Source organism: Streptomyces sp. NPDC026417 (assembly GCF_055567695.1).
On record NZ_JBVHPY010000021.1, the window covers coordinates 102,412 to 159,888 of the forward strand.

At 71.5% G+C, this 57,477-nt stretch carries 47 protein-coding genes and 1 pseudogene (1 of these 48 only partly in view); 11 read left to right on the plus strand and 37 right to left on the minus strand.

What is annotated here, in order from left to right:
• Positions 1–116: 116 nt before the first annotated feature.
• On the minus strand, positions 117–1,028 hold the full coding sequence (locus ACZ4NT_RS29270; protein ID WP_467728291.1) for an NlpC/P60 family protein: 912 nt from the start codon (positions 1,026–1,028) through the stop codon (positions 117–119).
• Positions 1,029–1,216: 188 nt separating this feature from the next.
• Positions 1,217–5,086, minus strand: coding sequence for an nSTAND1 domain-containing NTPase (locus tag ACZ4NT_RS29275; RefSeq protein ID WP_467728292.1), 3,870 nt, complete (start codon positions 5,084–5,086; stop codon positions 1,217–1,219).
• Between the two features lie 383 nt (positions 5,087–5,469).
• On the opposite strand from ACZ4NT_RS29275, the gene ACZ4NT_RS29280 reads away from it, so the two are divergent.
• Positions 5,470–7,368, plus strand: coding sequence for a hypothetical protein (locus tag ACZ4NT_RS29280; RefSeq protein ID WP_467728293.1), 1,899 nt, complete (start codon positions 5,470–5,472; stop codon positions 7,366–7,368).
• Between the two features lie 91 nt (positions 7,369–7,459).
• Here ACZ4NT_RS29280 and ACZ4NT_RS29285 read toward each other — a convergent pair whose 3' ends face one another.
• The 5 genes from ACZ4NT_RS29285 to ACZ4NT_RS29305 all read right to left on the minus strand — a co-directional run bounded on the left by ACZ4NT_RS29285 (position 7,460) and on the right by ACZ4NT_RS29305 (position 11,259).
• On the minus strand, positions 7,460–8,137 hold the full coding sequence (locus ACZ4NT_RS29285; RefSeq protein ID WP_467728294.1) for an alpha/beta fold hydrolase: 678 nt from the start codon (positions 8,135–8,137) through the stop codon (positions 7,460–7,462).
• Between the two features lie 78 nt (positions 8,138–8,215).
• The gene (locus ACZ4NT_RS29290; protein ID WP_467728295.1) at positions 8,216–9,133 is read right to left on the minus strand and encodes a hypothetical protein; all 918 of its coding nucleotides are present in this window, start codon (positions 9,131–9,133) and stop codon (positions 8,216–8,218) included.
• Between the two features lie 162 nt (positions 9,134–9,295).
• Positions 9,296–9,688 (minus strand): peptidase inhibitor family I36 protein, encoded by a 393-nt coding sequence (locus tag ACZ4NT_RS29295; RefSeq protein ID WP_121407771.1) that lies wholly within the window; start codon positions 9,686–9,688, stop codon positions 9,296–9,298.
• Positions 9,689–10,354: 666 nt separating this feature from the next.
• A complete protein-coding gene (locus tag ACZ4NT_RS29300; protein ID WP_121407772.1) occupies positions 10,355–10,657 on the minus strand; it encodes an antibiotic biosynthesis monooxygenase in 303 nt (100 codons plus the stop codon).
• Between the two features lie 284 nt (positions 10,658–10,941).
• The gene (locus tag ACZ4NT_RS29305; RefSeq protein WP_467728296.1) at positions 10,942–11,259 is read right to left on the minus strand and encodes a hypothetical protein; all 318 of its coding nucleotides are present in this window, start codon (positions 11,257–11,259) and stop codon (positions 10,942–10,944) included.
• 314 nt (positions 11,260–11,573) lie between these two features.
• On the opposite strand from ACZ4NT_RS29305, the gene ACZ4NT_RS29310 reads away from it, so the two are divergent.
• The gene (locus ACZ4NT_RS29310; RefSeq protein ID WP_467728297.1) at positions 11,574–13,064 is read left to right on the plus strand and encodes an FG-GAP-like repeat-containing protein; all 1,491 of its coding nucleotides are present in this window, start codon (positions 11,574–11,576) and stop codon (positions 13,062–13,064) included.
• 190 nt (positions 13,065–13,254) lie between these two features.
• Here the strand turns inward: ACZ4NT_RS29310 and ACZ4NT_RS29315 are convergent, their stop codons facing one another.
• The 4 genes from ACZ4NT_RS29315 to ACZ4NT_RS29330 all read right to left on the minus strand — a co-directional run bounded on the left by ACZ4NT_RS29315 (position 13,255) and on the right by ACZ4NT_RS29330 (position 17,669).
• The gene (locus tag ACZ4NT_RS29315; RefSeq protein ID WP_467728298.1) at positions 13,255–13,863 is read right to left on the minus strand and encodes a hypothetical protein; all 609 of its coding nucleotides are present in this window, start codon (positions 13,861–13,863) and stop codon (positions 13,255–13,257) included.
• Positions 13,863–15,368 (minus strand): ATP-binding protein, encoded by a 1,506-nt coding sequence (locus ACZ4NT_RS29320; protein WP_467728350.1) that lies wholly within the window; start codon positions 15,366–15,368, stop codon positions 13,863–13,865. The genes ACZ4NT_RS29315 and ACZ4NT_RS29320 overlap by 1 nt, the downstream gene beginning before the upstream one ends.
• Before the next feature lie 41 nt (positions 15,369–15,409).
• Positions 15,410–16,093 carry a response regulator gene (locus ACZ4NT_RS29325; RefSeq protein ID WP_467728299.1) on the minus strand — a complete coding sequence of 228 codons (684 nt, stop codon included), beginning with the start codon at positions 16,091–16,093 and terminating at the stop codon, positions 15,410–15,412.
• A gap of 379 nt (positions 16,094–16,472) precedes the next feature.
• Complete coding sequence (locus tag ACZ4NT_RS29330) at positions 16,473–17,669, minus strand: lipid II:glycine glycyltransferase FemX (RefSeq protein WP_467728300.1); 1,197 nt, start codon at positions 17,667–17,669, stop codon at positions 16,473–16,475.
• Positions 17,670–17,886: 217 nt separating this feature from the next.
• On the opposite strand from ACZ4NT_RS29330, the gene ACZ4NT_RS29335 reads away from it, so the two are divergent.
• Complete coding sequence (locus ACZ4NT_RS29335) at positions 17,887–19,089, plus strand: L,D-transpeptidase (protein ID WP_467728301.1); 1,203 nt, start codon at positions 17,887–17,889, stop codon at positions 19,087–19,089.
• Positions 19,090–19,284: 195 nt separating this feature from the next.
• Here the strand turns inward: ACZ4NT_RS29335 and ACZ4NT_RS29340 are convergent, their stop codons facing one another.
• A complete protein-coding gene (locus tag ACZ4NT_RS29340; RefSeq protein WP_467728302.1) occupies positions 19,285–19,662 on the minus strand; it encodes a fic family toxin-antitoxin system, toxin component in 378 nt (125 codons plus the stop codon).
• The gene (locus tag ACZ4NT_RS29345; protein WP_121408628.1) at positions 19,662–19,901 is read right to left on the minus strand and encodes a hypothetical protein; all 240 of its coding nucleotides are present in this window, start codon (positions 19,899–19,901) and stop codon (positions 19,662–19,664) included. The genes ACZ4NT_RS29340 and ACZ4NT_RS29345 overlap by 1 nt, the downstream gene beginning before the upstream one ends.
• Positions 19,902–20,361: 460 nt before the next feature.
• Between ACZ4NT_RS29345 and ACZ4NT_RS29350 the strand changes: the two genes are divergently transcribed.
• A complete protein-coding gene (locus ACZ4NT_RS29350) occupies positions 20,362–20,838 on the plus strand; it encodes a hypothetical protein (RefSeq protein ID WP_467728303.1) in 477 nt (158 codons plus the stop codon).
• 204 nt (positions 20,839–21,042) lie between these two features.
• Here the strand turns inward: ACZ4NT_RS29350 and ACZ4NT_RS29355 are convergent, their stop codons facing one another.
• The 3 genes from ACZ4NT_RS29355 to ACZ4NT_RS29365 form a co-directional block, all read right to left on the minus strand.
• The gene (locus ACZ4NT_RS29355) at positions 21,043–23,142 is read right to left on the minus strand and encodes a SpoIIE family protein phosphatase (protein WP_467728304.1); all 2,100 of its coding nucleotides are present in this window, start codon (positions 23,140–23,142) and stop codon (positions 21,043–21,045) included.
• Positions 23,143–23,864: 722 nt separating this feature from the next.
• A complete protein-coding gene (locus ACZ4NT_RS29360) occupies positions 23,865–24,509 on the minus strand; it encodes a LysE family translocator (protein WP_467728305.1) in 645 nt (214 codons plus the stop codon).
• 285 nt (positions 24,510–24,794) lie between these two features.
• A complete protein-coding gene (locus tag ACZ4NT_RS29365; protein ID WP_467728306.1) occupies positions 24,795–25,262 on the minus strand; it encodes a hypothetical protein in 468 nt (155 codons plus the stop codon).
• 388 nt (positions 25,263–25,650) lie between these two features.
• Between ACZ4NT_RS29365 and ACZ4NT_RS29370 the strand changes: the two genes are divergently transcribed.
• Positions 25,651–26,898: a Rieske 2Fe-2S domain-containing protein gene (locus ACZ4NT_RS29370; RefSeq protein WP_467728307.1), complete on the plus strand. Its 1,248-nt coding sequence runs from the start codon at positions 25,651–25,653 to the stop codon at positions 26,896–26,898.
• Between the two features lie 184 nt (positions 26,899–27,082).
• On the opposite strand, the gene ACZ4NT_RS29375 is transcribed toward ACZ4NT_RS29370, so the two are convergent.
• The 5 genes from ACZ4NT_RS29375 to ACZ4NT_RS29395 form a co-directional block, all read right to left on the minus strand.
• Positions 27,083–27,730 (minus strand): tetratricopeptide repeat protein, encoded by a 648-nt coding sequence (locus ACZ4NT_RS29375; protein ID WP_467728308.1) that lies wholly within the window; start codon positions 27,728–27,730, stop codon positions 27,083–27,085.
• A 651-nt stretch (positions 27,731–28,381) separates the two neighbouring features.
• A complete protein-coding gene (locus tag ACZ4NT_RS29380; RefSeq protein WP_467728309.1) occupies positions 28,382–29,698 on the minus strand; it encodes a beta-ketoacyl synthase N-terminal-like domain-containing protein in 1,317 nt (438 codons plus the stop codon).
• A gap of 290 nt (positions 29,699–29,988) precedes the next feature.
• Entirely contained in the window at positions 29,989–31,308 is a 1,320-nt protein-coding gene (locus ACZ4NT_RS29385) for a beta-ketoacyl-[acyl-carrier-protein] synthase family protein (RefSeq protein WP_121407785.1), read from the minus strand.
• The gene (locus ACZ4NT_RS29390; protein WP_121407786.1) at positions 31,305–32,171 is read right to left on the minus strand and encodes an alpha/beta fold hydrolase; all 867 of its coding nucleotides are present in this window, start codon (positions 32,169–32,171) and stop codon (positions 31,305–31,307) included. Before ACZ4NT_RS29390 ends, ACZ4NT_RS29385 begins: the two co-directional genes overlap by 4 nt.
• 524 nt (positions 32,172–32,695) lie before the next feature.
• A complete protein-coding gene (locus tag ACZ4NT_RS29395; protein WP_467728310.1) occupies positions 32,696–34,369 on the minus strand; it encodes a glycoside hydrolase family 27 protein in 1,674 nt (557 codons plus the stop codon).
• A 323-nt stretch (positions 34,370–34,692) separates the two neighbouring features.
• Between ACZ4NT_RS29395 and ACZ4NT_RS29400 the strand changes: the two genes are divergently transcribed.
• The gene (locus tag ACZ4NT_RS29400; RefSeq protein ID WP_467728311.1) at positions 34,693–34,845 is read left to right on the plus strand and encodes a hypothetical protein; all 153 of its coding nucleotides are present in this window, start codon (positions 34,693–34,695) and stop codon (positions 34,843–34,845) included.
• A gap of 53 nt (positions 34,846–34,898) precedes the next feature.
• On the opposite strand, the gene ACZ4NT_RS29405 is transcribed toward ACZ4NT_RS29400, so the two are convergent.
• Positions 34,899–36,251: a phosphatase PAP2 family protein gene (locus ACZ4NT_RS29405; RefSeq protein ID WP_467728351.1), complete on the minus strand. Its 1,353-nt coding sequence runs from the start codon at positions 36,249–36,251 to the stop codon at positions 34,899–34,901.
• 474 nt (positions 36,252–36,725) lie between these two features.
• Between ACZ4NT_RS29405 and ACZ4NT_RS29410 the strand changes: the two genes are divergently transcribed.
• Positions 36,726–37,124: a thiol-disulfide oxidoreductase DCC family protein gene (locus ACZ4NT_RS29410; protein WP_467728312.1), complete on the plus strand. Its 399-nt coding sequence runs from the start codon at positions 36,726–36,728 to the stop codon at positions 37,122–37,124.
• A gap of 240 nt (positions 37,125–37,364) precedes the next feature.
• Here the strand turns inward: ACZ4NT_RS29410 and ACZ4NT_RS29415 are convergent, their stop codons facing one another.
• The 14 genes from ACZ4NT_RS29415 to ACZ4NT_RS29480 form a co-directional block, all read right to left on the minus strand.
• Positions 37,365–37,754, minus strand: a complete 390-nt coding sequence (locus ACZ4NT_RS29415) for a VOC family protein (RefSeq protein WP_121407791.1) — start codon at positions 37,752–37,754, stop codon at positions 37,365–37,367.
• Between the two features lie 74 nt (positions 37,755–37,828).
• Positions 37,829–38,602 (minus strand): SDR family NAD(P)-dependent oxidoreductase, encoded by a 774-nt coding sequence (locus tag ACZ4NT_RS29420; protein ID WP_467728313.1) that lies wholly within the window; start codon positions 38,600–38,602, stop codon positions 37,829–37,831.
• A gap of 32 nt (positions 38,603–38,634) precedes the next feature.
• Positions 38,635–40,215 carry an APC family permease gene (locus ACZ4NT_RS29425; protein WP_121407793.1) on the minus strand — a complete coding sequence of 527 codons (1,581 nt, stop codon included), beginning with the start codon at positions 40,213–40,215 and terminating at the stop codon, positions 38,635–38,637.
• Between the two features lie 301 nt (positions 40,216–40,516).
• Entirely contained in the window at positions 40,517–41,767 is a 1,251-nt protein-coding gene (locus ACZ4NT_RS29430) for an MFS transporter (RefSeq protein WP_467728314.1), read from the minus strand.
• A 2-nt stretch (positions 41,768–41,769) separates the two neighbouring features.
• On the minus strand, positions 41,770–43,239 hold the full coding sequence (locus ACZ4NT_RS29435) for an amidase (RefSeq protein ID WP_467728315.1): 1,470 nt from the start codon (positions 43,237–43,239) through the stop codon (positions 41,770–41,772).
• Positions 43,236–44,483 (minus strand): ATP-grasp domain-containing protein, encoded by a 1,248-nt coding sequence (locus tag ACZ4NT_RS29440; protein WP_467728316.1) that lies wholly within the window; start codon positions 44,481–44,483, stop codon positions 43,236–43,238. Before ACZ4NT_RS29440 ends, ACZ4NT_RS29435 begins: the two co-directional genes overlap by 4 nt.
• Positions 44,484–44,511: 28 nt before the next feature.
• Entirely contained in the window at positions 44,512–45,750 is a 1,239-nt protein-coding gene (locus ACZ4NT_RS29445; RefSeq protein WP_467728317.1) for an ATP-grasp domain-containing protein, read from the minus strand.
• On the minus strand, positions 45,747–46,949 hold the full coding sequence (locus tag ACZ4NT_RS29450) for a 3-deoxy-7-phosphoheptulonate synthase (protein WP_467728318.1): 1,203 nt from the start codon (positions 46,947–46,949) through the stop codon (positions 45,747–45,749). Before ACZ4NT_RS29450 ends, ACZ4NT_RS29445 begins: the two co-directional genes overlap by 4 nt.
• Positions 46,946–48,472 (minus strand): aromatic amino acid ammonia-lyase, encoded by a 1,527-nt coding sequence (locus ACZ4NT_RS29455; RefSeq protein ID WP_467728319.1) that lies wholly within the window; start codon positions 48,470–48,472, stop codon positions 46,946–46,948. The genes ACZ4NT_RS29450 and ACZ4NT_RS29455 overlap by 4 nt, the downstream gene beginning before the upstream one ends.
• Positions 48,469–49,506 (minus strand): class I adenylate-forming enzyme family protein, encoded by a 1,038-nt coding sequence (locus ACZ4NT_RS29460; RefSeq protein ID WP_467728320.1) that lies wholly within the window; start codon positions 49,504–49,506, stop codon positions 48,469–48,471. Before ACZ4NT_RS29460 ends, ACZ4NT_RS29455 begins: the two co-directional genes overlap by 4 nt.
• Positions 49,503–49,799: a phosphopantetheine-binding protein gene (locus ACZ4NT_RS29465; RefSeq protein ID WP_121407801.1), complete on the minus strand. Its 297-nt coding sequence runs from the start codon at positions 49,797–49,799 to the stop codon at positions 49,503–49,505. The genes ACZ4NT_RS29460 and ACZ4NT_RS29465 overlap by 4 nt, the downstream gene beginning before the upstream one ends.
• Positions 49,800–49,899: 100 nt before the next feature.
• Positions 49,900–50,301 carry a tautomerase family protein gene (locus ACZ4NT_RS29470; RefSeq protein ID WP_121407802.1) on the minus strand — a complete coding sequence of 134 codons (402 nt, stop codon included), beginning with the start codon at positions 50,299–50,301 and terminating at the stop codon, positions 49,900–49,902.
• A gap of 69 nt (positions 50,302–50,370) precedes the next feature.
• The gene (locus ACZ4NT_RS29475) at positions 50,371–52,086 is read right to left on the minus strand and encodes a prenyltransferase/squalene oxidase repeat-containing protein (protein ID WP_467728321.1); all 1,716 of its coding nucleotides are present in this window, start codon (positions 52,084–52,086) and stop codon (positions 50,371–50,373) included.
• Positions 52,083–53,399, minus strand: a complete 1,317-nt coding sequence (locus ACZ4NT_RS29480) for a phenylacetate--CoA ligase family protein (protein ID WP_467728322.1) — start codon at positions 53,397–53,399, stop codon at positions 52,083–52,085. Before ACZ4NT_RS29480 ends, ACZ4NT_RS29475 begins: the two co-directional genes overlap by 4 nt.
• 183 nt (positions 53,400–53,582) lie before the next feature.
• Here ACZ4NT_RS29480 and ACZ4NT_RS29485 point away from each other — a divergent pair, with 183 nt between their 5' ends.
• On the plus strand, positions 53,583–54,794 hold the full coding sequence (locus ACZ4NT_RS29485) for an AMP-binding protein (RefSeq protein ID WP_183117146.1): 1,212 nt from the start codon (positions 53,583–53,585) through the stop codon (positions 54,792–54,794).
• Between the two features lie 94 nt (positions 54,795–54,888).
• A complete protein-coding gene (gene ddaH, locus ACZ4NT_RS29490) occupies positions 54,889–55,767 on the plus strand; it encodes a dimethylargininase (protein WP_467728323.1) in 879 nt (292 codons plus the stop codon).
• An 83-nt stretch (positions 55,768–55,850) separates the two neighbouring features.
• Here the strand turns inward: ddaH and ACZ4NT_RS29495 are convergent.
• A pseudogene (locus ACZ4NT_RS29495) lies at positions 55,851–56,822 on the minus strand (LysR substrate-binding domain-containing protein); the annotation flags it as partial.
• A 262-nt stretch (positions 56,823–57,084) separates the two neighbouring features.
• Here ACZ4NT_RS29495 and ACZ4NT_RS29500 point away from each other — a divergent pair.
• Both ACZ4NT_RS29500 and ACZ4NT_RS29505 read left to right on the plus strand, forming a co-directional pair.
• Positions 57,085–57,312 (plus strand): hypothetical protein, encoded by a 228-nt coding sequence (locus ACZ4NT_RS29500; protein ID WP_121407808.1) that lies wholly within the window; start codon positions 57,085–57,087, stop codon positions 57,310–57,312.
• A gap of 120 nt (positions 57,313–57,432) precedes the next feature.
• Positions 57,433–57,477: the beginning of a helix-turn-helix domain-containing protein gene (locus ACZ4NT_RS29505; protein ID WP_121407809.1), read on the plus strand. The gene runs 1,209 nt beyond the window's last position; the window shows 45 of its 1,254 coding nt (coding positions 1–45); its start codon is at positions 57,433–57,435; its stop codon lies beyond the right edge, outside the window.

Below are 57,477 nucleotides of genomic sequence, written 5' to 3' on the forward strand. Positions count from 1 at the left end.
AAGAGGGGGAACGGCCGGCCGTCTTTCGGAGTTAGATGTTTCGGAGGGTAGAGAACGCGCCCCGGCACCGGGAATCGCTGGGGGACCCGCCACGGAATGTGCCGGCCCCCGCGGTGTCAGGCTTGGCTGCCCTGATCATCTCGGCAGGTGGGTACCCCGTCCAGCCAGGCCGGGCCCTGGATGTAGATGTTGGTGACCCAGGCCCGGTAGTCGGGCAGATAGGACCAGGCGTCGTTCGTGTAGCCCTCGGCGGTGACGGTCTCGGCGTGCTTCTGGCACTCGACGCGGATGGTGGTGGCGTCGGGGAAGGCGTAGACCCGCGGGCTGGGGGTGGAGGCCTTGGTGTGCGTCCACACTCCGGTGCCCCAGGTGCGGTGGACGTGGCCGGTCACGGCGCCGGTGTTGACCCGCAGCGCACCGAAGTAGTCACCGCCCAGACGTACATCGCTGACCATGAGGCGGGTGCCGGACTGCCGGGCCTCGACCATCTTGCCCGCGCCGAGATAGATGGCGATGTGATGGATGGTGGCGGACGTGCCGTACGCCAGCAGGTCACCGGGGAGCAGCGGCGCCTGTCCCTGTGCGGCGGTGAAGCGTGCGGCGGCGCGGACGCTGTAGTACTGGGTGGCCGCGCTGCCGTTGAGGATGTCGGAGCCGGCCGCCTGCGCGTAGGCGTAGCGGACCAGGCCGGAGCAGTCGAAGCCCCGACGCTCCGGGTCGTGTTCACTGGCCGGATCGGTGGGGTCGATCTGGCCGTAGGTGGGGCCGGGCTCGGCACCGTGGCCGCCGCCCCAGCTGTACCAGGTGCCGGCCGCGACCTGCGCGCAGGCCGCGGCCACCGCTCTGGCCGCGGCGTCGGAGGCGCCCGGCGCCAGGACCCCGCAGGTGTCGGCGGCTCGTTCGGCGGATGCCGTCGTGACCGCGTCTGCCGACGCGGTCCCGCTGAGAGGGCTCAGCAGGACCATGGCCGGCAAGGCCATGAGGACGCTCAGGATCGTGATCAGTGTGCCGCGGATGCGCGTACGCATGTGGTGTCCCCCGTCGGTCGGTGGTCGGGGCTCGTCGTCCGGAGCCGTGCCCTGTCCGGTGGCGATGCCCTCGTCACAAGGCTGGTTCGGCCGTGACGGCCGTGTCCAGGGACGCGGGGTCGACCGTACGGGCGGGAAACGGGAAACCCCCGGGGAAACCCTGCCCGTCAACGGCCTGACCGGTGCTCTCAGCCGTCGCAGGACGCGTCGGCATTCCGTCGGGTGGCGGCGCCGTGTCCGCGCTTCCCGTCGGCCGTGCCGCCGAGCCGGCACACGACCGTGAGTCTGGCGTCGACGTCGAGGTCCCACAACCGCACCGTGCCGTCGTTGCTGGCGCTGGCCAGGCTGTGGCCGTCCGGGGCGAATCCGACGCCCCACACCGCGTTGGTGTGGCCCGTCAGCGCGGCGAGTAGGCGATGTCCCGGTACGTCCCACAGCCGTACGGAGCGGTCGTTGCCGCTGCTGGCCAGTGTGCGGCCGTCCGGGCTGAAGGCGACTCCCCGCACCGCGCCGGAGTGGCCGGACAGCGTCGCCAGGAGACGCCGGTCCGCGGTGCGCCACAGCCGTACGGTTCCGTCGTTGCCGCTACTGGCCAGTCTGCGGCCGTCCGGGCTGAAGGCGACCCCCCGCACCGCGCCGGAGTGCCCCTTCAGTACTCCCAGCGGGCGCTGTCGTGCCACGTCCCACAGGCGCACCGTCAGGTCGTCCCCGGCGCTGGCGAGGGTCCGGCCGTCCGGGCTGAACGTGACATCGTTGGCAAAGTCCGTGTGGCCGCGCAGCGTTGCCAGCTGTCGGTGGGTCGCCGTGTCCCACAGCCGGACGGTGTGGTCGGATCCGGCCGAGGCCACGGTGCGGCCGTCCGGCGCGAACGTCACCGCGAACACCGAGCCCGTATGCCCGCTCAGCACGCCCAGTTGTCTGCGTCCCGGCACATCCCACAAGCGCACGGTCGCGTCGGAGTCGGCCGAGGCGAGCGTGCGGCCGTCCGGGCTGAACGCCACCGCGAACACCGAGCCCCGGTGCCCTCTCAGCACCGCCAGCTGTCGGTGTTCGGCCACGTCCCACAGGCGCACGGTGTGGTCCGCGTCGGCGGTCGCCAGAAGGGTCCCGTCAGGGCTGTGCGCCACCTTCCACACCTCGGTGAAGGGCCGCGCGGTGAGCACGGAGCGGTCCAGGTCCCAGACCACGGTGGACTGGTCGAACCCGGCGCTGGCCAGCAGGGAACCGGACGGACTGACCGCCACACCCATCACGTAGTCGGTGTGTCCGGCGAGCGTGGTGGTCAGACGGCGACCGGCCACGTCCCACAGTCGCACGGCTCCGTCGCCGCAGGCGCTCACCACCGTGGTGCCGTCGGGCGTGAACGCCACGGCGTTCACGTCGTCACCGTGCCCGGTGAGCGTGGCGACGGCTCTGTGCCGGTCCACGTCCCACAGGCGTACCGTGCGGTCGGCGCCGCCCGTGGCCAGGGTGCGGCCGTCCGGGCTGAAAGCGGCTCCCAGTACTCCGTCGGTGTGCCCGGTGAGCACCACCGGCTCACGGTGTCCGGCCACGTCCCACAGGCGTACGGTCCCGTCGACGCCCGCGGAGGCCAGGGTGCGGCCGTCGGGTGCCCAGGACAACGCGTCGACGCCTCCGCCGTGGCCGGTGAGGGTGGTGGTCGACCGCTCCGAGAGACCGTTCCACAGCCGGATGCGGCCGTCGGCGCCGGCCGACGCCCAGCGTCGGCCGTGCGGCGCGAACACGACATCTCCGAGCCGCCCGGCGTGCGCCCGCACCAGTCCCACAGTCCGACCGTGCACCGTGTCCCACAACTGCACCGTGCCGTCCGTGCGGGCCGCCGCGAGCAGGTGCCCGTCGGCGCTGAACGCGACCGACCGCACCCGGCCGGACCCGGTGACGGTCGCGATCCGCCGGCGGTCCGAGGTCCGCCACAGCGCGACGGTCCCGTCCGAACTGGCCGTCGCCAGCCGCTTGCCCGCGGCGTCGAAGGCCACGTCGTTGACCGGCCCGCGCTGTCCGGTCAACCGCCCCGCGAAGTACTGGGCCTGTGTGCTGAGCAAGGCACCGCGGGCCTCCGTGGTCGGCGACGTGCGGTAGGCCCGCGCGGCCATGAGCATGGACTCCTCCGGCCGGCCGGCCGCCAGCGACGCGGCAGCCGCGGCGAGGGCCTGCGAGCGGGAGATGCGCCCCTTCTCCAGCGCGCTGGACCGCTGCTGCACTGCGAGGGCACCGGCGGTGACGGCCAGCACCAACAGTACGGTCAGCATCGCGAGCAGTCGCCGCTGCTGACGACCGTGCCGCCGGGCCTGCTCCAGACCGCGGCGCTCCTCCGCCTCGCTCGCCGCGAGGAACCGGGCCTCCTGGGGACTCAGTGCGGCCGCGCCGTCCACGTCCTCGGCCGCCCACATCCGGACGGTGGCCAGCCGGCCGCCGCGGTAGAGAGCCGACGGATCCCGGGCCTCGCGCTCCCATTCCGCGGCGGCATCGGCGAGTTGCTGCTGAATGAGCATCCCGGCGCGGCCCGCCTCGATCCATCCCCGCAGGCGCGGCCAGGCGTGCAGCAGCGCCTCGTGGGTGATCTCCACGGTGTCGCTGTCCAGGGTGATCAGTCGTGCGCGGACGAACGCGTCCAGTGCCCTGGCGGCGTCGTCCTCCTCCGTCGGCCGCTCCAGCAGAGCGGCTCGATCCACCCGCCGCCGGGTCTGCCCGCCGTCCTCGTCGACGTGCACGAGCCGCACCAGCATGCGGCGGATCATCGTCTGTTCGCCCGGATGGAGCCGCGCGAAGACGTCCTCCGCGGTCCGGGCGACCGCTCCCCGGATGCCTGCGGTGCGCTCGTATCCGGCGAGGGTGAGGACCCTGCCCTCGCGATGCCGCCAGGTGGCCAGCAGCGCGTGGGACAGCAGGGGGAGCGCACCCCGCGGGGCGAGCGTGGAGTCGGCCGGACCGGTACGGGGGTCGGAAAAGGATCCCAGGTCGCGCAGGATGAGCTGGACCAGGCCGTTCTCCATCGTCAGGCCGGCCCGCTCGGCCGGATGGGTGATCGCGGTGCGCAACTCCCCCACCGTCATGGGGCCGAGGACGAACAGGCCGTCGCCGAAGGCCGCGGTCAGCTCCGGGTGTTCGAGGCAGCGGCCGCAGAAGTCGGCTCGTACGCCCAGCACCACGACGGCCGCGGGTGACGGCTCCTGTCCCGCGTCCCGCCGCCCGGCCGTCCGTGCGGCCGCCGACACCGACAGCACCCGGATGAAGGTACGCCGCTCGGACTCGTCGGTGCACAGGGTGAAGACCTCTTCGAACTGATCCACCAGCAGCACCAGGCGGTGGCGCGGCGACCGGACGTCCTCCGCCGTCTCCGGCCGGTCGTCGGCGACCGAGTCCACGGCCCGCAGCAGCAGGTGCGGGTCGCGGGCCAAGTCCTCAGCGGTGATGCCGAGATCGGTACCGAGGACTTTGGCCACGCTGTACAGCAGTTCCTGCAAAGGGTGAGCGGTGGGTGTCAGCACGACCACCGGCCACTGGGCGGAACCCGCCATGGGCAGGGAGCCACGGCGCAGACGGGGCACCAGGCCGGCGTTCAGGAGTGAGGACTTGCCGGAACCCGAGGGCGCGACCAGCATGAGCGGCCCGCGGTCGACGCGTTCGAAGACACGGTCCAGCAGCGCGGCTGTCGCCTGTTCCCGGCCGAAGAACCACTCGGTGTCCTGGGCGGTGAAGGCGGACAGCCCTCTGTACGGGCTTCGTTCGGCCTCTTCCGTCGCGGCGGCCCGCTCCGCGCCACCGTCGGCCACCGCGCGCGGTAACAGCCGCAACAACTCTCCCCGCGCCGACAGCACCTCGTCACACCGGCGCGCCACGTCTTCCGTGGGCGGCTTCGCACCGTTCTCGATCTTGCTCAGATAGCCCTTGCTGTAGTGCACCTGACGCGCCAGCGCCGCCAGTGAAAGTCCCCGCTCGTGGCGCAGTTGCCGCAACCGCACGGCGAAGCCGGCGGCATCCGGGCCCGGTCTCCCCGCTCCGAAAGCGCTTCCCAGCGTGTCCGATTGCTCGTCCATGCCACCCCCATGGCAGTCCGTGCCGAGCCGCCGGCCCGGTCAAGACCGGCGAACTCATCACGCTACCGCTCGGCACCGACATACCGCCGGGCACCGGTGGAACGTACTCCGGAAGGATTGCGCGGGCGAACGTGCTCCGGACGGATTGCGGAGGCGAACGCCGCCCCCTGACCGGCCCGGGCGGGCTGGGACGGCGGGTGCGCGGCCTGCGCTCCTCAGCCGGAGTGGGGGCAAGCTGTCCCTGCTCACATGAGAGCCAATCCCGGCCGGCAGGGTGGGACCGCCCTCGCGACGTCGCCGTCAACGGCGTGCACGGACCAGGGCACCGTGCAGCGTGGGCCGAGGACCTTGTCCCCTCGCGGGCCGAAGAGGATCATGGCCATGTGCGGCACCCGGAGAAACTCCACGAACTGCTGGAACGCGCCGGACTCACGGCCGTTGAGGACGTGCGCCCGGGCAGCCTCCTCCCGCCGGAGGCCGGCTGGCGGATCGCGCGCGGAGTCGCGGCACCCGACGGCGCGACCCGGGGAACGCTCGATGCCGCGTGGTGGCGCCGACTTTGCGGTACCGACGGCGAGTTCCTGGTAGCGGTGCTCAAGCACCGGATCGGCGGCAACGACTCCTGGTGGACCCGGGTCCGGCACGTCGGCGGTGGCATGCCGGAGCTGACCGACGACCCCGGATTCGTGGCGCTCTCCCTCGACGGCCAGGTGCTGCTGGCGAAGGTGCCCGGCGCGGGCGGGCCTCGGACGACGGCCCTCGACGGACTGCCGGAACAGCTGGAGGAGGCCGCCTTGGCCGCCGGCCGCGAGACGGAAGCCGAGCGCGCCGAGGTGTGGGCGGCGGTGCCCGGCGAACCTGCGTGGCCGCTGCACTGGGCGGAGGGGATCGGGTCCAATTCGGCCGCGACGGACGAACTCCTGATCCGGCTGCTGGATGTGGAGCCCGGCTTCCTGCACGGATGCGACCGGCCCGCCGTGCTCGACGCCGCCTTGGCGCACCCCGATCCGCGAGTGCGGTCGAGGCCCGCCGACACCTTCCGGCCCAGACTCACGTCCGATCAGTGGGTACGCCTGGTCCGCGCCGAGCCGTCACCCGATCGACGCGTGCTCTGGGCGGAGCACGCTCGCCGCTGGGGCGCCGAACTCCCCGAGGACCTGTACGACGACCTCCTCGCCGGCCCGTCCCGCGCGCAGGCCGCCGAACTCCCGGCGCTTCCCACCCGGCTCCTCCCCGACCTCGCGGCGGATGAAGATCCACGGCTGCGGATCTCGGCGTGTGCCCGGTGGAAGGACCTCGCCGAGCCGCTGCTGACCGACACCGACCACGCCGTGAGAACCGCTGCGCTCCTCGCCCACCACACCGGCCCACCCGTGCCTCGCGAGGTCTTCACCGCACTGCCCGATCCGCGACAGGCACTCGAACGGTGCCGCATTGCGCCCGAGTTGGAGGCGGAGCTGGTCCGGGACGGAGGCGCTGAGGTACGTCGGGCACTGGCCGCCAATCCGTGCCTGAGCGCGCACGGCGTCGCCGTACTGGCGGAGGACCCGCTGGACGACGTCCGCTCCGCCGTGGCGCTACGGCCCGACCTCACCGAGGAGCAACGCGCTGCAATCCGGCAAGACTTCGACCCGACGTCGATGTCGCACGCCCTGCCCTGGGTCGAAGACCTGCACGGCAACGCCGACGCGATGCGCCGCCTGTCGGCCTCCTCCCACCCGCTGGTCCGCCGCAGTGTGGCCCGAGCCCGGCGTCTCCCGCCGGATGTCGTGGCACGCCTGGCGCGCGACGGGGACCGAACGGTCCGCCTGTTCCTCGCCGAGTCGTGCGAAGACGCGCCGGCCGACCTGCTGCTGGAGGTCTGGCGTTGGTGGGACGGCAGCTTCAGCCATCCCGGCCGGCCCCGAAGCCACCCCAACTTCCCCCGCGCGGGCCTGCTCCGCTACGCCGCCGACCCCAGCGGGCGCATGCGCCGCCTGGCCCTGGACGATCCGGAGTCGACACCGGCCGACGTCGCACGCCTGGCCCGGGATCCCGAACCAGAGGTGCGCCGCCGCGCGGCTGAGGACCCCCGGCTCACGCCGGCCGACGCGGTGCGGCTGCTGAACGACCCGGATGCTCACGTCCGCGTCACCGTGATGCGCAATCCGCGACTGCCGGCCCGCGTCCTGGCCGGGCTGCTGCACGAACGCAACACGGCCTCCGCGGCGAGCACCAACCCCGCGGTCCCGGTCCCCGTACTGCACCGCCTCCTTGTCGCGGCCGCCGCAGCCCAGCGCTGAACATCGACGTCCGGTCCCGCCCGGGTCTGTGGTCCACGCGACTCGGTGATCCGTTGCGGCGGGCACGCCGACGGGGGTGAGCGGTCGTGCGTCAGGCCGAGTGGGGCGCCGAAGAACCGAGAACGGCCGCGAGCCGGTGCGGGTCCCGTCGGGCGATGTTGTGGCCGACGGGGATCTCGTGAACGCGCCAGGCCGGGTCGTTGCGCAACCGTTCGGTCAGGGTCACGAACGGGCTGCCCGGCCGGGCGCCGCCACTGATGAACGTTCGGCCGGGCAGACTGCTGGAGTCGCTTCTCAGCCTGATCGACTGGACGAAGCTCGCCAGTGGGTGGGGCCGTGCGCGAGGGTCGAGCCCCTCGGGGACCGCCACCCATCGCCCGTCGGCGCGGGCGCCGGCGATGAACAACTCCCGGAAGCGGTCGCTGGTCAACGACCAGCAGGAATCCCCGTCTTCCGGGACGTAGGCGTCGATGAAGACGAGCTGGTCCAGACGGTCGCCGAGCCGGTCCGCGACACCGGCGATCACCATCCCGCCGTAGCTGTGCCCGCACAGGGCGACAGGCGTTCCGTCGCCGCGGTCGATGATCTCGGCCACCTGGTCGATATGGGTGTCGAGGTTCGGCGGACGGTCCCCATCCGCTGGGCCGCCCGCCTCCAGCCCCGACAAGGTCACCCCTTCGACGAGGTGACTGTCACGGTGCAGCTCGGCAGCCACCGCGTCGAACACCCACCCGCCCTGCCAACCGCCCGGCACCATCACGAATCTCACCGCGTCATCGTAAGTCGAGCGGACACGCGGAGGCGCTTGCGTCCGACGGGTTCCTTGACGAGAAGGCAGGGATGAGGATCAGCCGACAGCCGCGCGGATCGCCCGGTCCGCTGCGGCGAGTTGATCGTGCTTGTGGGCGGCCAGCCGTGCGACCCGATCGCCGCCCGCGTTCAGGATCTGCTTCTGATAGGCGGCATCGACGGCATACCAGGCGCCGACCACATTGGTACGCCGCTTGCACGTCACGTCGTCCTTCGCCACGGTCTTCTCCCGGTCCGAAACGCGTGAACCGCTGAACGCCTTGTCGTTGATGGCCTGCCAGGGATCCCGGTAGTGGTGGCCCTTCTCGCTCATGCACGCCGCCCAGGAGCGGAACACTCGCCTCACCCTCGGATCCTTCGCTGCCTTCACCACACTGTCACTGTCGATGCGCCGCACGATGTCGGCGTCGCCGAGCTGCCCCTTCCCCACCAGGGTGCGCCGCGCCTCGCCCATGCAACCCCCGTCCGGCACGGTGGCACCGCGGTAGGTGAGAGGTTCGTGGCTACCCGCCCGGGCACTGCCCGGTGCCGGACCGGCGAGGACCGTCAACTGGGCCTCGCTCAGCCGGGGCGGGTCCGGGGGTACGGCGCTCATGGCCTCCGGAAGGTGGTAGCCACTGGCCCGGGCGAGTCGCACGTCGGCGAGGCCGTAGCGGCGCTCGGTGCGTGAACGGACCACAGTGTCGGCTGCCTTGGCGGGCAGCCGGTACTCGATGCCGTACCGCTTCATGCACGCCACGGCCAGAAGGTTCTGCGCCCGGTTGAGCCGGTCCCACTCAGTGTCACTGAACTGGTATTTCTCCAACGGCAGTTGCAACTTCGCCGGGTCGAGAACCGTCGGCGTCGTCTCCACGGCGGGGCGTCCGGCGGCCCCGTCACCGTTCGCCGTGGCCGCGGAGCAGCCGACGACACTGGCCATCATCAGGGCAACCGCGCCGAGCGTCCTCGCTTTCATGGGTCTTCCCCTCCTCACTTGTTCGCTGCTCCTGGTGCCCTGCTCGGGTGGGTGCCGTCCCCACGCGCCGCGAGCACAAGCGAACCCGCGGGGCCCGCCCACTACGGACGAGCCCCGCCGGCTACGACGTGCCGTTGCCGCACGCAGAGGAGCGTGCCGTGGTCACACCCAGTTGAACGACGCGTTGTCGTTCCAGGCGTTCACCAGGTTCACCGAGCCGTAGGCCGGCACGTTGTCGTAGGGGCCGCTGAAGTTCTCGTTGTAGTAGACGCGGCCGAGCAGGCTCCAGCGGTTGTATGCCGACGCCGAGTTGTTCTTGACCCGCTGGCCCTGACCGGAACCGCCGGACAGGAAGACGTCGCCGCCGAAGTCACTGGTGGAGTAGAAGTAGTCGTGGAAGGAGCCGGTGAGGTCGCCACCCCAGTACATGCACATCTCGGCCGACTCGCAGACGCCGTTGTGTCCCGCCGCCTGGGCCGAGCCCGATGTGGCGACCGTTCCGGCCACCGTGGCCACAAGGACGGCCCCGGCCGCGGCAATCTTCTTGAAACGCACTGTTGTCTCCCCCTGATCGATGGTGCTGCCTGGTCTCTCGAGCTCCAATGTGGTCGCGCCACCTCCCCCGGGGCGACCGGTTTCCCGTTGCCCATGCCCGCGGAAGCGGGGAAACCGGCTCCGACCAGTCCTTCTCGGCGAGGCGGTCAACCCCGGCCGGACCCCCCAGGAAGCTCACCGGCGACAACAGCGCCGGCGAACCGGCTGACGCAGGCCATTCCCGCAGTCAGGCCGCCCCGGCGGGCACCGGGGCAGGCACGGCTGCCTCGCCGGGGTTGGACAGATCCACGAACAGGGCCACGTTTTTCTCGCGCCTGCGGCCACCGCGGCCCGGCTCACCTCCGCCGTCACGGCGACCGCGTAGGAGGGTGGGGGTGCAGACGATGTCCACCGGAACGCGACGCCGATCATCAGGCTCATGCCCGTGATGGAAATGGCGCTGCCATCGGGGGTTTCCCAGAACGTATGGCGCTTGCGGCGAAGCACATGTCGGCTCAGGAATCGGCTTCCATTGGTGACCGGCTTCCCGACAGCCTCGGTGACTCGTCGCGCCAGAACGTGTCGCTCGCGTGGGGCGTAGGGCACGGCGCTCCGCGCGGTACGTGGCGACAAGTCCGGCCGTCGGCTCGCTGCGTCATCTCTCGGGTTCTGCCGAGCCGTCCGGGATCATTTCGGCAGCTTCGATGCGAGTACGTCGACGTTCTCGATCGCGGGCGACACGGTGAACAGCTCCGCTGCCCGCTCCCCGAGCGCCGTGCCCACGCCTCCGGCCAGGTGCGCCTGTCGGCCCGCGTCGTCGGGGAAGACGTCGAAAATGCCGAACGTGGACGCGTCGAACTGGACGGCGAACCAGGCGCGGGTGTCCGGCTCCTGATCGACGATCGCCTGGGCGTCCGCCAGGAACTGCGCTACTTCTGCCTCCTTGCCCGGCTTCGCCTCCACCCGGACCAGCAACCCGACCCGCACCATGGCTCCTCCTTCGATTGCTACGTTGATGTCAACTCATTCGCGAATATCGCAGCGTTTGAGGCAATTCGTTCTTCGGGACACGCCGATGGGAGCACACTCCTCAGGAGAGGCGCATTCCCACAGGGCGCCAGCCGACGGTGGGGGTGGGTCCCCACGGTCGGCGCCTCGGCCGTGTTCACGAGCGTGTTCGGGCAGCAGACGTTTCCCGGCGTGGACCGCGCCCTGTGGTCGGCGGATTCACACCGGCGGAGCGGAGGTCGGCGTCGCCGGCTGCCGCCCGGCGATCACGGACGCGCGGACGGCTGATAGGCCCTGGCGGCGTCCTGCTCGGCGTCTGCGGCGTGGAGGACTTCACGCGTCAGCCGGTCGAGGTCGTCGGTAGTGGTGCGGTAGGTGCACAGGCAGGCTCGCAGGACGGTGCGGCCGCGGACCGCGGCGGTGGCGAGGTAGACGCGTCCGTCGTCCTGGAGCCGGCGGGCGATGCGGGCGTGCAGGGTGTCCGGGTCGACCCCGCCCGGGTCGGTGATCCGGACACACGCGACCGGCCACGGGCCGCCTGCCAGCAGTCGCAGCCGCGGTTCCGCGGTGATCCGGGCGCACAACCCGTCGGCGAGGGCCAGGTAGTGCTCGATCAGGCTGGTGACGCCTTCGCGGCCCAGGTGGTGGAGGGTGGCCCACCGGCCAAGGGCCCGGTGCCGGGACGGGTCAGCTCGATGCGCGCCAGCGGAACATGATCCGGACGGGCCCCGTCAACCACTGCACGTGGCTATGGGGACAGGAGGCGATGAACCGACCCCCCCCCAGGCGTACCGAGGGACGGGGTAACCGCAGAGGCGAAATTGGCGCGCCTGTACGTACAACCTTTCGTACCGCTCGTTCGTCATGGGGGCATCTGTTGTTCTGACAAGGAGTTCCGTTGCGTAAAGCAGTCACGGCGACCGCCGTGCTCACCGCCTCCGTCGCTGTCACCCTCACGCCGGTGACGTCGTCCGCCGATGCCCCCTTCAAGGGCGCCAACACGGCGGCCGTGCAGGACGACTTCAACGGCGACGGCTACCGCGACCTGGCTGTCGCAGCTCCGGGGGCCGCCAACGGCACGGTGGAAGAGGCAGGTTCGGTCGTCGTGCTCTGGGGCTCCGCGTCCTCGGTGAGTACGACGCGCCGTACGGTCATCACCCAGGCGTCCTCCGGAGTTCCCGGAACTCCCGAGGAATCCGACCGCTTCGGCAGGACTGTGGCCAGTGCCGACCTGGACCGCGACGGGTACGCCGACCTGCTCGTCGGTGCTCCCGGCGAGGACGTCGACGGCGTCGAGTCCCGGGGTTCCGTGACCGTGGTGTGGGGCGGGGCGAACGGACTCACTGGCGGCGCGACCATCGCCCCTCCGGCCGGATTCGGCGAGGGCAGGCGCTACTGCCGATTCGGGATGTCCATCGCCAGCGGCGACATGAACGGCGACGGGGCCCCGGAGGTCGGTGTCGGCTCGGCCTGCAGCCCCGCCTCCTACAGCGGCCCCTTCACCCGCACGGGTCAGGCCGCTGCCCGCTACCTCGAGGGACGGGAGAACGCCCGCGGCGTGGTGATGGGCGACGTGGACGGCGACGGCGGCGCCGAGCGCTTCTACCTGGCCGGGCCCACCGACGGCGACATCCGCGGACCGGTGATCCTCGACGCGGGTGCCCCCGATCCCGAGGACCCGTTCGTCAACCGGGGCATCGACCTGCCGTACGCCGACGGCCACGCGGGACAGATCGGCGACATCAACGGCGACGGTTACGGCGACCTCGTCACCGGCATCGCAGGCGACGACTCGCACTTCAACGCACCCACCCCTGCGGCCCACCGCGGCGGCGAGATCCAGGTTCTCTACGGCTCCGCCGCGGGCATCACCGCCGAACAGCAACCGCAGGTCTTCCACCAGGACACGGCGGGCGTTCCCGGCACCGCGGAGTGGGGCGACTGGTTCGGCCAGTCCCTGAGTGTCGGCGACGTAGACGGCGACGGGTACGCCGACGTCCTGGTCGGCTCCCCCGAGGAGGCCGTGGGTTCACTCGCCTCGGCCGGCACCGCAGTCCTCCTGCGCGGCTCCGCCTCCGGTCTGACGACTGCCCAGGCAGCCGGCTACACCCAGAGCACCGCGGACATCCCCGGCACCGCGGAGGCGGGCGACGGGTTCGGCGCCGCCGTCCACCTCGCCGACCTCAACAAGGACGGCAAGGCGGAGACAGTCGTGGGCGCCCCGAGCGAGAACGACGACGGCTGCCTCTGGGTGGCCCGCGGCTCGGCCTCCGGCCCCGTACTGACCGGCTCGGTCAACCTGTGCGGCGAGAACGCCGGCATCATCGTCGGCGAAACGACCAAGGGCTCCTTCGGTGGCGCCTTCACCAGCCCGCACATCGAGAGTTGATGCGGACAGTGCCTGACCGGTGTCGGGTACGACGCCGCACGTGCGTCGCCGCGGCCGTCGGAATGCAGCACCGGCCGACCGCGCCGGTCGACCTCTGACTGGTGGTCTCCACTGCGTGGGGCGGCGACCATCGGTACGCCCGGATCGCCCTTGATACGCGTCTTCGCAACCGAGGCCGACACGCCAACCGTCAGGGTTGAGGCCTCGGCACCGAAAAGGCGCGGTCGCAGGTTCCTGACCTCGACACGCCGTCCGTCCCCTTCAGTCGCACGGTGACCCGGCCGTCGGCGTCGTGGCTGTAGGCGATGGTGCAGATCAGTTGTTGCAGGCCGGTCCGCTTCAAGCCCGCCAGGGCCAGAGGCAGGTCGGTCGTGACCCGGTTGCCGTCCGGCGAGACCTTCACCTGAGACGGTCGGTCCGGCGAAGCGGGCGGAAGGGACGTGCGGAGCCCTGCTTTCCGGTCCTGTGCATCGGGGCCGGAAAGCAGCGCGACGATCACCTGCTCCGTCGGCACCTCGGATGGGGTGTCCGCGCCAGTGGGGCTCGCGGTGGCGACCATCCCGCCGTCGGAGCCGTACTCCATCGCGGGCTGGGCGGGCCGGATCACTGGATTGAGCTGGCCGTCGCGGGAGTGGAAGAAGAGCAGCATCTCGGTTTCGTCGTCGAAGAACGCTTGGAAGGAGGCCGGACCTCCTGCTTCGATGACGTCGGTCCCCTGGATGCCGCAGCCGCCGAGCAGCACCATTCCTGACGCGACGGCGACAGCGACGCCAGGCCGGCACACACGCAAGCGCCTCATCAGGGGCTCTCCTCCAGGTGGAGCGGTATCTCGACAGTGAAGACGGCGCCGCCCCCGGGGAGGTTCGCGGCGCGGACGGTTCCGCCGTGCAGCCGCACGTTCTCCAGGGTGATGGCCAGCCCCAGGCCGCTGCCCGCCGACCTCGTGCGCGCGGCATCGGCCTTGTAGAACCGGTCGAAGATGTGCGGAAGCACCTCGGGCCGGATGCCGGGCCCGCTGTCGGCGACCTCGGTGACCAGCACGGGCGGGCCGGATGCACGCGGCTCGCTGCGCAGGCTCACGCTGACGGGCGCGCCGCCGTGCCGCAGGGCGTTGCCGACGAGGTTGGCGACCACGACGTCGAAGCGGCGTGGGTCGATCCTGGCGCGGATTCCGGAAGGCAGACGGGTACGGACGCGTTCGTCGGTCCAGTGCCTGTTCTGCAGCGTCTTGTCGATGGTCTGCGCCACGTCGACTTCGTCGGCATTGAGCTCGGCCGCGCGGGCGTCGAAGCGGGAGATCTCCATCAGGTCCTCGACCAGCACGGCGAGATTTCCGGTCTCGGCGCTGACCAGGCGTACTGCCCGGGCGGTGTCGGAGTCCAGCCGGTCGGCGTCCTCGTCGAGGACCTCGGTGACGGCCAGCATGCCGGCGAGCGGGGTGCGCAGTTCGTGGGAGACGTCGGAGGCGAACCGTCGAGCGCGCGCCTCGGCCTCGCGCAGCTCGCGCACGGAGGTCTCCAGTGCGGCCGCGGACTCGTTGAAGGTGCGGGCCAGATCCGCCAGTTCGTCGCTGCCGCGCACCGTGATACGCGTGTCCAGTCTGCCACTGCCCATGCTCTGGGCGGCCTTGCGCAGTTCGCGCACGGGGCGCAGCACGCTGCGAGCGGCGAACAGGCCGGGGATCAGCGCGACGGCGAGGCCGGGCAGGGCACCGTCGCGGCCGGCCATGAGGAGCGCGTCGACGTTGACCTGTTCGTCGGTCATGCGCGTGACGGCGTAGAGAATGAGTCCGCTGGGCAGCACGCTGTGGGGGCCGGTCTTGAAGACGGTGGGCATGGCGATGGTCAGGTAGGGCACTCCGTCCTTGACGACCCGTTCGAAGCTGCCGTTGGGATGGGCCCGTGCGGCGCGGCGCAGGGCGGGCGTGATGACAGTGGAGACGGGGTTCTCACCGGAGGACGCCCGGATCGATCCGTACTCCGCGAAGACGACCCAGGGGTGGGGCTTCCCCGTGCGGGCGATGTTGCGCAGGGTTTCCTCCAGTCCTTCCTCCTGGACGGGCAGGGGCCAGCCGGTCTGCTGGACCTGCTCGCGGAACGAGGAGACCGCGGTGTCCTGGGCCGTCTTCAGCAAGGCGTTGCGGGCCTCGCGGTAGGTCAGTGCGGAGGTGGTGCCCGCGCTGACGGCGGCGACCAGCAGGAAGGCCGCCACGAGCCGGGTGCGCAGACCGAATGCCCGGGCCCGCCTCCGGGGCGCGGGAGGGTCTGCGGGTCTCGTGTCGTCGGCGGCGGGGCGGCGTCCGATGCCGGCGCCGCGAGTGCGGCGCTTGAGGCTGAGGGCGGAGGTCACAGGGGCCCGAAGCGGTAGCCGAAGCCCCGCAGCGTCTGGATGTACCGGGGGCTGCCCGCCTCGTCCTCGATCTTGCTGCGCAGTCGGGCGACGCAGGCATCGACCAGTCGCGCGTCGGCGTGGAAGCTGTGCTCCCACACGTGCTCCAGCAGTTGCTGTCTGCTGAACACCTGCTCGGGGGCGGCGGACAGATGCAGCAGCAGCTTGAGTTCGGAGGGGGCGAGCGGGAGGGGCCTGCCGGACTTGGTGACGCTCAGTCCGGTGCGGTCGATGGCCAGGTCGCCGTGGACCTCGACGGCCGTCCGGGCCTGACCGCTGTTGTCGATGCGGCGCAGTACGGCGCTGATGCGGGCCTCGATCACCTCGGTGCGGGCGGGCTTGACGATGTAGTCGTCGGCACCGGCCTCCAGGCCGATCACCACGTCGAAGTCGTCGCCCCGCGCCGTGAGCATGATGATGGGCAGCTGATTGTGCTCCCGTACCCGCCGACAGACCTGCACACCGTTCATGCCGGGAAGCATCAGGTCCAGCAGCATCAGATCGGGGCGGAATTCGGCGAGTGCGGCGAGACCGGCCTCGCCGGTCGCGGCCACCCTCACGTCGTGTCCACGGCGGCGCAGACCGAGTTCGACTCCTTCGCGTACGGAAGGGTCGTCCTCGATGAGGAGCACGCGGGGCATGGGCAGTTCTCCCTCGGTGGTGGTCAGGACCGGGCCACTCTTCGGCGCAGGACGGAGAGCGGGACGTCGAGTTCGCTGAGCCGCAGCGGGCGGGCGAGTACGGCAAAGGTGAGCACGACGACAGCGGCCCCGGCGGTTGCAGCGGCGAGCGCATCCGCCCGTGCGGCGACCGCCCGGCCAAGTGACCGAGCAGGGTGGCGGGGACCGCGACGACGAGGAGCGACCCGTCAGCCATGACGGCGCTGCTGCGCACCGCGGAGGCGGGCTACGCACGTTCCCCGCCGGGGAGTTGGCCGCTTGCCGTTACCAAGCTGCCGTCGCCGGACCGTTCTTCATCCGGCCGGACATGGTGGTGTCCGTACGGTCGGAGGGTTGGCGCTCACCGGCGGTTCAGGTACGCCTGGAAGGCGCGGTAGAGGGTCTGGTTGGCGGTGCCGCCCAACGGCTTCTCCCACTCCCCCAGCGTCTCGACGACCTGCCCGCCGGTGCCGAGCTTCCACCGCAGTAGCCCATACGCCCGTTCGGCAGGGTCGAGGGTGGAGGGTACGCCGCGCATGTCGTAGACGCCGGCGCCGAGCGCGTGCGCGTCCGACAGCATCCGCCACTGCAAGGCGTTCGAGGGCCGTACCTCCCGGCGATGGTCGGCCGATGCGCCGGTCTGGTACCAGACCCGGCCACCCACCGTGATCATCGTGTGAGCCGCAAGGATCTCACCGCGGTGACGGGCGAGATACAGCTTCATTCGTCCCGGCTCCTCGGCGTTGAGTGCCGCGTACTGACGCTCGTAGTAGGCGAGGGAGCGTCCGAGCCGGAAGCCGTCCCGCTGCTCCGTGATGCCCAGCAGCCGGTGGAACGCGGGGAGTTCGGCAGCACCGCCCACGACCACCTCCACGCCCTCCTTCCGAGCGCGCCGGACGTTGCGCCGCCACTCCTGGTTGAGGCCGGACCACAGATCCTCGGTGGTGCGTCCGGCGAGCGGTATCCGGAAGACGTGGCGAGGCTGGGCGTCCCCGCCGTCCGTGGACCCCTCACTGCCGCAGCGGTGCCACCCCCGGGCGCGCAGCCGGTCGGCGACGGCGCTGCCGAGCGGGTCGACCTCGCTGGCGAGCACGTCGCCGAGCCGGCGGCCCGGACCGGTAAGGGCCTTCAGCGCGGAGGCGTCCCAGCGCCGGTAGGCGGGCGAGGGACCCATACGTACGGCGAACACGCCCGCGTCGCGCAGATGGTCGAGCAGCGGCGTGAGCCACAAGTCCACGTCGGGATCCGCCCAGTCGGCCACGGGTCCCTCGGGAAGGTAGGCGAAGAATCGGCGCGTGCCGGGGAATTGACGCAAGAGCACAAGCGCCACTCCGCTCAAGGCACCCGATCCCGGGTCCGCTCCCCAGCCGAGCAGCCGCGCCTGCCAGCCCTCCTTCACGTCGGCCCAGGAGGGGCACTGCAGGAAACCGGGGCCGAGGAACCGGCCGGCGGGCGACGACAGGAAGGCACGGTATGCCCCTGGCGTGACCGGCCCGAGGGACACGGGTTCCTTCCCCGCTCGAGGGACACGGCCGGGTGGTACGAGCAGTGCTGACACGATCTGATCCCTCATTGGTCTCCCCGGCTGGCGACGGGGTCGCTGAGGATGCTCACAACCGCCCATGACCGCTCCGCGCGCTGTATGTGACGAGGCCATGACCGTTTCTCACCAACCGCCGTCATAGTCCTCGATAGCGCCTGACCTGGCGTTTTCCGCCTCTAGGGTCGAGGCAGTCCGCTCGTCATCGGCGGAGTCGTCCGTCCTGGAGGTTTCCATGCATCGCGCACGTGTGTTCACCCATGCCCCGATACGGGCCGTCGTCGCCGCAGCCCTGCTCGCGCCTCTTGCCGCCTGCTCGCCGAGTTCGTCCGCTTCCGCTTCGCACCCGCCCCGGGTGGCGAAGTCCGCGGACCGCCCCGTCGCGGTCACCATCTCGCTCAAGGGGCGGCATGCCGCGCCCGGTCGGCCGGTGACGGTCACGGCCGCGCACGGCCGTCTCACCTCGGTGACCGTCACAGACGCCGAAGGCCGGCGGCTGCACGGCAAGGTCGCGGACGACGGCCGACGGTGGGTCTCCGACCGCAAAGCCTCCCCCGGCACTGCGTACACGGTCGCCGCCACGACCCGGACGGAGCGTGGCACCACCGGCACGACGAAGGCATCCTTCACCACCGTGGAGGCGGACAGTGTCAACAAGGTCGACTGGCGCCCGGGCGCCGACACCACCGTCGGCGTCGCCCAGCCGATCTCCCTCGTCTTCGACCGCCCGGTCAAGAACCGCTCCGAAGTCGAGAAACACCTCAAGGTCACCACCTCGGAAGGCACGCTGGGCTCTTGGGGCTGGATACGCGACTGGTCGGGCAGGGACCGGGTCGACTGGCGTCCGAAGTCGTACTGGAAGCCGGGGACGAAGGTCACGGTGGACGCCGAACTGGACGGCACCGACTCGGGCCCTGACGGCGGTTGGTTCGTACGCGACTACACCACGCACTTCACCGTCGGCACCCGCCAGATCGCCCGGGTCGACCTCGACCGCCACCGGCTCACCCTGCTACGCGACGGCAAGACCGTCCGGAGCATCCCGGTCTCCGGCGGCACACCCGGTGGAGACAAGCGCTCCTGGCGCGGAACGGCCGTGCTCATGGCCAAGGAACGCACCATCAACATGAATTCCGAGACCGTCGGCCTCGGTGACGCCTACGACAAGACGGTCAACTACTCGATGCGGCTGACCTGGTCGGGCATGTACGCGCACGCCGCACCCTGGAACGCCCCCTACTTCGGCCGCGCGAACCACAGTTCGGGCTGCATAGGCATGAGCGACGCGGACGCGGCCTGGTTCTACAGGCAGGTACGGCCGGGCGACCCGTTCGAAATCACGGGCAAGGACACCAAGGGCGTGGTCGCTCCGGGGAACGGCTTCGGCGTGTGGAACGTGTCGTGGACCGACTGGCAGGCCAAGAGTGCACTGCGCTGAGGAGGACGGCGCCTACCTGTCGGGCGGCGCGGTGCAGGACCACGCCATGCCGACCTCGACCCTGTCTCCAGGAGGCCCGGCGGGTCGTCCCCTTGAGGATCGAGCCGGTGAGGCTCACGGACGCCGGGCGGTCGGGACATCGAAGGAAGGACGCCTCCGGCCGAGGCTCCCGGCGAGGTCGTAGCTGTTCGTGTCTCAGGTGGCGGTCGGCCAGGCCCGCAGCAGGGCCGCGATCTTCCCTGCGGTACAGGCAGGGTCGAGCAACAGATCCTTGAGGGCCACCGCATCCTGATGGCCGGGTTTGACGGGAATCCCGGCAGCGTCGAGGTACATCACCCCTGTGGCAGCGGCGACCGCCATGTTGGAGCGCTCCAGCCAGCGGCAACGGCCCAGCGTGTGCACCAAGGCCGCAGCCTTGGCATAAGGACCGCTGTACACCGGCTGTTCGAGCAATTCGGCCCGGTGGCGTGCGATCGCCGAGACCGGGACTCCATAGTCGTCAGGGGCCGGATCGTTCGCTCCGGCCGCCTCGGTGACCTGCAGGATCCAGGGGACATCGATGTGCAGTTCCATCAGGCCGCGTGCGTTCCCCGAGCCGCCTGCTGGGCTTCCTCGGCTTCATCGAAAACTGCCTGGTGTTCCGCCAAGAAGCGAGCAGCCGCGTCGACGGCTTGGGCACGCAGCCCACTGGCGTCCTCGTGCACGAGCCGGGCGAGGTAGTCCCCGACCCCCAGCCCGAGATCGGCAGCACGCTTCTTGGCGAGCTCCGCCACATCCTCGTCCACACGTGCACCCAGTTGCGTCTTGGCCATGGAGGCATGGTAACAGGTGTTACCATCACAGTCGAGTCCGCCGGCGCCATTCCCGGCCGCCGCCCACGACGTCGCCACGAACTCCGACAGCGGCCGAGCCATGGCCCACCCGCCGATCCCGCCCCGCCAGGACCCCTCGGTCCGGCCGCGATCGAGGCCGGCCGTCCGCCATCCCTCTACCGGCCACCAGGAACGGATACACAGACCGAAAAGGCGCGGCAATCACGCGAGGGCGTTCCCGGCGAGAGGGCCGAGGTCCCATCCAAGCGCGGAGTCGCGAAGGGGCGAGCCCGACCGGCACAGAAGGCCCCCTAGCGAAATACGGCACTCAACTAGTCATGCCGACAGGCGAGTTACGGTCAGACCTCTTCGGTCGGAGGCGTGGCGCAGAGGCGAAGCAGGCACTACCTTCCCCGAAAGGTCTACGCCAATGCGTGCCGAGTTGGAGGAGGAAGTCTTCATGAGGCTCAAGAAGGTGCCGGTGGGGCTCGGCAGAGCGGCCGTGGCGGTCACCACAATGGCGTTCGTCGCCGTACTCGGTTCAGCCAACACAGCCAGTGCAGGCGCGAGTTGCGGTGTCGCGGGTTGCTCATCGTCGGTCAACGACACCAATCTGGGAGCGACGGCGCTCAAGAACTGGTGTCGCGCCGGAGACAGCACGGGTTCGTGGACCGCCACTCAACCGACCTGCAAGAGCGACGATGTGCCACAGGCGACCTACTACCTGTCCGTGAACGGTGGCCACACGCCGTACCGAGAGGACTGGGACACGCTGCGCATCGACGCCGGGTACTGCTACAAGGTGAAGTTCATTGTTGACCTGGGCTCCGACTTCACCCGGACCTACGACCGGCGCGGCACGACGGCCGCCTACGTCAAGGCGGCGGACAACGCGGACGCCCACGTCATCGGTCAGAGCTCCAGTTCCTGCCCCTGATCACGGCTGCACGCCACTACAGGAGCGAGCCCGCAACGGCCTGCCCTTGGGGGCGCGCAGGCCGCGTGAGGGCGGGCGGGATCTCGCTGACACCACAGCAGAGTGCGGGCCCCCTCGCCGTCGCCGCGACCCGCCCGCATGCTGTCTCGGCATACGGGGTCTCACCCGGAGGCACGTTTCCGGCCGAGGCTTGCGGTGTTGTCTTCAGCGCCGGCCGCCTGGCCATGTGCTGCCACGAACAGGTGGCAGCGTCTGCTCGGTCCAGATGGTTTTCCCCGGTGGCGTGTATCGCGTCCCCCACGTCTGGGCCAGCTGAGCGGCGATGAACAGGCCGCGTCCGCCCTCCTCTGCGGCGCCGGCGTGCCGCAGATGGGGAGCGGAGGAATCGCCGTCCCGCACTTCGCACGTCACGGTGCGGCGGTCGTGGATCAGGCGGAGCTCGATGGGAGGGCTGCCGTACCGGACGGCGTTGGTGACGAGTTCGCTGACGATGAGCTGAGTGTCCTGCGCTGTCTCGTCGTCCACGCCCCACCTTGCGAGCTGTTCGCGGGTACGGTGTCGGGCGGCGGCCACGGCCGTAGGGACCGGATCCAGCTGCCACGACGCGCGCCGATCGGGTGGAAAGGTCCGGGTGCGCGCGACGATCACGGCGGCATCGTTGATGCCCAGGTCCGGCGGTAGCGCATACACAAGTGCGTCGCACAGGTCCTGGAGCGAGCGGTCCCGGAAGTCGGGCGCCGAGGCCAGCGGGCCCGAGGCTCCCACCAGATACGACGTGAGAAGCGGGTCGCTGCAGAAGACCAGCACGCTACCGTCCGGCACCTCCACCTCGCTGGCAGCGAACGGAGCCTTCTGCGCCGTACCCAGGCTTGGCCCGGCCAGGGTGCGGGGCACGTCCGTGCCGCCGTCGGGGCGCACGACGACAGGGGTGAGATCACCGGCCGCGGCCAGGGTGCAGATGCCGGTCAACGGATCGTGTACCGCGTACACGCAGTCGGCGGTGAGCGCCTCACGGCGTAGGGGGTCGCCGACTGAGAGGTCGGCGCGTTCGGCCGCGAGCTGGGCGGCGGTGCCGTGCAGACGGGCCACAAGTTCCTCAGGGGGCAGATCGAACGCTGCCAGGGAGCGCACGGCGGTGCGTAGCTGTCCCATGGTGGCGGCGGCATTCAGCCCGCGTCCGGACACGCTGCCGACGACGAGTGCGGTACGGGCGCTGGAGAGGGCGATCGTGTCGTACCAGGCACCGGGGGCGACTCCTGTGATGGAGAGGTAGGCGGCCTCCAAGCACGTGTGGGTCTCCGGGCGGCGAGGCAACAACTCCCGCTGCACCGTGGCCGCGATGGTGTGCTCACGTGCGTAGCGGCGACCGTTGTCGATGCAGAGGGCCGTGTGGGCAGCCAACTCCACTGCCAGCTCCTGGTCGTCTGAATCGAAGGGAGGTGAGTCTCCGGTTCGGTAGAGGCTGATCAGGCCGAGGGCCGCTTCGCGCAGCGCCAGCGGGACGACGAGGAGGGAATGGGCCTGCGCCGACTCGATCGCCGCCGCACGCGCGGGATCCACGGACAACCACGGGGCGGTCGGATTCAGGGTGACCACGCGCGGGCGCAAGTCGGACAGGGCCTGGGTGAAGGGGGTGGGGGCGGGGAGACCGTGCACATCCCCCACCTGGTGGGCCTGGGGCGGGCGTGTTCGGCTGCTGAGGAACGCCGTACGCATCAGCGGTGTGCCCGGGGATGGCGGGGCCAACGGCGGGTCGTCGCCCCGGATCACCGCGTGCACGACCTCCACAATGGCGACATCGGCAAAAGCGGGGACCACGGCGTTCACGAATTCCTCGCCGGTCACGGCCGGATCCAGCGTGCGACCCACGTCCCCCCGTACGGCACCGAGCACGCCGATCCGGGCCTGGGCTCGTTCACGGCCGGTGACGTCGACCACGGCGACCGCCACACCGAGCACACTTCCACTCGCGCTCTGCAAACGCAGTGCGGTCACCTCGTAGTGCCGGAGGTCCCCATGGATGCGAGCATCGATGAGCCGTCGCAGCAGGGGCACTCCGGTGTCCAGGACCCCGCTGAGCAGACGCTCGACGTCGGCATCGACCATGCTGTAGGCCTCGCGGACCGGGCGCCCCACCAGCTCGTCCGGGGCCAGACCTCGCATGGCGGGAGTCGCGGTGTTGACCCGCAGCACCCGCAATTCGGTGTCCAGCAGATGCAGCCCGATCGGTGACTGCTCGAACAACGCGTCCAGCATCGCAAGGGCCGCCTCGTCCACGAGCGGGCCGGCATCGTCGCGTGCCATGCAGATCACCTCCCGGTACCGTTCACGCTCACGCCGGCGCGCCGCCGCACCCCGGACGTGCTTTCAGCGTCCTCCGCGTACCGGATCGCTGCATCCGCGGGCGCAAGCGCTGCCCGGAGGACGGCAGTCATACGGGAAACCCGCCCCCGGCGCAGGCTTGGCAGCGCCGGTTCCTCGGCCGCCCCCGGCGTGGTCACCCCGCCTTACGCCAATCCGGCGGCTCCGGCGACCACCTCGCCGCGCATGGGCAAGGAAATCAGCCTGACACCGATCATCTCGCGTCCACCGCGCTGATGTGGTCCCTCGCTTCATGGCCGCGGGTTTCTCCCCGGGTCGCTCGTGAACGGTGGCGTCCCGGGCGTCGGCGGCGCCTTCGCCAGGGGGCTTGTGTCGTCCGGCGGCGGCGTACCGCGAAGGAACCCGGCAGCTCGAAATGTCACGCGCGTCGCGCCCGGATCGGTCGGACCCAGCAGACCGGGCGGCGGGGACGTGCACCTGCTTCCAGACTCGTTCGACGGGCCGGAACCGCCGCAGAGAGGCGCCTTCCAGCACCCATGGCGCCGGTTTCACCCGGCCTTGCGATCTCTGGGTGCGCCTGACCTCTGAGCGGTGCCGTCTCCCGTCGGCTGGCGTCTTGCGTCCTCCACGACACCCAGCGCGGGGCCCTCGCTGAAGGTGACGTCAAACCATCAAACCGCCGGACCAGCTGGCGATGCCGGGCCCTAGGCAGAGGCTGGTGTGCGGGACAGTGCGGTCCGCAGCGCGAAGGCGCCGAGCAGGCTGCCCGCGGTGAACCGCTGGGCGGTCATGGCGCGGGGCCTGGCGGCCAGGAACCCCGACACCCGTGCTGCGCCCAGCATGATCAAAGCGTTCACGGAAATCCCCACAATGATCTGTACACCGCCGAGTTGGAGCAGTTGGCCCCAGGCCGGACCTGCCTGCGGGTCCAGGAACTGGGGCAGTAGGGCGGCATACATGAGAGCGATCTTGGGGTTGAGCAGGTTGGTCAGCAGCCCCATCGAGAACAGGCGGGCGTCGGAGACCGGCGGCAGGTCCTGGTTCGGGGCGAAGGGCGAGCGCCCGCCGGGCTTGAGCATGCCCCAGGCAAGGTAGGCCAGGTAGGCGGCTCCGGCCAGCTTGACCACGGTGAACGCCAGCGGCACAGCGGCGAACAGCGCGGACAGGCCCGCAGCCGCAGCCAGCAGATAGCACAGGAATCCCACGGCGGTCCCGCTGAGGCTGACCAGACCGGCCCTGCGGCCTTGAGTGATCGCACGAGAGGCGAGGTGGATCATGTTCGGGCCTGGAGTCAGGGCCATGCCCAGTTCGACCAGGGCCACCCCTCCGACTGCGGTCAGGGTGATCACCGGTCGACCTCCTGGTCGTGCATCAGGCGTCCGAGACGGACAGGGGCATACCTTGCGGCGGGCGCCTACGAAGCATCAGCACCGCTTGTCTCGCCGCTGCAGGATACGGCTTGGCTGCATGGCATTTTCAGGCACCCCGGCTCTGTTCGCCTGGCGAAAACGGCCGAGACGTCACATCGTCGGCGCCTTCCTCAGCAAGGTGCTGGGAGGAGGTACCGCACCCGCACGTGAAGCGGTGCCTGGCAGCTGCCGAACATGAGCTCGCGATGCGCGGTGGCAGGCGCGTCATATGCGGGCCCTGACTTGCTGCACTTGATGTCCGAGCGCCTCCCCGATGGCGGTCAGCTCCTCGTCGCTGAACCAGTCACGCTCAGGGTTCCAGACGGCAATCTCGAATCGGGCAAAGCCACAGGGCCAGTCGTAGTCCAGTGCGTCCAGCGAGGTCGCGGCGCCGCAGCAGGGAACCACCGCGGCGAGGGTTGTGAAACCGTCGTCGCTGTGCGCTTCGAGTAGATCGGCCCACCACTCGGTGTCGATCGACGCGCCACAGTGGGGACACCCGATCTTTTGCAGGTTGTCACCACAGTCGACGACGGTGAGCGCGTCGTGCCAGGTGACGTCGATCTCGGCGTCGACGCCGTCGGGGAGCCCGGGGGCCAGGCCTTCCACGATCGACGCAGCACGGTCAGCCGCAGCCTGCTCCGGCTGCCAGTGGGGGTCGGTGGGAATGACGGAGAGGACATCGTCGCTCATGGGCTCACTCGATTCGTCGGGCGGGAAGCTCTTCCAGCCGACGCGATACTACTGAACACACGTTCGGGTAGCGGGTTCGCAGGCTGATCAATCGGGGCCGGACCGGTGCCGGCGAGACGGTCGACGAGAGGCTGGGCCGACACTGCAGCATCCCCAGCCTGGCGCAGCCCGGCCGTGCGGTCGGATGTCGCGCCAACGCATCACCGCGGTTGCCATTCGGGGCTCCCCCGGTGAACGTAGGAAACGGGAGCCCTCCGCGGCGTGCGGATCGTCCAGGGCCACGGATCGGTGGGTGGCCGAGGAGCGAGAGAGCGTGAGCCGATCGTGGCTCCATCGCCGCTCGTCGCCCGTTCTTGACTGCAAGCTTGACTGCAAGGGAGCACAGTCCATGACCGAGGCCCGACCCGGCAGCCCCGGAGCGGACCGGCACATTGCCAGCAGTCCCGCTACGCCCGCCCGTCCTCTCGCGGACTCCCGCCCGTCGGCTCGCTCCGGTGCGGCCACGGACCTGCGGCGCATCGGCATCTCCCCCGATCACTGGTATCCGGTGGCGACCTCTCGGAGCGTACGGCGCAACCGCACCTTCGCGACCGCCTTCGCGGGTGAGCGGATCGCCCTCTACCGCGGGCGCAGCGGCACCGTCCACGCATTGGAGGACCGCTGCGCACACCGCCAGGTGCCGCTGAGCATGGGCGTGGTGGAAGGCGACATCCTGCGCTGCTGCTATCACGCCTGGGCCTATCGGGGCGACGGGCGCATCTCGCAGATCCCCTACCTGCCCAAGGGGTGCGAACGGCCGCCGCGCGGCGTGCGCTCGTATCCGGTCCGCGAGGCGTACGGACTGGTGTTCGTGTTTCCCGGAGACCGGTCCCTGGCCGGGACGGCTCCGTTCCCGTCGTTGCCCGAGTATCACTCCCCCGCCCACCGGACCATGACGTTCTCCCGGACCGTCCGGTGCCACTACTCGTTCATGCACGAGAACCTGCTCGACATGAACCACCAGTTCCTGCATCGCAGTGTGCTGGGCAGAATCCAGCCCGAGTTGCTCGGGTACGAGAGCGGCCCGCGACACGTCGAGGCGCGCTACCTGTTCGTCCCGGCGGGAGGCCGCAAGGACCGGGGGGCCGGTCTGTTGTCCGCGGAGGGGAGCGACGGCAAGAACACGCCCGACGTCATCACCATCCGCACGGAGTACCCCTACCAGACGCTGCGGGGCGTTCCCGACGGCACGGACACGCCCGCGTTCTCGCTGTGGGCCGCCTACGTTCCAGAGGACGCCGAGCAGCGGGTGAACCACGCCTACGGCCTGCTGACGATCGCGAAGCCGTCGGTGCCGGGGGCGATCCACCTCGCGTGGCCACTCATCCGCCGCTTCACCGAGCGCGTCTTCGCCCAGGACCGCATGGCGGTCGAGGCCGAACAGCGCGCCTGGGACGAGCAGGGCGAAGACCGCAATCACGAGGTGTTCCCCCTGATCCTCGACGTCCGCGACGTGCTGCGCAGCAACGGGGTGCCGCTGCGTCCGTCAGACGTGTCCGAGTGCGGCCTTGCCCAGCCGGCGCTACAAGCGGGCGTCCAGGACGCTGCACGGGCGGCGGCTTCCCACGAGGCGGCAGCCGACCCGACCCGGGGATGACGGACTCCCCGCAAGCGGTGGCTCCGGGCGAGGCGTCCCCGCACGGGGGCGATCGGTCCTGGGGGCATTTTTGGTGCCCAGGACCGGTCCTGGCCACCCCCGCGCACGCGACCCGCGTGCAGGCCGACCGGGAACGCGACACCCGCCCCAACCGGGCCCACCTGCGAAGACGCGGAGCCATAGCCTAGGAGCGCATGAACGTTCGGGCTTGGTCGATCCACCCCGAGACGGCCTTGGCACCGCAGCTCTCGGAGATATTTTGGGCCTCGTCGAGGTGGCGGAACGCCGCCGCTGAGTCGCCGGTTTCAGACGCGAGGTAGGCCAGTGCCACCAGACCGGCCGCTTCCCCGGCCCTGAAGCCGATCTCCCGGCGCAGGGTCACCGATTCGGTCAGACGCTCGCGGGCCTGGTCGAAGTGGCCTGCTTCCCTGTCGGCAAAGCCGAGATGGCGAACCGCGTAGGACATCGTCATCCGGTCGTCGACGGATTTCGCCAGCGCGTACGACCGCTCCAAGTACGGTCTGCCGGCTCCACCGTCGCCCTTGACGACCTGATGCCAGCAGCCGACCCAGAACAACGCGTCCGCCTCACCCGATGTGTCTCCCAGACGGTTGTACAACTCGGCCGCGCGCTCGAACAGCACCAGTTCCTGGCCGTTCTCCTCGCGGTCGTTCAGGAACCGAACGTGCAATACCTTGCCCCGCGCCAAGGAAAGCTGCGCCTCGACGGCATCCAGCACGTCATCAGACCGCTCCAGCGCGGAGGTGTCCCCGCCGAACATCGCCGCTTCGAACAGCTCTCCCGCCCGTTCAATCCAGTCCCGTCCCTGCATACTTCGGCCCCTCCCCGTTGGACGATGACAACGCCGAGACTATCTCCACGCTCCCGGGGAGACCGGACTTTGTCGGGGGACACAGCGCGTACCAGCCACCACGCCGGCGGACTCGAGAGGCTCCCGGCCGGGTAAAACTGCACCGGGAACGAACGTGATACGTGCATGGAGCCAAGTGCGAGGTCCGGTGACCGCGGGGCCTCGGGGATGAAGCCGAGGCCGGTGGTTCATGGCCTACTACACCGGGCGGAGTGCCCCGTGGGGCTCTTTTCCCGTGGTCGAGTTGGCGCGAGGTCTGGCGCAATGGCTCCGGCTGCCGGATGGCGACCACGGTGACTTCGCGTTCGATGCGATGTCCTACGCGGATGTGGGTGAGGTGCGCATCGCGGGGTCGTCAGAGGGCAGGCATGTTGGTTCCGTTTCCGAGCCGGACGTGTGGTCCTACCCGGTCTCCCGGTCTCCTGGTCCGTCCTTGCGGTGGAAGCGAGACGGTTCGTGGCTGCCGTCCGCAACGACGTGACGGCCCTGGGCGTGCGGCGCGAACTGTCCCTGAGATTTGAGGGGCGGGCGGCACGGAACGCCGACCATCGGAGGATCGGGGCCCCGCCGCCCGGGGTGGCCGGCACCCGGGGGGCGGGGGGCTGGTGGGGGTCAGGGCGAGGGCGGGGCGCGCAGGACCGTCGCGGAGTTGAAGCCGCCCCGGCCGCGGGCAAGAACCAGGGCGGTACGCAGGCGAGGCAGCTGGCGGGGCCGGGCCACGACCAGGTCCAGCGGGCAGTCGTCGGCCGGTCGGCGGGTGCCTGCGGTCGGCGGGATCACCTTCTCCCGCAGCGCCCACAGCGCCGCGGCCACGTCCAGGGACGAGCCCCCCGCCCCCAGCCGTCCCGTCATCGACTTGGGCACCGTGACCGGGACCCCCGCCGGTCCGAACAGGGCGCACAGCACGGCGGCCTCCTCGCGGTCCGCCGCCCGCTCACCGGCTCCGTCCGCGAACACCACATCGACCTGCCCGGGGGCGATACCCGCGTCGGCCAGGGCGAGTTCGGCGGCCTCGCGCAGCCCGGGACGGTCGGGTGCGTCGAAGGTGGCGGCGCACCCGGCGACACTGGCGTACACCGCGCGGCCACGTCGGGCGGCGGTGGCAGCGTCCTCCACGACGAGCAGGGCACCGCCCTCCCCCACCACATACCCGCTGGCCTTGGCGTCGAAGGGCAGATAGGCGCGCGCCGGGTCGTCGACGGTGCTCATCCGCCCGTCCGCCAGATGGGCCGCGAAGCCCCACGGGCACAGCATCGAGTCGACGCCGCCTGTGACCATCAACCGGGCACCGCCGCGCAGCCGGCGCCGAGCGGCGGCCAACGCGTCGATGCCGCCGGCCTGTTCGCTGTCGATGGTGGACCCGGGCCCGCGCAACTGGTGACTGATGGAGATCTGCGCCGCGCCCGCCGCCGGGAACCAGGCGATCGACTGATAGGCGCTGACGTGCCGGGCACCCCCCGCCCACAACGCCTGCAGCTCCCGCTGGCCGAACTCGCTGGCCCCCGCGCAACTGGCGGTGATCACCCCGGCGGCGTGTGGGGGCAGTTGGGCGAGGTCGGCACCGGAGTCCTGCAGCGCTTCGCGGGCTGCCGTCAGCGCCAGGCGTGTGGTCCGGTCGGTGGAGGGCAGCAGTCGGCTGGGAATGTGTTGCGCATCCACAAAGCCGGACACCTCACCGGCCACACGTACCGCGCACCCCTCGGTGTCGAAGCGAGTGATCGCACCGATCCCGCTGCGTCCCTGCAGCAACGCCTTCCACCATGCGCGTGTGCACAGCCCGTTGGGGGCCACCACTCCGACCCCCGTGACGACCGCCTCCCCCGCATCGCGACTCCGGCGTCCACGGGCCGGCCTCGGACGTTCCTCCGCAGAGTTCCCCGCCTTGTCCGCACGACTCACACCGGCGGAGGGGGAACCGGCGGCGTCCATCGCTCCACGTCCGCCGGTCGCCGCACCGGAGGGCGTCCCATCACCGGCCGCCGTACCGGAGGGCGCCGCGCCACGAGGCTGCGTTCCGGCGGCTGCCGTGCCACCGGGCTCCGTACCGGGACCCGCCCCACCGCCCGTCCCGGCATGCCCGGTCCCGTCGGCCGTGGACGGGCCGGTACCGACCTGCGTACGACCGGACGCGTAGCAGGCGGGTGCGGCGGTTCCGGAACCGGCTGACCGCGACGGATCGGCAGGCCGGCCACGAGGGGGCTGCGGGCGGGGGCGGAGGTTCATGCCGTCTCCTTCAGCCGAGGCCGGGTCAGCACGGCGGCACTGTGAAAGCCTCCGAAGCCGCTGGCCAGCGCGAGCACGGTGTGGGTGCGCTGCTCGCGGGCGACGAGCGGGGTGTAGTCGAGATCGCAGGCCGGGTCGGGCTGACGCAGGTTCGCTGTCGGCGGCACCGTACTGTGCTTGATGGCCAGTGCTCCGGCCACCACGTCCAGCGCTCCGGCCGCCCCCAGCGCGTGCCCGATCATCGACCGGATGGAGCTGACCGGGACTCGTCGCGCATGCTCGCCCAGCCCGCCTTTCAGGGCGTTCGTCTCGTGCCGGTCCCCGGGCCGGGTGGCCGCGCCGTGCGCGCTGACGTAGTCCACATCCACCGGGTTCAACCGCGCCGCGTCCAGCGCCCCGCGGATCGCCCGGGCGCTCTCCTCACCACCTGCCCGCAGCCCCGTCATGTGGTGGGCGCTGCTGCAGGACGCGTAGCCCGACACCTCCGCATAGACGTGCGCCCCGCGTCGCCGCGCGTGCTGGAGTTCCTCCAGCACCACCATCGCGGCGCCCTCGCCCAGCACGAAGCCGTCCCGGGTGCGGTCGAAGGGCCGGCACGCGGACGCCGGTTCGCCGTTGCGGCCGGTGGTGAGGCGGATCCGGTCGAAGCAGGCCATGACCACCGGTGAGATCGGCGCCTCCGTCCCGCCGGCAACCATCACCTCCGCGCTGCCCTCGCGGATCAGATCCCCCGCGTGAGCGATCGCGTCCAGACCCGCGGTGCAGCCGCTGGAGATGCCGCTGACCGGTCCCCGAGCGCCGCACTGGCGTGCCACGAGCGCCGCGAGCGAACTCGGCGCGAAGTAGTCGAACAGCTGCGGGGAAGCGCGGCCGGCATCCACCCGGCGGGCACCGAAATCGCTGACCAGCGCGTACTGGGAGGTGAGCGCTGTCACCGAACCCGCCGCACTGCCTACGCACACTCCCAGCGGCCCACTCCCACCCCCGCCCTCGATCTCGTCGACGGGCGTGCCGGTGGCGGCTGGGCTGCGAGGTGCACCGGCCGACGTGACTCCGCTGTCCGCGAGGGCCTCACGAGCGGCCACCATGACGAACTGTGCGGCCCGGTCGAGGCGTTCGGTGTCCGCCAGCGTGAACCCGTGCGCGACCGGGTCGAAATCGACCTCGGCGGCGACCTTCGAGCGGTGGGCACCGGCGTCGAAGAGCGACACCGGCACGGTCGCGGTCCGGCCCGACGTCAGCAGCGCCCAGAACGCACCCACCCCCACTCCGCCAGGTGCCACCACCCCCAGTCCGGTGACCACGACCCGTCTCACCGTGCCCCGCCCCCCACCGCGGCCGTGCCGGACAGGTCGCGGCAGGCCTGCCCCACCATCCGGGCCAGATTCGGTGCACCGGCGAAGAAGTGATCCCCCGCAACCGTGCGTACGCCCACCGGGCCGGCCGCCCACTGCCGCCAGTCCTCCAGCGCCGACGGCACGGCAAGTGGGTCGTCCCGCCCCGCGAACACCAGCACCGGCACCTCGACCCGGCCCCCGGTGACCGTGTCCATCGCTGCAGCACGCAGCGAGGCCGCCAGCCGCAGGTCGTCCCGCAACACCGGGAGCACACTGCGATGCCACAGACCCCCCGGCGCACCGGACGCACCGCGCGGTAGTGACCCCAACTCGTCGAGCAGCGGCAGCAGTACTTCGTCCCCTGCATCCGCCGCCCCCACCAACGCCGTGGCCACGTGCGGCGGCAGGCATGCCCCCACCGCCAAGAACAGAGGCGCCGGCACTCCTGCTTCCGCCAACGCCCGCGTCAACGTATACGCAACCAGAGCGCCCAGACTGTGTCCGTACAGCGCGTACGGGCCCGACCTCGCCGACGCCGCCAACCCGGGCATCAGATCAGCCAGCAGCTCCGCCCGATCCGTCACCCGCCGCTCACGCCGGCGGTGATCACGCCCCGGCAGCGTCGTCGCCACCACCTCGACCCCGGGGCCCACCGCCTTGGGCCAGCCGCGGTAACTCGCCACCCCCGCGCCCGCATGCGCCAGGCAATGCAGCCGCACCACACCGCCATCCCCGCCGGTACGCCCGCCGGGGTACGGTCTCGCACCCGTGCCTGCGCTCGCGCTCGTGCCGGTGCCCGCAGCCAGTTCCGCGCCCGCACCCGTGCCTGCCGGGAAAGCCATCCCTCACCCCTCAGTTCGCACCAACCCGCGGCACCCACCACGCCCGCACCACCGGCCCTGCCGCAACACCGCTCACCCGCCGCAGGGACGAGTTCGCCGCATCCTCCCCAACAGCCCCTGGATCCACGGCCCGTCCGTCTGGACAACCCACGCCCCTGCCTGCCGAACAGCCGGCCGGCCGACAGCACTGAGCCTCCGGGCACACCGACGAGCGGGCCGACCGGCGGATCGGCGGACAGGGGCAGACGGCCCGAGCCTCACCCGTACACCTTGAGCCGCACTAGGGCCTGCCCGGTGCGCCCGCTGGAGCCGCGACAGCGGGACCGGTGCCGTGAGGGTCGGTACCGGACAGCGGCGGGGACCCGCCGGGGTCACCGGGCCGGTCCCCGCGAGAGCCACGGCAGACAGGCCCTGGGCTGGCTGATCGGGCGGGAGACAGGTCCGCCGTCCCTCCCTGCTCGTGGACCCGCCACACGTGCGGGGCGCACACGTGTGGCGGGTCCGTGTTCACGCGGCAGAACGGATCAGCCGAGGCTCCACTGCTGGTTGGCTCCACCGTTGCAGGTCCACAACTCCAGCGCGGTGCCGTTGACGTTCCCGGCGGGCTTGTCCCCGCCCGTGACGTCGAGGCAGAGGCCCGACTGGGTACCGGTGACGGTCCCGTCGGGGTTGAGCTTCCACTGCTGATTGGACCCACCGTTGCAGGTCCACAGTTGGACCACGGTGCCCGGGTCCGTCTGATTGTCGTTCGCGTCGAGGCACTGCGAGCCGTTGTAGAGGCGCAGCTCACCGGCGGCGGTCAGCGTCACGGACTGGTTGGCTCGGCCGTGACAGTCCCAGATGACGATACGGGTGCCGGGCTCCGTTCCAGCGCCCTCCGCGTCGAGGCATCGCTGGGAGGAGGCGCTGATCAACGGGTGGGTCGTGCCGGTGCTGCTGCCGGTGCCGACCGAGACCCGGTACATCACGGTGCCGTGCGCGGGCACTGACGCGCTGATCGTTCCGCCGGTCGACGACACCGCCTTGGACCACAGGTTCGCGAGCCGGTACGAGGAGGCGGCCGGCAATCCGGCCGCGGTGGCCGTGGTGCTCACCGTGGCGGCGGATCCGTTCTCGTTGGTCAGGGTGACCGAGCGGTCGCCGTTGGCGAGCTGCTTGGTCATGACGACGCGGCCGCCGGAGGAGGAGACGACCGTGCCCTGCTTGCCGAGGGGGTCCTGGTCGACGGCGATGACATCCTTGTTGTTCAGGATGCTCAGCGTCGCCGGGCTGGCGGTGCGGACGTCGCTGCCGATGAGCAGGGGTGCGGCCATCTGCGCCCACAGGCTGAAGTGGGTGCGGTACTCCGTGTCGGTCATGCCGCCGTTGCCGACTTCCAGCATGTCCGGGTCGTTCCAGGCGCCGGGCTTGGCGTACTGCGCCAGGGGCTGGTTCCTGTGGGCAATGTCGATCATGCTTGACCACGTGTCGCTGATGTCACCGGTGGTGCGCCAGGAGTTGCCGATGGGCGGCGCCCAGTTCCAGGGCTGGTTGGAGCCCCACTCGCAGATGCTGTAGAGGATGGGCCGGCCGGTGGCCTTGAGCGCGTCGCCCATCGCCTTGTAGCGGGTCTGCGCGTCGACGCCGGTGTTGTTGCAGTTGTCGTACTTCAGGTAGTCCACGCCCCAGGAGGCCCACAGGTCGGCATCCTGCTTCTCGTGCCCGAGGCCGCCGGGGAAGCCGTTGTTCGCGCAGGTCTTGGTGCCCGCGCTGGAATAGATGCCGAATTTCAGACCCTTGGAATGCACGTAGTCCGCGACGGCTTTGATGCCGTTGGGGAAGCGCACCGGGTCGGCGACCAGGTTGCCGGCGGCGTCCCGGGAGGGCAGCGCCCAGCAGTCGTCGAGGTTGACGTACGTGTAGCCCGCGGCTTTGAGGCCCTTCGAGACGAAGGTGTCGGCGATGCCCCTGACCATCGCCTCGTTGAACTGCGCTCCGCAGCCCGTGGTGTTCCAGTTGTTGAACCCCATCTGTGGGGTCCGGGCCAGGCCGTTGTCGAGCGCGGCAGCCTCCGGCGCCGCGGCGACGGCGGCGACTTGCACACTCGCCGCGACTCCCGCGGTCACCGCGACAGCGCCGGTCAGACCACCCGTGGCCAGCGCGAGCGAGGCGGCCGAAGCCGCTAAACGGTGTCTGAAACTGTGTCGTTCGTGCAGCATGTGCGGCTCCTCGGGGCATGCCGGATGGCAGAATCCAACAGAGACGAACGAAAGCGAGCACATCAGACCGTCGGCAGGTGAAGGTGTCAAGGGGGTGCGCACGGTTGTGCGGCACCGGGGTGGCACGGATAGCGCTCACCGCTCGACACGGCTCGCCCTTCGGGACCGCCAGGCGTCGCACCTCGCGTCCATCGCGCCGGCCGACCCCGAGCCCCACGCGGAGATCGTCATCGGCTCCGCATTCGACACGGACCGGATCCTGCCGAGACGAGCCGCGTCGGCGGGGTCGGCGGACCGGCGGCATCAGTGCCGTGAGGAGGGGGGTGGGGCTGCGGCAAGACGTCTCCGGTCCCGAGCCGGATGCCGGGGCCTGTGCGACCCACCCCCGTGGCCGCGAGTCCCTCACGATCTCCGTCCGGCGCATCGAGGCGGTGATCGTATCTCGCACCACCGACAACGCCGCCGCGGTCACCTGAGCCGGGCGCCGTGCCGGTGGCCCGTCGTCGCCCGGCCTCGGACCGCCGAGCCGTCAGATCAGTTCGGGTTGCGGGGTCGGCTGCGGGGCGGGCAGCGTCTTCGGTTCCCACGCGGCGGTCGTGCGCCTGTAGCCGTAGATCACCGAGGCCATGGCGAGGAGCAGCAGCGGGCCCGCCAGCCAGGGGTACGCGGCCATCTCCAGCGGCAGGTAGCGGTAGGCCACCAGGAGCGCGACGAGGACGGTCGAGCCGTAGGCGACCAGATAGGTAGCCGACCGGTCCCAGCCGTGGTCGAAGGCGCGCAGAGCTCCTTCGATCGTGAGGGTGAACACCACACCGGCGATGAGGTCGGCGCCGTAGTGGTAGCCGAAGCCGAGCGTCGCGGCGAGGGTGGCGATCAGCCAGAACGTGCCGGCGTAGCGCAGTACACGCGAGCCCTTGCGGGAGTGGATGAAGATCGCTGTGGCCCACGCGGTGTGCAGGCTCGGCATGCAGTTCCGGGGGGTGATCTCGTCGAACGGCATGAGGTGCGGGTCGCCGATCGCCGGCAGCGTCCGCGGCCACAGGTCGGCCACGGCCCAGGGCGCGCTGGGCGGCATGTGCGGCGCCCACAGGCTGACGCCCTCCCAGTGCTCGGCGCCGGTGCCGTACGCGAAGAGCGGACCGACCACCGGGAAGATCATGTAGAAGGCCGGACCGAGGAGGCCTATCACGAGGAAGGTGCGCACCAGGTGGTGGCGTGGGAAGCGGCGATCGGCGGCCACGTGGCGCAGTTGGTACAGCGCGACGACGACGGCGGCCACCGGAAGCTGGCCGTAGACGAAGTCGAGGGCGTTGAAGCCGATCGGCCCGGAGGCGGTGACGATCCGTCCCATGAGCCAGGACGGATCGCCGAGTGCGTGGTCGGTGGCCGCCATGTACTGGTCGAGCACCATGGGGCGGGTCCGGGCGGTGAGGAACAGCCAGGCGTCGCCGGTCTTGCGGCCGGCTATCAGGAGCAGGGCCAGCCCCACGCCCTTCAGCAGCAGGACGCGTTCCCGGCCGGTGCGACGGGTGAGGGCGATGACCGCACAGGCCAGGGTCACCCACAGCGCGCCGTTGCCGAAGGGGTGGCCGTCGACCACCTTGATGTCGGCGGCCCAGCGGACCCCGCAGAAGACGACGTCGATGCCGATCGCAGCGCCCAGCGCGATGAACCTCTGCCGCCAGGTGAGGACCACCATCATCAAGGCCATGCCGGCGTACAGCAGTCCGCCGGATTTGGGCGGGAACAGCACTTCTCGCGCCTGGGTCGTGAGCGGACCCGGCATGCCGTAGTGGCGTACGGCGAATTCCAGGGCTATGAGGAACCCGAGGACCGCGACCGCCGCCGCGGCCCACAGCCCCGCTCGTGATTGACGCCGTATGTGTATCAAGCCAGACCGCTTCACTAGATGCCGGTTATGCCGTCCGCCCAGGCAAGACGGAGAGAACACGACGCGGGTTCCGAACCCGTCCGGCCTTGGCGCCCCGTATCTGGCGATCCCGTCCCGGTCCGGACTCGGCGGGGCCCCCATCGCCGTCGACCGGCGGCGCCGGCCGTTCCCCCGCCGGACCACCCGCGCCTGACGCGCCCGCACGAAGCCCCGCAGGGAATCCTAGCCCTCCCCCCTGCCGGCCCAGCAGGGAAGTCCGGCCTGCTGCGCTTCGACGATCCCGATCCCGCCAACCACCGCGCCCCGCCCGGACCAACGCCCGCCCCGGGCAGAGCGAAACCCGCGGGAACCGGCAACACCGGCCGCGTCGACTCACCGGCGTCGGTGACGAGATGCGCCTCGGCGGCCACGACCGTACCGGGGTCACTGGGCTCGGGCTCCGCCTTGATGCGGCACCATGGATGTGTGCGTACCCGATCTGTGCTTGTCTTCGACGGGGACTGCGGCTTCTGCACCACGGCCGTGGGCACCCTCCAGCGCGTGGTGCGGCCGCGTTGTGACGCCGTCGCCTGGCAGGACGCGGACCTGCCGGCGCTCGGTACCGACCGGCGCCGGGCGCAGTACGAGGCGCTGTGGGTGACCCCGCCCGGGCAGGTGTACGGGGGCGTGCAGGCCGTGGCGAAGGCGCTGATGAGCGGCGGCGGTGCCTGGGCCGTGGCGGGAGCCGTGCTCACCCTTCCACCGGTGCGCTGGGCCGCTCACGGTGCCTACCGCCTCGTGGCGAACCATCGCGGGCGTCTGCCGGGAGGAACCGCGGCCTGCGCCCTGCCCGGAGGCGGGGATTCCGCGGGACTGCAGGGATAGGCGTACGGGTCAGGGGCTGGGGGCGTCGGTCGTGCGGGTGCGGGTGGTCGATTCGTGGTGCCGCGCGCCGGTCCAGTGGCCTGTCAGGACACCGGACGGCTTCGGGTTCTCCGGGCACAGGCCGTCGTCCCGGCCGGTCCACGCGGCCTCGCGGCCGAGGGTGATGTGCGGGGTCCAGCGGGCGGGGTCGTGCGGCGGGTTCAGTCGGCCCTCCGCGACCGACCGGTCGCGGAGGGCCGACTACTGCTCCTTGTGCACGGCCTCGATGTTGTTGCCGTCGGGGTCGCTGACGAACGCGCAGTAGGCGCGGTACTCACGCCAATGCCGCGGCGCGTGCCGGGAGGTCCCGCCCGCCGCGACGGCAGCGGCGTGGAAGGCGTCCACCGCAGCCCGGCTGCCGGCCGCGAACGCCAGGTGCATCCCCTTGGTCGTCGCGGTAGCCCCGTCCGCCCGCTCCAAGGACACGGAGGGCGTGTCCCGGTCCGGGTGCCAGTACTCCGCGACGCCGTCCGCCCGGTATCCAGGAGTGATCCCCAGTTCCGCCAGCGAAGCGCTGTAGAACCTTTCGCTGGCCTCGAAGTCCGAGGCGAACACTCCGACGTGATGGATGAAGGACATCGGTGACCCCATGACAGTGGAGCCTACGGGCGAACCGATCGCCGCGCTCCCGGCCGGAGGACTCCTGGGGGATGCGGAAAGGCGGGTCAGCGGCCCCGTTCGGCGCCGCCGTTGACCTGAACGATCTGTGCCGTCACCTGGGACGCCGACGGGGAGCAGAGCCACTGCACCGTGCTCGCGACGTCCCCGGGGACGCCCGCACGGCCGGTGTGGGTCTGGCTCACCAGCAGGTCGTGGCGGGAGCCGGCGTTGCCCTGGGCGCCGAAGAACTCGGTCTCCGCGATGTAGCCGGGCGCCACCGCGTTCACGGTCACGCCCTGGGGTCCCAGCGCGGCGGCCAGGTCGTAGACGTAGGGATGCAGCGCCGCCTTCGCGCCCGCGTACGACCCGGCGCCCGAGCCGCGGTACGCGGCGATCGAGCTGATCATCACGATCCTGCCGCCGGGAGAGGCGATCACCGGGCTGAGCGCCTCGGTGAGCAGGACGGCGGTGAGGACGTTGGCGCGGAAGTTCTCCGACCAGTGCCAGGCCGCTCCCGCGGTGCCCTCGTCCGCTCCCTCCGGGGCGCCGATCAGGACATTGCCGCCGGCCGAGTTCACCAGGACGTCCACCGTCCCGTACTCGGCGCGCAGTTCGTCCCGTACCCGGTCGGCTTCCTCGGGGATCGTGAGGTCGGCGGCCAGTGCCCGCACCTGCCCGCCCTGGGCCGTGTGCCGTTCGGTGAGCTCCTTCGCCGTACGGGTCAGCACGTCCTCCCGCCGCCCGACGGCGATGATCCGGGCGCCCTCTGCGGCGAACGCCGCGCACACCGCGCGGCCGATGCCGGTGCCGCCGCCGCTCACTACCACGGTGCGTGTCATGGAAAGCCTCCGAGTCGGGTCCATCGGGTCGGTCAGGTCAGGTCACGACGGGCGCCGGAGCGGACACCCCATCGGTGGACGAGCAGTGCAGCGCCGCCCACCGCGACGGAGTCCCAGGGCGCGGGCACCTGCCCGGAGCCGCCGGTGGACCCCACGGCCGCCGCGACGAAGAGCAACAGCAGGTAGCCCAGGAACCAGGCTCCGGACCGGAGTTCGGCGACCAGCTCGTCACGATCTTGACGGTACCGGACGGCGAACAGGACCAGGGCGGCCAGCATCAGGGGGATCGCCGCGCGCAGGTGGTGCCAGCCCGCCCAGTGGATCAGTTCCGTGGACACGACGAACCCGGCGGGCGCGATCCAGCCCATGCCCCGCATCCGCCAGGTGCGCGCCTGGTGGTCCGTCGCGCGGAAGGTGCTCACGGCGACGGAGCAGGCCGCGTAGGTCAGCAGGGACAGCACCCCGACGACGCCGATGATCTCCTGCCAGCCGCGGAAGGGGACGAGGAAGACCGTGGCGAGGACGAAGTTGGCGAGAAGGGTCCGCCGGGGGACGCCGGACGCGGGGTGCACGGAGGCGAAGAAGGAGGGCAGGACGCCGTTGCGTGCGGCCGCGTACGTCTCGCGGCTGCCGGAGGCGACGAAGATCCCGGCGGCGCCGGTCGGCGAGAGGACGGCGTCCGCGTAGATCAGCGTCGCGAGCCAGCCGATGTTGAGGGCCAGCGCGAGCTGGCCGAAGGGCGAGTCGAAGTTGAGTCCGTGCCAGCCGCCCGCCAGCCAGTCGGACGGGACCGTGACCAGGAAGACCAGTTGGAGGACGGTGTAGAGCACGATCGCCAGGACGATGGCGGTGACGACGGCACGGGGCAGATCGCGGCGCGGGTCGCGGGCCTCGGCGGACAGCTCGATGGGTGCCGCGAATCCGTTGAAGGTGTAGATGATGCCCGCGCCGGCCACGGCCGCGAGCGGCGCCGACCAGCCGTAGGGGGCGAAGCCGCCGCCCGCCTCGATGGTGTCCGAGTCGAAGCCCGCGGCGATCAGGACGGCGATGGTGACCAGCGGGACGCCGAACTTGAAGACGGTGAGGGCCGTGGTGATCCGGGCGAACAGCCGGACGCCGAACCAGTTGAGGAGGGCGAGCGCCGCCAGGAGCACGACGGCCGCGCCGATGCCCCGCGGCGTGAGCTGTCCGTCCCGGTACAGGCCGGGGACGTAGTGGCCGGCGTACTGCGCGATGGCCGACGCCTCGGCGGCGAGGGCGCTGGCGACGGAGAGGAGGACGGCCCAGCCTATGGCCGTCCCGACCAGGGCGCCGTTGGCCTCCAGGGGCCAGCGGACCATTCCTCCGGCCCGGGGGCGGGTCGCGCCGAGCTGCACGAGGACGAGGCCGACGAGCATCATCGCGGCGCCCGCGAGGGGCCAGGAAAGGAGCGCGGCGGGGCCCGCCGTCTGCGCCGCGTAGTAGGCGCTGAAGAGCCAGCCCGAGCCGATCATGCCGCCGAAGGCGATGGCGGTCAGGCTCCACCGGCCGAGTTCACGGCGGAGCCCTTCCTCGGGCCGGGTGGCTTGCGGTGCGTGCTCATGCAGGACGGGGGGCACGGGCGGTGCGGACATGTGTGTCTCCGGGTGGGGTGGCCTCGGGGGCGTCACGGTTTCGGGGCGGGCGGGGCCGGTCCCGGTCCCCGCACGGGCCATGCGTCGGACCGGTGCGGGCCGGGAGCGTGCGCGGGCTGCGGCCGCCGCTCATGCGCAGGACGGCTCCAGCCGCGGACCTCGGACAAAGGCGGTTGTGGCTGCGGGCCCGCGTACGGTCTGCGCACGCTGCGGGCCCGGCGAATCGGGGCGTACGCGCCCGGCGGGTGCCGGGCACGTACGCGCGGGCGGGTGTGGGGACGGGCGGTTGGCCCCTGCGCCGTCAGTGCGGGGTGCTGGAGGCGGGGGCCGGTTCCTCCTCGTGCGGGACCGCGCCGGGCACGGCGGTCCGGCGGGCGAGGAGCAGGAGCAGGGAGGCGAGCACGATCGCCCCGACCGCGAACGGCAGCGCGGGGTCGACCTGGTAGAGGCTGGTCGCCGCGAGCGGGCCGAGGACGAGGGTGAGGGCGTTGACGGACGCGCTGAGTCCCGCCGCGCTGCCCTGTTCGTCGGGTCCGACACCAAGGCTCATCGCCGAGTTGTAGCCGGGGATGGCGAGGCTGTGGCCGAGGCCGGACAGGGTGACGGCGGCCAGGAAGACGGGCAGCGAGTCGGCGAGGCAGATGGCGACGAAGGCGACCGCGGTCAGCGGCACGCCCACGCGCAGGAGGCGCTGCGGACGCCACGCCAGCTTGGGGATGACCACGCCCTGGACGAGAAGCATCGGCAGGCCGCCGGCCAGGAGCACGAAGCCGGACAGCTCCACCGTCCGCGCGGCGGTGAGGTCGAGCCGGTCCATCAGCAGGAATCCGATGCTGGACTGGAGCAGGCTGGTGGAGAGGTAGATGACCGCACCGGACAACAGGAACCTGCGGATGCGCGAGTCCAGGGGGCTCAGGCGCCCCGGTGCCGCCTTGCGATCGGTGTGTCGTTCCTCGGCGGGCAGCCAGACCCAGACCACGACGCCGACGAGAGCGATCAGCGCGGGCGCGGTGTAGAGGGCCGGGAGCATGCCCAGGTCGCCCAGGAGTCCGCCGAGCCCCGGCCCGAGGACGAGCGCGAGGCCGATGGCGGCGCCGACGCGGGCGATCCCCTTGACGCGCTCCCCCTCCTCCACGGTGGTGTCGGCGACGTACGCCTGCGCCGCGACCGGCAGGGCCGCGAGGGAACCGCCGAAGAGGATGCCGCGTGCCAGGAGGAGCAGCGCGAAGACGGTCGTGGCGCCCAGCACACCGCGCAACCCCAGGTGGGCGAAGACGGCGAAGGCCGCGAGGCCGAGGGCGGCGCCGAACAGGGCCACGACCATGAGGGGTTTGCGGCCCCACGCGTCGGCGCGGCGGCCCCACAGGGGGCTGACGAGCGCCACCACGGCGGCGGAGGCACTCATCACCATGCCGTACTGGAACTCGCTGATGGACAGTTCCCGCGCCAGCGGAGGCAGGATCGGGGTCAGGATCTGCTGGCCCGCGTAGCCTCCGAAGACGGCGAGGTGGAGGAGGCCGAGGCCTCCGGCTTTCTGACGGGTCGTGGCCATGGTCATTCCTTCGCGGTGCCGCGTGCGGGTGGAGCGTCGATGCCTGCGGGGCGCGGTCCGACGTCGCCCCGCGCCCCGGACACGTCCCGGGGACGCAGGCCGAGGTCGCCGAGCGCGTGGGACACGTCGCGGGCCGCCGCGATGAGCGCCCCCTCCCGGTGCGGGCCCGCCAGGAGCTGCATGGCCACGGGCGCATCGGACTCGGCGTCGACACCGGCGGGGAAGGTGATCGCGGGCAGCCCGGCGAAGCTGGCCACCGGGGTGAAGCCGATCTCCCGGTCGTAGCGGGGGTCGCCCGGTACGGGGATCGTGGAGGCGGCGGGGGGCGCCGTTCCGCGCGGCCGGGGCAGCGCGGGGTCGAGCGGCAGCAGCCAGGCGTCGATGCCCCGGTCGGCGAAGTGGGTGTGCAGCGAGCCGCGCAGCCGCGTCATCCGGTCCCGGATGGCGGCGTACTCCTCGTCCCCCACGTCGGCGCCGGCGCGCAGCGCGGCGTGCGTCGAGTCGAGGAGGTCGTCGTCGATGCGGGCGCGCCAGTGCCGGAAGCCGTCCCAGGCGTCGCGGGCGCACAGCTGCCAGGCATCGGCGCGGCAGTCCCACAGTTCGCCGAGGTCCGCCTCGACCACGTCGTGTCCTGCGGTGCGCAGGAGTCCGGCGGTGCGAGTGAGGGCGCGGGAGATCTCCGCGTCGAGTACGCCGGCGCGGCCGAGCTCGCCGGGGATGCCGACGCGCAGCCGGCCGCCGGCGGGCACCGGTTCGCCCAGTCCCAGGTGCTGCCAGGCGAAGGCCAGGTCGTCGGCCGTGCGTGCGACCCAGCCGGGCGCGTCCATGGCGGGTGAGAGCGGGAAGACGCCCGGCAGGTTCCGCGGATGGTGGGTGACGCGCAGCCCGACGACGCCGCAGCGCCCGGCGGGCCAGCGCACGGAACCCAGGACGTCCGTGCCGAGCGAGACGTCGCAGATGTTCGCGGCTACGGCGACGCCGGAGCCGGTGCTGGATCCGGCGGGGTCGATGTGCGGGAACCAGGGGTTCACGCATCCCGAGCCGACGCCGATGTTCAGCTCGGTGGTGACCACCTTGGCGACCACGTCGGCGTGGGTGAGGCCCTGCAGCACGGCGGCCGTGGCGCGCGGGTGGTGGCGGTAGCGGCGCAGCCCGAGCCGGGTGGCGAAGCCCTGGACGTCCACGGTGTCCTTGACTCCGAGCCGCAGCCCGCCGGTCGGTTCGCGCAGTTCGGCGCAGGCCCGGTAGTGGCTGTCGGAATGGGCCGCCCAGTGCGCGGCCCGGGTGCGGAACTCCTCGGCGCCGATCTCCCCCGTGGCCAGGAGGCGGTGGCGCTCTGCCAGCGGCAGGGCGAGCAGCTCGGGCAGGGCGCCCACGGCGGTCGTGGTGCCCAGGAAGTCGCGCACGGCTTGGACGGTGGCCGGTGTGGCCGCCTCCGTGCTGGCCGTGCGGGTGTCGGCTTGGATGGTCATGACAGTTCGTAGAGCCCTTCGCCGTCGAGGAACCGCAGGGTTCCGTAGTCGCGCAGGACGACCTCGGCGACCTCGTGCCGCAGATTGACGATCATGGGGTAGGTCAGGTCGTCGACCGTCGGCCGGATCTCGCCGCCGGGCGCCACCAGCGGGCGGATCTCGTGCAGGCTCTCCAGCTTCTCGATGGTGTCCATGTGCCGGATCCGCTTCAGGGTGCCGGACTTGGGCGAGATCATGGCGACGGAGGCGAAGTGCTGCTCGACGACGTAGTCGCTTCGGCGGCGCTCGTGGAAGCGCTCCGGTGCCACGTAGGCGTCCACCGTCCAGTCGATCTGTGAGGCGCCGGTGCCCAGGCTCGCGTAGTAGGGGATGTCACCGCCCGCGATCCTGGCGCCGGCCTCCACCAGGCAGGGGCCGTCCGGGGTCAGTTTGACCTCCAGGTGGCCGGGGCCGTGCTGGATGCCGAGGGCGTCCAGGACCTCCTCGGCGTACCGGCCGAGCACGGTGCCCTCGGGTGAGCGGCGGGCGAACAGGTGTACGGAGTCGCAGAGGTCGAGGACGCCGTTGGCGGTGATACGGGTGGTCTTCCAGATGTCGGTCACGTGGTGGTGGCCGTCTCGGCTGACGGTGTTGACCACGTACTCGCCGCCCACGAGGTACTCCTGGGCGACGACGCCCTCGTTGTCGACGGAGAAGAAGTTCTCCGCGCGGGCCAGGGCCCGGTAGGCGTCGACCGACTGCTCGGGGGTGTCACAGAAGTGGATGCCGTCGCCGCCCGTGGACCGGATCGGCTTGACCACGACGCGGCGTCCCAGCTTGGCGTGCCACTCGCGCAGTTCCTCCTCGTCGGTGACGAGGATCTGCTCGGCGCCGTGGACGCCGGCCTTCTTGATGGTCTCCACCATCGTGTACTTGTCACGGCGGGCGGGGCTCAGCGCCGTGCCGTTGGTCGGCAGCGACATGGCCTCGCTGAGGACGTCGGCGAACTCCACGCCGAACTCGCCACCGGGTACCACCGCGACGGGCCCGTACGCGGACACGGCGCGCACGGTCTCGGCCAGGTCGCCCTGGTGCACGATGTTGGCGGCGTAGTTGTCGAGGCTGAAGGTGGACCGGTACACCATGGGCACTTCGGGGGTGCTCTGCACGCGGACGCAGGCGTATCCGGCCTTGATGAACTCCGGGGCGAGACGGCGGGTGGGGTGGTAGGCGTCGACGATGACGACGTGGCCCTTGACGGACATGAAGGTGCCCTCCCTGGGGGTGCGGGGGTCAGTGTTCGGTGGTGAGCGCGAGGGGTTCGGCACTCACCCGAAAGGCGGCGGCCGTCGTGGTCAGCGCGTGCTCGACGGTGGTGGAGTCGGCCGCCTGGAACCGGAAGCGTCCGCCGACGTGTTCGTAGTAGGCGTCGGCCGCGGGGAGCACCTCGCCGGGTTTGAGGAGCACTTCCGCGTACGGCCCCGGCTCCCGGCCCGTCATGGGAGTGACCTCGGTGACGCGGCACGGCCTCGCCTCGGGTGCCGGGATGAGCAGCCAGCCGCCGACGCGTGCCGTGGGAGCCGGCCCCACGGGGTGTGCCGGCAGGCCGAGTTGGATCCGGAAGGCGGCATCCATCAGGTCGTATCCGTGCAGTTCCCGCCAGATGAAGGGGATTTCGGCGCCGCCGATGCGGGCCCCGACCTCCAGGAAGCGGCAGGTGCCTTCGGCGGGGTCGACGAACACCTCCAGATGGAAGGGGGTGGGCCGGTCGGTCAGCGCGGCCAGGGCGGCACGGGTGTGCTCGCCGATCGGGGCCAGTACCGCGGGATCGTCCTCCTCGGTGGACCCCAGGAAGGTGCCTTCGCGGAAGCCCAGGCAGGTGTTGACGTAGCGGGAGGCGCGCCAGCACATCAGGTCGGTGCCGTCGAAGATCCCGTCCACGTGGTAGATGGCGTCGGGCAGGAACTCCTGGACGAGCATCGGCTCGGCCCAGTGCGACGCGTCGAGGTCCTCGGGGCCGCGGGCCAGGACGACGCCCGCGCTGGAGCTGCCGATCCGGGGTTTGAGCACCACGGGCCAGCCGTGTGCGGCGGCGAAGGCGGTGACGTCGGCGGCGCCGGTCACGGCGGCGCTCGCGGGAGTGGGGACTCCGGCGGCCGCCACGGCCTGGACCATCAGGTGCTTGTCGCGGAACCGCAGCAGGTCGGCCGGGCGGTCGCCGGGGCAGTCCCACTCCACGCGCAGCGCAGCGCCGATGAGCAGGTCGTCCTCCTTGAGGGCGACGATCCGGTCGGGGCGGCCGTGGCGCCGGGCCAGGAGGCCGACGGCGGCGCGGACTTCGTCGAGGTCGTCGGTCCTGCCCACCGTGACGATGTCGGCGGCGGCGGAGGGTATCGCCGGGAGCGCCACCTCGGTGGCGACGTAGGTGACCGTGTGGTCGCCGTGGTCGAGGTAACGGCCGTACTCGGCGTAGCGCTCCTGCCATCGGGTGATGACGACGACGTGGAGGCGGGGGGTGGCGGCGGTGGTCACGGGGTGTCCTTTCGCGCGAGCAGGTCGGCTGTCGCCATGAGCAGGCTGCGGGCCTGGGCGGGGCCGAGGCGCGGGTCGCAGGTGGACCGGAAGCGGGGCAGCGTGTCGGTGGCGAGGCCGGCCGGGTCCTCGACGCACTCGGTCACGTCGTCGGGCGTCATCTCCAGGTGCAGTCCGCCGGGGGGTGTGTCGTGGGCGCGCAGCACGGCGAAGAAGTCGGTGATCTCGCGGAGCATGTCCGTCAGCAGGCGGGTCTTGCGTCCCGAGGGGTGGCGGACGGTGTTGCCGTGCATGGGGTCGCACAGCCAGACCACGCGGCCGGTGAAGTCGGCCGTCGCTTCGAGGAGGGCCGGCAGCCGGCGGGCTGTCTCTGCGGCTCCGAGGCGGGTGATGAGCGACAGGCGTCCGGCGCCGTGGCCCCGGCCGAGCCGTTCGCACAGTTCACGCACCTCGTCGGGGGAGGCGTTCGGGCCCAGCTTGACGCCGACGGGATTGTTCACCGTTTCGGCGAAGCCGATGTGCCAGCCGTCGAGTTGCCGGGTGCGCTCGCCGATCCAGAGCATGTGCGCGGAGGAGCTGTAGTGGCCTGCCGCTTCGGTGTCCTCGCGTACGAGGGGAGCCTCCAGGTCGACGAGCAGCGCTTCGTGGCTGGTGTACACGGAGCCGGTGGCGGCGTCCTGGGTCAGGTGGCCCTGGAGCAGCAGGGTGTCCAGGCAGGCGGCAGCGTGGTCGTAGGCGGCGCGTAGCCGGGTGGGGTCGGGGCGGCGCGCGGCAGCGTCGGGGGCGGGCCGGTTGACGGCGTCGCCGCGGTAGACGGGCAGTACGGTGCCGTCGGCGAGGGTCTCGACGGGCCGGGAGCGGGGCTTGGCGTACTGACCGGCGAACCGGCCGATCCGGGCGACCGGCAGGGCCGTGCGGGCAGCCAACAGGTCGGCCAGGTCGCTCAGTTGCGTGGCCTTGGCGGTGATTCTCGGGGGTGCGGAGTCAAGGAAGGGTTCGGCGCAGTCGCCGCCCTGGAGGACGAAGCCGGTGCCCTGTGCGGCGCGGGCCAGCTCGGTGCGCAGCCGGTGCACGGCGCCGGCGTCGACCAGGGGTGGCAGCGTGGCGAGGTCGGTGCGGACGGTTTCGACGAGCTCTTCGCGGTCCCAGGGGGGTTGCTGGGCGGCGGGCAGGCGGATCCGGTGTGTCGCTGTCGTCATGGGCGCGGTCCCTGGGGAGGTGTGAAGTGGCTTTCGATCCGTCGGGCGGTTGCGGCGACCTCGGCGGCCAGGGGCCGGTCGCGGTCCAGAGGGGTCCATTCCGCGGCGAGTCGGCGCCAGATGCCGTGCGCGGGGGTGATCCCGCTCAGGTGGGCGAGCTGGTTGAGGGCGAGGGCGAGTGAGGCGACGATCCACCAGGCGCGGTCCAGGGCGCCGGATACCGCGTTGGCGCTGTTGAGGGCCAGCGGTACGTGGTCCTGATTGCCGAGGTTGGTGGGGACCGGGGTGAGCGAGGCGGGGTAGCCGTGCTGGCGGATCGCGCTCAGATGCGAACCGGCGGCGATCTGGACACCGGCGAGTCCGCTCTGGCGCCCGGGGGTGGGGGTCAGCATGGGCGGGAGGCCGCCGTTGTGCTGGGGGTCGAGGGCGAGGTGGAGCTGGCGCTCGGCCAGGTAGGCGAGTTGGTGCAGGCACAGCATGTGCTGCTCGCTCGCCAGTGCCACGGGCGCGGCGTGGAAGTTGCCGCCGTGCAGGACGTCGTCGTCGACGAAGACGGGATTGTCGGTGGTGCCCTCCCCCTCGGTAACCAACACCTGCCCCTGGAAACCGAGTTGGTCGAGTACCGCGCCGACGGCCTGCGGGGCGCAGCGCAGTGAGTACGGTTCCTGGAGCCGGCGCGCGGCGTCCTCGGTTCGGACGACGGCAGCGCGTGCGGCCCGGATCAGGGCGGCGGCCTGACGCTGCCCGTGGTGGCCGCGGGCGGCGGAGAGGCGGTCGTCGTAGGGTTCGGGGCTGCTGCCGAGGAGTCCCGCCAGGTGTCCGGTGCCGGCGGCCACGGCGAGGGCCAGGGCGTGGAGCCGTACGTGGTTGTGCAGGGCCTGGGCGAGGGAGGCGCTGGTGCCGTTGGCGAACGCGAGGGCGCTCCGGGCGTCCCAGCGCACCGGGTCGGCACCCAGGGCCCGCAGCACCTGGTCGGCGGGTTCCTGGCTCCAGTTGCCGTCCGGGTCGCGCCGCCAGGCGTGGCCGTTGCCGGCCGCCGCCTGGGCGGCGTGCGCGAGGGGGACCAGGTCACCGCTGGCACTGAGGCTGCCGTCCTGGGGCACGACGGGGGTGAAGCCGTGGTTCCACTGGTCGGCGAGCGCGTCCCAGACGTCGACGGCGACGGCGGACCGGCCCAGGGACATGCTGCGCAGTCGGAGCCAGACCATGGTCCGGGTGACCTCGGGCGACAGGGCGGGGCCCTGACCGGTGGTGAGGTGGTCCAGGAGCCCGGTTCCCTGGACGTGCGGGTCGTGGTCGGCGTCGTAGGCGACCAGGGGGCCGAAGCCTTGCGTCAGGCCGTAGACCGGGCGGCGGGCGGCGATCCGGGCCAGTGAGGCGCGGCTCGCCTGGAGGCGGACGCGGTCCTCGGGGCGCAGGGCGAGCACCCGGTCCGGTCCCGCGGCCTGGAGGAACTCCGGGACCGTGGTGCCGGACGCGGTGGGGGTCTGGACGGAGGGCGCGAGAGTGGGAGTTGTCGTCATGCCGGACTCGTCGTGGTCGGGGAAGCCGTGGTGGAGGAGGCGGTGAGCCGGTTGAGCAGGGGTTTACCGGTGGCGGAGCGGGCGATCCGGTCGACGCGGTGGACGGCGCGGGGAAGCGGGCAGCCCGGGAGTGCCGACGTCAGGACGGTGCGGACGGCCCGGTGGTCGATGCGGTCGGGTCCCCGGGTGTGGAACAGGTCGTAGCGCTCGCCGCGTACGGGGTCGGCGGTGGTCGTGCAGACCACTTCGGTGCCGGGGAAGGCGGAGGCGATCGCGTCCTCGACGACGGCGAGGTCGCAGCGGACCCCGTTGACTTTGATCATCCGGGAGGTCCGTCCGCGCCACTGGAAGGAGCGGGGTCCGACCAGGGTCACCGTGTCGTCCATGGTCCATGCGGAGAGGGGACGGTCGCGGGAGTCGGGCCGGGCGAGGCGGGGGCCGCGCACGGTGAGCCGCCCGTCGTCCTCCACGTGGGCGACGACGTCGTCGAGGAGCTGCCAGGGCCGCTCGGCCGCGGCGTCGGCGGCCAGGTGGCGCAGGGCGACGGCGCCGGTCTCGGTGGAGCCGAAGACCTCGACGGCCGTGAAGGGGGTGCCCCGCCGGTCCCGCACCAGGTTGCGCGCCGTGGCCGTGGCGGGCCCCGTGCCGTGGAGGGCCACCGCTCCCGGGTGGTCGGCCGTGGCGGGCACCAGGGAGCGCAGGACGAGCCAGCTGGACGGCAGGCAGACGTACAGGGTGCGCCGTCCCGGGTGCGGTGCGGGCACGCTCACGGGGTCGTCCCAGGCCCGCACGACGGGGATGTCCAGGAGTTCGGGCAGGACGACGCCGAAGAGACGCCCGAAGAGGTGGCGGGGAGGTGCGAAGCAGACGACCTGCTCCACGGTGCCCAGCGCCTTCCGCGCCACCAGCAGTGCCTCGTCGCGCAGTTGGCCGGGGGTGCGCCACCAGCGCACCGGATCGCCGCTGTGGCCCGAGGTGTCGAAGGGGACCTCGCCCACCGCGGGGTCGGCGACGGGGGCGAACAGGGGCGTCACGAGGCTTCCAGGGCCGTGCGGTCCTCGATCAGGTCGCGTACGAAGGCGGCGATGCGGCCCACCGTGGCGAAGACGTGCCGGACGTCGTGGGCGACGAAGTCGACCTCCACGTCGAAGGCGGCCTCCACGCGTGAGACGCACTCCAGGGCGGTGAGGCTGTCGTAGCGGTCGCCGAGGGCCCGGGCCAGTTCGGCGTCGTCCGTGACCGCCGCGAGGGAGTCCCCCAGGACGGGGGTGAGCGCGGCCCGTACCTGAGTGGTGAGTTCGTCGAGAGCGGGGACGGTCGTGGTCATGAGGGGTCCTGCCTTTCAGGGGCGGTTGCTCCGGTCGCTGGTGTGCCGGCACGGCCGGGGGCTCGGGACACGGTGGGCATGAGGGAGACCTCTCGACGGCTCAGGGAACGGGCGAGGGCGCGGCGAGCCGGAGGCGTCCCCCGTCGGCCAGATGGACGAGCGCGGGGTCGGTGGGACGGAACTCGATGTAGAGGAAGGGGGTCCGCTCCGTCATGCCGAGCGCCGCCGCGATCTCCTGCGCCAGGTCGGCGCGGAAGGCGGCGTCGCGGTCGGGGCCCACGCACACGCTCACGCGTGCATGGTGCAGTCCGGTGTCGACGGCGGGCAGCGCCTCTGCGGGCATCCCCCCGGTGAACAGGGAGTTGGGCTGGGCGGCGGCGAAGTGCACGACGACATGGCCGGCGGGGACACCACGCGCGGTGAGGTGACGGGTGAGCCGGATGGCCACGGCCCGTCGCGCGGGCACGGTCAGATCGGGGGCGAGGATGTCGATGGTGGGCATGAGTGCCTTCAGTGGGGGGCCTCGGGGACGCCGTGGGAGGGCGGCTGGGTCGCTGTAGGGGGGCAGGGGCTAGGACAGGACCAGGTCCGGCAGGGAGCCTGTGGAGCCCTGCTCGACGCGGCGCCGCAGCAGCGTGCCCAGGCAGTCGGCCAGCGGGCCGCCGGTGGCGGGGGCGAGCGGGGTCCAGGCGGTGCCGTCGGCGGTGTGGACGCGGTCGACGAAGCGGCGCAGGTGCTCGGGGTCGATGGCGATGCCGAAGAGGTCCGCGGTCGCCACCGCTTCGTACGTCGACAGCAGGTCGGGCATGCGCGAGCCGGTGTCGGCCCAGCCGCCGCCGCGCACCCGGTGGGCACCGAGGACGGCGCGTACGGGAGCGTCGTCCAGGTGCCCGAGGGCGTGCCCGACCCGCAGGGCCCGCAGGCGTGCGCGCGCCCCGTCGCCGGGACCACGGGAGATGAAGCCTTCCAGGGCGCCGGCGTCGAGGACGTCACCCGCCTCGGCGTCCAGCAGGCGCACCACGGCGACAGCGGCGGCTGTCGACAGGGAGTCGGAGCCTCTGCCCTCCCAGAACCCGAAGCCGCCGTCGGGGTTCTGCAGGGAGCGGAGCCAGGCGAGGATGTCGGCACGCTGCCGGGCATGGCGCGCGGGATCGGCGAAGGCCCCGGCGGAAAGGCCCCAGAGGGTGCAGCGGATCTCGCTGCCACGGCCGGGCATGTACATCAGGCCCGCCTCGTTGGGCAGTTGGCACCCTTCGAGCCAGGCCCGGTGGGCCGGTGCGGCGGGGTCGTCCGGATGCGCGAGGACGGCGGCGGCGGTGGTCAGCGCGTCGGCGGCGAGGGAGGGTTCGCGGTAGGTGTAGCCGCCGTCGGGGGAGGCGAGTTCCGCGATCCTGCGTACCACGTCGTCGGCGATGTCCGTGAGGTCCGCGCCGACACCGACGAGCGCGCCGACGGCGCAGAAGGAGGCCCACACGTCCTCCACCGGATAGCCCTCCCACCGCACGAACGCCCGCCCGGGGCCGCGCATCGAGCGGATCCACGCTTCGATGTCGTACGCGGGCAGCGCGCCCAGGATGCGCAGGGCGGCGACCGACCGGTAGGTGGCCCACATGCACGGCGTCCCGGCGTCCGGCGAGAAGCGGAAGCCACCTGCGGGGGCCTGCTGTTCCCGGACCCAGGCGATCAGGCGCGGTACGTCCCACGGGGGGCGTACGGGTTCCTGTGCGTTCAACGCGGCCCAGGCGGCGGCGCCGTAGTGGCAGGCCCGGACGTCGGCGGTGGTGTGGGCAGGGCTCCAGGAGAGACCGCCGTCCTCGGTCTGCAGGCCGCGGAGCCAGGCCAGCAGGCGTTCCCGGTCGGGTACGGCGGAGCGGGCGGGGCCCAGGGCGGTGCGGGTGGAGAAGTGGGTGGCCCACACCTCGGCGTCCTGCCCGGGTGTCATGGCGTACGCGTCGCCGGTCCACGTGGTGGCCAGCCATGCGGCCGTCGCGTCCGGCTCGGGGACGGGGCGGCCGAGATCGGTGAGCGCCTGGGTGCAGTAGAAGGTGGCCCAGGCGTCGGAGGGCATGCCGACGGACCAGGCGTAACCGCCGTCGGGGTTGCGGCGGCCGGCCAGATAGCGGGCGGTGGCCTCGGGATCGGTGGCGTCCGACGTCCGGCCGAGCCAGGCGAGGGTGCGCGTCGCGGCGTAGGTGCACCACAGGTCGGGATCGCCCAGGACGGCGCCACCAACCGGGCGGGACGGGTCCGGGGTGGGCCGGAGGGACACGGGGGCGGGGGCCGTCATCGGGTGCTCTCCACGACGCGTACGTTGGTGCGCTTCCAACTCTTCTGCGAACCGCCGCTCTTGGTGGTGGAGGGGAGCGCGTTGAGGAAGGCGACGCGGTCCCACGCAAGACCCAGCCGGTCCTGGCAGGCCCGCTGCACGGCGTCGGCGTCCGCAGCTTCGGCGGCGCGGTCGGCACCGGGCGCCCGTTCCAGAAGGAGCCGGGCCTGTGTGCCGGCCTCGTCGATCTCGACGAGATAGCCGGTGGCCGTCGTCAACCCGTAGACCACCTCCTCCACGTCGTGGATCGCCAGGTCGACGCCCCGCACGCGCAGCCCGTCGCTGGCCCGGCCGCGGACGACGATCGTGGAGGCGGGGGTGCCGCAGTCGCACCGGCCGCTGCTGATCTCCACCTCGTCTCCGGTGTCCAGGCGCAGCAGCGGCCGGGCGTGCAGGTTGAGGGGGGTGACGACCAGCCGCCCGGTGCCCTCGGCGGGCAGGGGCGTCGTGCGCTCGCCGTCCGTGAGCTCGAAGTAATGGGCGTGGGTGAGCAGATGGAGGTTCCCGGCCGGGCAGGTCGCGGCGAGGGTGCCGGTCTCGGTGCTGCCGTAGCTCACGTCGTAGGCGACGGCGTCCCACCAGGTGCCCAGCCGGCTGCGCAGGGCCGGGGTGCTGACCTCGCCGAGCAGCATCAGCTTGCCGACGGAGTGCTGGAGTTCGGGGAGGGTGCCGCGCTGGCTGAGCAGACGGGTGAGCTGCATCAGCACACCGGGAGCCGCGAAGACGGCGGTGGGCCGCAGGGTGGACCAGAGGTCGGTCAGCCGGTCCCAGTCGGAGATGCCGGTGGCGAACGGGTACATCCGGGTGTGCGGAAGCCCGAGGTACTCGCAGACGCCGACGATGAGGTCGGCGACGGGCACGATGTCGGACGGCAGCAGGATCGCGACCCGGTCGTCGGCGCTCAGGACGGGCCGCCAGGCCTCGGCGACGGAGACCGTGTTCCAGACGATGTCCTCCAGGTGGCGCGGGGTGGGGGTGACCCGGCCGGAGGTGCCCGTGGTCTCGTAGTACTTGGCCGCCTCGGCCAGTTCCCCCACCGCGAAGCTCCACGGGTCCTGCTTCAGGCGGTCCTTCGGGGTGACCGGGAGCCGCTCGAAGCGGTCCCAGGAGAACGCACCGACGTCCCTGAACGCCTGGGACTTGGCGGCTCGCGCCCAGACCGCGGACACCTTGTGAGTGTGGAAGTCTCTCGTGGGCGGGTGCCGTCGTGCCCGCAGGGCCTCCTCCTGCGCCTGTCGCAGCAGTCTCAGTCCCGCCTCATCACGGATCAACATGCTTTCTTCCCAACTCGCTGTGGCATGTGGGCAACTCATCGACGCGTGCTTCCAGAAATTCAGCCACAGCCGCTGCGGCACGTCCAATAACCATCTCGAATCAACCCGCGATAAGCGGCACTGATCACGTGAGTGGGAAATCCGCTTGGACAGCCGATGACGCCGCCGGGCCTACTTGTTGACATGACGAAGAACGAAACGGCGCTTTCGGTTCCCGCCCTGCTGGAGCGCATGGCGGAGATTCCGTCCCTCAGTGAGCGGTACGACGACGCGCGGGCCCTCGCGGAGCCGGAACTGCGCGATCTGCCGATCCTCACGAAAGACGATTTCCGCGGTGCTCTCGCCGATGTCCTGCGCGTCGCACGGTCGCGGCGGCACGGTTCGATCGTCCTGGGCAGCGGCGGCACCACCTCGACCCCGAAGCTGAGCTTCATCGCCAGCGGCCAGCTCATCGAGGCGATCGCCGCCGAGTGGAGCCCGCTGGACCACCGGGACGTCCTGGTGAACTACGACACCCCGGGCCGGCTGTCCTCCTCGCACAACTTCTTCAACGCGGTGGCCCACCGGGCCGGCGCGGTGACGATCCCGCTGGGCGCGGTGGACGAGTCGCAGCTCGGCGAGTGGCTGGACTTCGTGGGGCTGCTCGACGCGACCGCCCTGAACGCCACGCAGAGCCAGATAGGGAACCTCCTCGAGTTCTACGAGCGCACGAACCGCACTCCCCCGGCCATCAAGAAGCTGCTGTGGACGGGCGAGCCGTTCGGCGACCGGGCGCTGGAGATCGTCCGCCGGGTCCTTCCGGACGCGGAGCTGCACGGTGTGTACGGTTCGACGGAGACGTGGGTGATCGGGCACAACGGCCCCGCGTGCGCCCTGGACACCTTCCATGTGATGCCCTACCAGCACGTGGAGCTGGCGGACGGGGCGATCCTCGTCACCAATCTGCACCCCGAGTGCGTCAACCCGGTGGTCCGCTACCGGCTCGGCGACCTGGGCGAGTTCGTGCGCTGCCCGTGCGGCCGGGAGGACACCGCGCTGCGGGTCGTGGGCCGCGACGATCCGCAGATGAAGTTCCTGAGCATCCTGGTCACCCCGCAGGAGATCGTCGAGGCGACCCGGCTGCACCCGGCGGTGCGGGACGTGCAGATCGCGCTGTTCGACCACGGTTCACCCGCGGAGCGGATGGAGCTGCGGATCAAGACCGCCCAGGGCTCCGACCCGGCCGAGGTCGAGGCGGAGGTGCACCGCACGGTCCTCACCCAGGTCTACCGGCTCGGCTACGAGGTGGAGACCGAGGCGCCTCACGCGTTCGCGGTGCGGGCGGTCGAGCGCTTCACCGTCAACGAGCGGTCGAACAAGACGCCGCTGGTGGTCAAGGACAGTCCCCTGGCCTGACCCGGCCACGGCGACCATCCCCCCTTCCCTCCTCCCCCGCGCCGAGGACATCCGCCCCGGGGCCCGACCGGCCCGATCCGAAAAGAGAGTTGCCATGGCTGAGCGCAGTAACCGAACCGCAGTTCCGCGCCGCTATCTCATGTGCCGACCCACGCACTTCGAGGTGACGTATTCCATCAATCCGTGGATGAACCCCGAGAAGCCGGTCGACCGCGAATTGGCCGTCCTTCAGTGGGAGCGCCTCCGCGATGTCTACCTGGAACTCGGGCACACCGTCGAAATGATCGACCCGGTACCCGGTCTGCCGGACATGGTGTTCGCCGCGAACGGCGCCACCGTGGTGGACGGGCGCGTCCTCGGCGCCAAATTCCGCAACGCGCAGCGCGCCGCCGAGGGGCCCGCCTATTCCCGCTGGTTCCGCGAGAACGGGTTCTCCGAGGTACGGGATCCCGAGTTCGTCAACGAGGGCGAGGGCGACTATCTCGTCACCCGGAGCTGGCTGCTGGCCGGTTGCGGATTCCGTACCGATCCGGCGTCGCACCAGGAAGCCCAGGACTTCTTCGGCCGCCCCGTCATCGGCCTGCGCCTGGTCGACCCGCGCTTCTACCACCTGGACACCGCGCTCGCTGTGCTGGGCGACGACGAGATCATGTACTGCCCGCAGTCGTTCTCCCCGGGCAGCAGGGCGGTGCTGCGCCGGCTGTTCCCCGACGCCCTCCTGGTCTCGCCCGAGGACGCCGGGGTGTTCGGCCTCAACGCCGTCTCCGACGGTTACAACGTCGTCCTGCCACAGGCGGCCACGCGACTGGCGGAACAGCTCGCCGCGCGCGGTTACAACCCGATCGGCATCGACCTCTCGGAACTCCTCAAGGCCGGCGGCAGCGCCAAGTGCTGCACTCTGGAGATCCGCACGGCCGCCTCGGGCACCTCGGAGCGGGCGGCGGCGCCCGCCCGTACGGCCTGCGTGGTGTGACGCCGGCGCTTGGCCCCCTCGGCGGGAGCCTGCTGCTCCCGCCGGGCGGCGCGCGGTCGCTGGTCCGTCGCCGAGGCCATGAAGGACAGGAAGGTCCGCAGGGCGGACTTGGTGTTGTCCTTGCGCCACACCAGGGCCAGCGGCACGGTGGGGGCGCCTTCCAGCGGGCGCAGCACCACGCCGGGCACGTCGAGCAGGGCTACGGCGTCCCGGGTGACCAGCGTGACGCCGTGCCCCTGGGCGACCGCCATGAGCATATGGACCTCGTCGGGCTCCTCGCGGACGATGCGCGGGGTCCGGTCGGCGGGATAGACGGCCTGGATGATCGACTCCCATAAGCCGCCGGACTCACGGGGGAAGTAGACGAGCGGGTCGTCGGCCACGTCCGCAAACCGGACCGTCGGCAGGCCGGCCAGCGGATGGCCGTCGGGAAGGGCGAGGAGGACCTCCTCACGCCCCACACCGAGGAGACCCAGATCCTGCCCCAGGTCCACCGGTGGCCGTACGAAGCCCACGTCCACGCGGCGGGCGCGGACACGTTCCACGTTGAACGAGCTGAAACCGGCCGAGGTCCGCACGTTGATGTGCGGACGGACCGAACGGAACGCCGCGGTCAGCTCGTGGGCCTGACCCAGGCTCGCGGAGGCGGTGTGGGCGAGGGTCAGGGTCGTGTGATGCCGGTCGACCATGTCGCTGGCGAAGCCCGTGACTTCCTCGGCATGTTCGACCAGGCGCTTCGCCCTGGGCAGGAGCTCCTCGCCGATCGTGGTCAGCGACACCAGTTGGCGCGAGCGGTGGAAGAGAGGGGCGCCGATCTCACGTTCCATCACCTTGATCGCCTGAGAGAGGCCGGGTTGCGAGATGTGGAGTCTCTTCGCCGCTCTGCCGAAGTGCAGTTCGTCGGCCACGGCGATGAAGTACGTGAATGCTCGAATGTCCACGGATGCAACCTCCAGCGCCGACCGGCGCCCGTAGCGGTGAGGAAGGGGCCGTCCCGCCTGCTCGTGCGCCGGCCGTTCGGGCCGTGCACGGCCGGCGCTTCGGTGCCCGGGCACACCGAGAAGGCTCCGGACGCATCGCGGATGCCTCGTCCGTCCCCCTCACGGACCACTCCAGTACCCCCGCCCCCAAGATCTCCAACTAGTTCAACATGAAAAGTAGGCAAGCTAGTCAAGCCTTGTCAAGGATTGACTTCATCTACCACGGACCCCTAGCTTCGATACGCGGCCTCGCGCCGCCGAAGAGGACGACGACGGTACGGACCGGCCCACAGCGGCCGGCCCCCGAACGCACCCGACTCAGGAGAAAAGAACTGCCATGCGCCTCGCTCACAGCCTCACCGTTCTGGCCACGCTCGCGGCGACCACGCTGCTCAGCCTCACAGTGGCCCACGCGGAAGGGGCACCCGACCGCTTAACCGCGACCGACGCATCCCGGGAGATCGAGTGGCCCGTGCGCGGCTCCGCCGCCCCGCTGGAGATCGAGTGGCCCACGCCCGGCCCCGCGGTCCAGCCGGAAATCGAGTGGCCCACCCCGACTCCATGACCGGAGCGCCCCGCCCCATCGAGGACCGGGCACCCCACCGCACCCGTTCCTTGACAGCTCGAGTAAAGGATCGCTAATGTGTTGACAATTCGAGGACGGGGCTGTTCGTAAGGAATAACAATGCTTGAACAGCCGGCATTCGGCCGCCGCCTCCGCCAGCTCCGG

Coding starts and splice junctions, on each gene's coding strand:
- ACZ4NT_RS29270 (WP_467728291.1), bottom strand. CDS start 1,028: ATGCGTACGCGCATCCGCGGCACACTGATCACGATCCTGAGCGTCCTC.
- ACZ4NT_RS29275 (WP_467728292.1), bottom strand. CDS start 5,086: ATGGACGAGCAATCGGACACGCTGGGAAGCGCTTTCGGAGCGGGGAGA.
- ACZ4NT_RS29290 (WP_467728295.1), bottom strand. CDS start 9,133: ATGAAAGCGAGGACGCTCGGCGCGGTTGCCCTGATGATGGCCAGTGTC.
- ACZ4NT_RS29300 (WP_121407772.1), bottom strand. CDS start 10,657: ATGGTGCGGGTCGGGTTGCTGGTCCGGGTGGAGGCGAAGCCGGGCAAG.
- ACZ4NT_RS29315 (WP_467728298.1), bottom strand. CDS start 13,863: ATGAGGCGCTTGCGTGTGTGCCGGCCTGGCGTCGCTGTCGCCGTCGCG.
- ACZ4NT_RS29325 (WP_467728299.1), bottom strand. CDS start 16,093: ATGCCCCGCGTGCTCCTCATCGAGGACGACCCTTCCGTACGCGAAGGA.
- ACZ4NT_RS29335 (WP_467728301.1), top strand. CDS start 17,887: ATGCATCGCGCACGTGTGTTCACCCATGCCCCGATACGGGCCGTCGTC.
- ACZ4NT_RS29340 (WP_467728302.1), bottom strand. CDS start 19,662: ATGGAACTGCACATCGATGTCCCCTGGATCCTGCAGGTCACCGAGGCG.
- ACZ4NT_RS29345 (WP_121408628.1), bottom strand. CDS start 19,901: ATGGCCAAGACGCAACTGGGTGCACGTGTGGACGAGGATGTGGCGGAG.
- ACZ4NT_RS29350 (WP_467728303.1), top strand. CDS start 20,362: ATGAGGCTCAAGAAGGTGCCGGTGGGGCTCGGCAGAGCGGCCGTGGCG.
- ACZ4NT_RS29355 (WP_467728304.1), bottom strand. CDS start 23,142: ATGGCACGCGACGATGCCGGCCCGCTCGTGGACGAGGCGGCCCTTGCG.
- ACZ4NT_RS29365 (WP_467728306.1), bottom strand. CDS start 25,262: ATGAGCGACGATGTCCTCTCCGTCATTCCCACCGACCCCCACTGGCAG.
- ACZ4NT_RS29370 (WP_467728307.1), top strand. CDS start 25,651: ATGACCGAGGCCCGACCCGGCAGCCCCGGAGCGGACCGGCACATTGCC.
- ACZ4NT_RS29375 (WP_467728308.1), bottom strand. CDS start 27,730: ATGCAGGGACGGGACTGGATTGAACGGGCGGGAGAGCTGTTCGAAGCG.
- ACZ4NT_RS29380 (WP_467728309.1), bottom strand. CDS start 29,698: ATGGACGCCGCCGGTTCCCCCTCCGCCGGTGTGAGTCGTGCGGACAAG.
- ACZ4NT_RS29390 (WP_121407786.1), bottom strand. CDS start 32,171: ATGGCTTTCCCGGCAGGCACGGGTGCGGGCGCGGAACTGGCTGCGGGC.
- ACZ4NT_RS29395 (WP_467728310.1), bottom strand. CDS start 34,369: ATGCTGCACGAACGACACAGTTTCAGACACCGTTTAGCGGCTTCGGCC.
- ACZ4NT_RS29415 (WP_121407791.1), bottom strand. CDS start 37,754: ATGGGGTCACCGATGTCCTTCATCCATCACGTCGGAGTGTTCGCCTCG.
- ACZ4NT_RS29420 (WP_467728313.1), bottom strand. CDS start 38,602: ATGACACGCACCGTGGTAGTGAGCGGCGGCGGCACCGGCATCGGCCGC.
- ACZ4NT_RS29425 (WP_121407793.1), bottom strand. CDS start 40,215: ATGTCCGCACCGCCCGTGCCCCCCGTCCTGCATGAGCACGCACCGCAA.
- ACZ4NT_RS29430 (WP_467728314.1), bottom strand. CDS start 41,767: ATGGCCACGACCCGTCAGAAAGCCGGAGGCCTCGGCCTCCTCCACCTC.
- ACZ4NT_RS29435 (WP_467728315.1), bottom strand. CDS start 43,239: ATGACCATCCAAGCCGACACCCGCACGGCCAGCACGGAGGCGGCCACA.
- ACZ4NT_RS29440 (WP_467728316.1), bottom strand. CDS start 44,483: ATGTCCGTCAAGGGCCACGTCGTCATCGTCGACGCCTACCACCCCACC.
- ACZ4NT_RS29450 (WP_467728318.1), bottom strand. CDS start 46,949: ATGACGACAGCGACACACCGGATCCGCCTGCCCGCCGCCCAGCAACCC.
- ACZ4NT_RS29455 (WP_467728319.1), bottom strand. CDS start 48,472: ATGACGACAACTCCCACTCTCGCGCCCTCCGTCCAGACCCCCACCGCG.
- ACZ4NT_RS29465 (WP_121407801.1), bottom strand. CDS start 49,799: ATGACCACGACCGTCCCCGCTCTCGACGAACTCACCACTCAGGTACGG.
- ACZ4NT_RS29470 (WP_121407802.1), bottom strand. CDS start 50,301: ATGCCCACCATCGACATCCTCGCCCCCGATCTGACCGTGCCCGCGCGA.
- ACZ4NT_RS29475 (WP_467728321.1), bottom strand. CDS start 52,086: ATGACGGCCCCCGCCCCCGTGTCCCTCCGGCCCACCCCGGACCCGTCC.
- ACZ4NT_RS29480 (WP_467728322.1), bottom strand. CDS start 53,399: ATGTTGATCCGTGATGAGGCGGGACTGAGACTGCTGCGACAGGCGCAG.
- ACZ4NT_RS29485 (WP_183117146.1), top strand. CDS start 53,583: ATGACGAAGAACGAAACGGCGCTTTCGGTTCCCGCCCTGCTGGAGCGC.
- ddaH (WP_467728323.1), top strand. CDS start 54,889: ATGGCTGAGCGCAGTAACCGAACCGCAGTTCCGCGCCGCTATCTCATG.
- ACZ4NT_RS29500 (WP_121407808.1), top strand. CDS start 57,085: ATGCGCCTCGCTCACAGCCTCACCGTTCTGGCCACGCTCGCGGCGACC.